General features: G+C 76.2%; 39 protein-coding genes and 2 pseudogenes. 22 read left to right on the top strand and 19 right to left on the bottom strand.

Annotated features, from left to right (window positions below; genetic code table 11):
* The first annotated feature begins 217 nt into the window (after window positions 1-217).
* Together PHK61_RS29540 and PHK61_RS29535 are read left to right on the top strand one after the other, a co-directional pair.
* A complete protein-coding gene (locus PHK61_RS29540; RefSeq protein ID WP_274284611.1) occupies window positions 218-523 on the top strand; it encodes a WhiB family transcriptional regulator in 306 nt (101 codons plus the stop codon).
* A 65-nt stretch (window positions 524-588) separates the two neighbouring features.
* A complete protein-coding gene (locus tag PHK61_RS29535; protein ID WP_274284610.1) occupies window positions 589-840 on the top strand; it encodes a PASTA domain-containing protein in 252 nt (83 codons plus the stop codon).
* Window positions 841-850: 10 nt separating this feature from the next.
* On the opposite strand, the gene PHK61_RS29530 is transcribed toward PHK61_RS29535, so the two are convergent.
* The 4 genes from PHK61_RS29530 to PHK61_RS29515 all read right to left on the bottom strand — a co-directional run bounded on the left by PHK61_RS29530 (window position 851) and on the right by PHK61_RS29515 (window position 4,828).
* Window positions 851-1,294 (bottom strand): hypothetical protein, encoded by a 444-nt coding sequence (locus PHK61_RS29530; RefSeq protein WP_274284609.1) that lies wholly within the window; start codon window positions 1,292-1,294, stop codon window positions 851-853.
* 306 nt (window positions 1,295-1,600) lie between these two features.
* Window positions 1,601-3,244: an FAD-binding dehydrogenase gene (locus PHK61_RS29525; protein WP_274284608.1), complete on the bottom strand. Its 1,644-nt coding sequence runs from the start codon at window positions 3,242-3,244 to the stop codon at window positions 1,601-1,603.
* Between the two features lie 34 nt (window positions 3,245-3,278).
* Entirely contained in the window at window positions 3,279-3,662 is a 384-nt protein-coding gene (locus PHK61_RS29520) for a transglycosylase family protein (protein WP_274284607.1), read from the bottom strand.
* 275 nt (window positions 3,663-3,937) lie between these two features.
* Complete coding sequence (locus PHK61_RS29515) at window positions 3,938-4,828, bottom strand: SAM-dependent methyltransferase (RefSeq protein WP_274284606.1); 891 nt, start codon at window positions 4,826-4,828, stop codon at window positions 3,938-3,940.
* Between the two features lie 295 nt (window positions 4,829-5,123).
* Here PHK61_RS29515 and PHK61_RS29510 point away from each other — a divergent pair, with 295 nt between their 5' ends.
* The 5 genes from PHK61_RS29510 to mihF all read left to right on the top strand — a co-directional run bounded on the left by PHK61_RS29510 (window position 5,124) and on the right by mihF (window position 9,397).
* Window positions 5,124-6,269 carry a glycosyltransferase family 4 protein gene (locus PHK61_RS29510; protein WP_274284605.1) on the top strand — a complete coding sequence of 382 codons (1,146 nt, stop codon included), beginning with the start codon at window positions 5,124-5,126 and terminating at the stop codon, window positions 6,267-6,269.
* 80 nt (window positions 6,270-6,349) lie between these two features.
* Window positions 6,350-7,267, top strand: coding sequence for a GNAT family N-acetyltransferase (locus tag PHK61_RS29505; protein ID WP_274284604.1), 918 nt, complete (start codon window positions 6,350-6,352; stop codon window positions 7,265-7,267).
* A complete protein-coding gene (locus PHK61_RS29500) occupies window positions 7,264-8,181 on the top strand; it encodes a lysophospholipid acyltransferase family protein (protein ID WP_274284603.1) in 918 nt (305 codons plus the stop codon). Before PHK61_RS29505 ends, PHK61_RS29500 begins: the two co-directional genes overlap by 4 nt.
* Complete coding sequence (locus PHK61_RS29495; protein ID WP_274284602.1) at window positions 8,171-8,794, top strand: class I SAM-dependent methyltransferase; 624 nt, start codon at window positions 8,171-8,173, stop codon at window positions 8,792-8,794. Before PHK61_RS29500 ends, PHK61_RS29495 begins: the two co-directional genes overlap by 11 nt.
* Window positions 8,795-9,085: 291 nt before the next feature.
* Window positions 9,086-9,397 (top strand): integration host factor, actinobacterial type, encoded by a 312-nt coding sequence (mihF, locus tag PHK61_RS29490; RefSeq protein WP_274284601.1) that lies wholly within the window; start codon window positions 9,086-9,088, stop codon window positions 9,395-9,397.
* Between the two features lie 103 nt (window positions 9,398-9,500).
* Here mihF and PHK61_RS29485 read toward each other — a convergent pair whose 3' ends face one another.
* Complete coding sequence (locus tag PHK61_RS29485) at window positions 9,501-10,262, bottom strand: hypothetical protein (protein ID WP_274284600.1); 762 nt, start codon at window positions 10,260-10,262, stop codon at window positions 9,501-9,503.
* 559 nt (window positions 10,263-10,821) lie between these two features.
* Between PHK61_RS29485 and PHK61_RS29480 the strand changes: the two genes are divergently transcribed.
* From PHK61_RS29480 to PHK61_RS29465, 4 genes are all read left to right on the top strand, one after another.
* Window positions 10,822-11,547 (top strand): pyridoxamine 5'-phosphate oxidase family protein, encoded by a 726-nt coding sequence (locus PHK61_RS29480; protein ID WP_274284599.1) that lies wholly within the window; start codon window positions 10,822-10,824, stop codon window positions 11,545-11,547.
* Window positions 11,544-12,590 carry an MBL fold metallo-hydrolase gene (locus PHK61_RS29475; protein ID WP_274284598.1) on the top strand — a complete coding sequence of 349 codons (1,047 nt, stop codon included), beginning with the start codon at window positions 11,544-11,546 and terminating at the stop codon, window positions 12,588-12,590. The genes PHK61_RS29480 and PHK61_RS29475 overlap by 4 nt, the downstream gene beginning before the upstream one ends.
* Before the next feature lie 231 nt (window positions 12,591-12,821).
* The gene (locus PHK61_RS29470) at window positions 12,822-15,209 is read left to right on the top strand and encodes a HelD family protein (protein ID WP_274284612.1); all 2,388 of its coding nucleotides are present in this window, start codon (window positions 12,822-12,824) and stop codon (window positions 15,207-15,209) included.
* Window positions 15,210-15,440: 231 nt separating this feature from the next.
* Entirely contained in the window at window positions 15,441-16,832 is a 1,392-nt protein-coding gene (locus tag PHK61_RS29465; RefSeq protein WP_274284597.1) for a serine/threonine-protein kinase, read from the top strand.
* Window positions 16,833-16,836: 4 nt separating this feature from the next.
* Here PHK61_RS29465 and eccB read toward each other — a convergent pair whose 3' ends face one another.
* Together eccB and PHK61_RS29455 are read right to left on the bottom strand one after the other, a co-directional pair.
* On the bottom strand, window positions 16,837-18,291 hold the full coding sequence (eccB, locus tag PHK61_RS29460) for a type VII secretion protein EccB (RefSeq protein ID WP_274284596.1): 1,455 nt from the start codon (window positions 18,289-18,291) through the stop codon (window positions 16,837-16,839).
* Window positions 18,292-18,340: 49 nt separating this feature from the next.
* Window positions 18,341-18,832: a hotdog fold domain-containing protein gene (locus PHK61_RS29455; protein ID WP_274284595.1), complete on the bottom strand. Its 492-nt coding sequence runs from the start codon at window positions 18,830-18,832 to the stop codon at window positions 18,341-18,343.
* Between the two features lie 148 nt (window positions 18,833-18,980).
* Between PHK61_RS29455 and PHK61_RS29450 the strand changes: the two genes are divergently transcribed.
* Entirely contained in the window at window positions 18,981-19,355 is a 375-nt protein-coding gene (locus tag PHK61_RS29450; RefSeq protein WP_274284594.1) for a DUF2795 domain-containing protein, read from the top strand.
* A gap of 121 nt (window positions 19,356-19,476) precedes the next feature.
* Here the strand turns inward: PHK61_RS29450 and PHK61_RS29445 are convergent, their stop codons facing one another.
* Entirely contained in the window at window positions 19,477-19,731 is a 255-nt protein-coding gene (locus PHK61_RS29445) for a hypothetical protein (protein ID WP_274284593.1), read from the bottom strand.
* A 110-nt stretch (window positions 19,732-19,841) separates the two neighbouring features.
* On the opposite strand from PHK61_RS29445, the gene PHK61_RS29440 reads away from it, so the two are divergent.
* A complete protein-coding gene (locus tag PHK61_RS29440) occupies window positions 19,842-21,131 on the top strand; it encodes an MFS transporter (protein ID WP_274284592.1) in 1,290 nt (429 codons plus the stop codon).
* A 44-nt stretch (window positions 21,132-21,175) separates the two neighbouring features.
* Here PHK61_RS29440 and PHK61_RS29435 read toward each other — a convergent pair whose 3' ends face one another.
* A complete protein-coding gene (locus PHK61_RS29435) occupies window positions 21,176-23,128 on the bottom strand; it encodes an ArnT family glycosyltransferase (protein WP_274284591.1) in 1,953 nt (650 codons plus the stop codon).
* Window positions 23,129-23,324: 196 nt separating this feature from the next.
* Between PHK61_RS29435 and PHK61_RS29430 the strand changes: the two genes are divergently transcribed.
* The gene (locus PHK61_RS29430) at window positions 23,325-24,728 is read left to right on the top strand and encodes an LCP family protein (protein ID WP_274284590.1); all 1,404 of its coding nucleotides are present in this window, start codon (window positions 23,325-23,327) and stop codon (window positions 24,726-24,728) included.
* Window positions 24,729-24,883: 155 nt separating this feature from the next.
* On the opposite strand, the gene PHK61_RS29425 is transcribed toward PHK61_RS29430, so the two are convergent.
* The 3 genes from PHK61_RS29425 to PHK61_RS29415 form a co-directional block, all read right to left on the bottom strand.
* Window positions 24,884-26,290, bottom strand: coding sequence for a S1C family serine protease (locus tag PHK61_RS29425; protein ID WP_274284589.1), 1,407 nt, complete (start codon window positions 26,288-26,290; stop codon window positions 24,884-24,886).
* A 98-nt stretch (window positions 26,291-26,388) separates the two neighbouring features.
* Entirely contained in the window at window positions 26,389-26,916 is a 528-nt protein-coding gene (locus PHK61_RS29420) for a dihydrofolate reductase family protein (RefSeq protein ID WP_274284588.1), read from the bottom strand.
* 11 nt (window positions 26,917-26,927) lie between these two features.
* Window positions 26,928-27,761 (bottom strand): alpha/beta fold hydrolase, encoded by an 834-nt coding sequence (locus PHK61_RS29415; RefSeq protein ID WP_274284587.1) that lies wholly within the window; start codon window positions 27,759-27,761, stop codon window positions 26,928-26,930.
* Window positions 27,762-27,978: 217 nt separating this feature from the next.
* Here PHK61_RS29415 and PHK61_RS29410 point away from each other — a divergent pair.
* Both PHK61_RS29410 and PHK61_RS29405 read left to right on the top strand, forming a co-directional pair.
* Window positions 27,979-29,237, top strand: a pseudogene (locus PHK61_RS29410) (bifunctional glycosyltransferase family 2/GtrA family protein).
* 76 nt (window positions 29,238-29,313) lie between these two features.
* Window positions 29,314-31,335: a glycosyltransferase family 39 protein gene (locus PHK61_RS29405; protein ID WP_274284586.1), complete on the top strand. Its 2,022-nt coding sequence runs from the start codon at window positions 29,314-29,316 to the stop codon at window positions 31,333-31,335.
* 86 nt (window positions 31,336-31,421) lie between these two features.
* On the opposite strand, the gene PHK61_RS29400 is transcribed toward PHK61_RS29405, so the two are convergent.
* From PHK61_RS29400 to PHK61_RS29390, 3 genes are all read right to left on the bottom strand, one after another.
* Complete coding sequence (locus tag PHK61_RS29400; protein ID WP_274284585.1) at window positions 31,422-32,033, bottom strand: class F sortase; 612 nt, start codon at window positions 32,031-32,033, stop codon at window positions 31,422-31,424.
* A 69-nt stretch (window positions 32,034-32,102) separates the two neighbouring features.
* A complete protein-coding gene (locus PHK61_RS29395) occupies window positions 32,103-32,771 on the bottom strand; it encodes a sortase domain-containing protein (RefSeq protein ID WP_274284584.1) in 669 nt (222 codons plus the stop codon).
* 1 nt (window position 32,772) lies between these two features.
* Entirely contained in the window at window positions 32,773-33,390 is a 618-nt protein-coding gene (locus tag PHK61_RS29390; RefSeq protein ID WP_274284583.1) for a hypothetical protein, read from the bottom strand.
* Window positions 33,391-33,887: 497 nt separating this feature from the next.
* Between PHK61_RS29390 and PHK61_RS29385 the strand changes: the two genes are divergently transcribed.
* The 3 genes from PHK61_RS29385 (at window position 33,888) to PHK61_RS29375 (ending at window position 36,587) form a co-directional block, all read left to right on the top strand.
* The gene (locus PHK61_RS29385) at window positions 33,888-35,144 is read left to right on the top strand and encodes a hypothetical protein (RefSeq protein WP_274284582.1); all 1,257 of its coding nucleotides are present in this window, start codon (window positions 33,888-33,890) and stop codon (window positions 35,142-35,144) included.
* Between the two features lie 6 nt (window positions 35,145-35,150).
* Window positions 35,151-35,798 carry a sortase domain-containing protein gene (locus PHK61_RS29380; RefSeq protein WP_274284581.1) on the top strand — a complete coding sequence of 216 codons (648 nt, stop codon included), beginning with the start codon at window positions 35,151-35,153 and terminating at the stop codon, window positions 35,796-35,798.
* Window positions 35,799-35,927: 129 nt separating this feature from the next.
* The gene (locus PHK61_RS29375; protein WP_274284580.1) at window positions 35,928-36,587 is read left to right on the top strand and encodes a phosphatase PAP2 family protein; all 660 of its coding nucleotides are present in this window, start codon (window positions 35,928-35,930) and stop codon (window positions 36,585-36,587) included.
* Here the strand turns inward: PHK61_RS29375 and PHK61_RS29370 are convergent.
* Complete coding sequence (locus tag PHK61_RS29370) at window positions 36,535-37,299, bottom strand: class I SAM-dependent methyltransferase (protein WP_274284579.1); 765 nt, start codon at window positions 37,297-37,299, stop codon at window positions 36,535-36,537. The genes PHK61_RS29375 and PHK61_RS29370 overlap by 53 nt on opposite strands.
* Entirely contained in the window at window positions 37,296-38,789 is a 1,494-nt protein-coding gene (locus PHK61_RS29365) for a WS/DGAT/MGAT family O-acyltransferase (RefSeq protein ID WP_274284578.1), read from the bottom strand. Before PHK61_RS29365 ends, PHK61_RS29370 begins: the two co-directional genes overlap by 4 nt.
* A gap of 244 nt (window positions 38,790-39,033) precedes the next feature.
* Here PHK61_RS29365 and PHK61_RS29360 point away from each other — a divergent pair, with 244 nt between their 5' ends.
* From PHK61_RS29360 to PHK61_RS29350, 3 genes are all read left to right on the top strand, one after another.
* Window positions 39,034-39,723 carry a hypothetical protein gene (locus tag PHK61_RS29360; RefSeq protein WP_274284577.1) on the top strand — a complete coding sequence of 230 codons (690 nt, stop codon included), beginning with the start codon at window positions 39,034-39,036 and terminating at the stop codon, window positions 39,721-39,723.
* A gap of 65 nt (window positions 39,724-39,788) precedes the next feature.
* Window positions 39,789-40,232, top strand: a complete 444-nt coding sequence (locus PHK61_RS29355; protein ID WP_274284576.1) for a MarR family winged helix-turn-helix transcriptional regulator — start codon at window positions 39,789-39,791, stop codon at window positions 40,230-40,232.
* Window positions 40,229-41,956: an MFS transporter gene (locus PHK61_RS29350; RefSeq protein ID WP_274284575.1), complete on the top strand. Its 1,728-nt coding sequence runs from the start codon at window positions 40,229-40,231 to the stop codon at window positions 41,954-41,956. The genes PHK61_RS29355 and PHK61_RS29350 overlap by 4 nt, the downstream gene beginning before the upstream one ends.
* Before the next feature lie 104 nt (window positions 41,957-42,060).
* Here PHK61_RS29350 and PHK61_RS29345 read toward each other — a convergent pair whose 3' ends face one another.
* Together PHK61_RS29345 and PHK61_RS29340 are read right to left on the bottom strand one after the other, a co-directional pair.
* Window positions 42,061-42,357, bottom strand: a complete 297-nt coding sequence (locus tag PHK61_RS29345; RefSeq protein WP_274284574.1) for a hypothetical protein — start codon at window positions 42,355-42,357, stop codon at window positions 42,061-42,063.
* A gap of 214 nt (window positions 42,358-42,571) precedes the next feature.
* A pseudogene (locus tag PHK61_RS29340) lies at window positions 42,572-42,819 on the bottom strand (hypothetical protein); the annotation flags it as partial.

The following is a 42,819-nucleotide window of genomic DNA, read 5'->3' as shown; positions in this document are numbered from 1 at the left end:
CGCTGACACCGGGCGCTGACACCGGGCGCTGACACCGGGCGCTGACACCGGGCGCAGCGCGGCCGATCCGCTCGGCGCGCCGCGAGCGATTCGCCGTCGGTCACGGTCCGAGGGCCGCATCGGTGGGTACGCCCCTGAGCCGGTGCGCGCCGGCGCGTGAGGGTGGGGCGTCCCGCGGGTATGCCCGGTCTACGACAACCTGTCGGAGGTGATCACGGTGGCAGATGTGTCCCGCCTGCCGGCGGCCGTCGTGGAGTACTGGGACTGGCAGCGCCACGCGGCGTGTCGCGGGATGGACCTCGCGGTCTTCTTCCATCCCGACGGCGAGCGCGAGCCGTCGCGGGGTCGCCGGGTCGACGGCGCCAAGCAGGTCTGCGCCTCGTGCCCGGTCATGACGGCCTGCCGTGACTGGGCTCGCAGTGTGCAGGAGCCCTACGGGGTGTGGGGTGGGGAGAGCGAGGACGAGCGCCGCACGCTGCTGGCGCGCCGCCGTCGCGAGCCCCGCACCACGCCCGCCGCGTGATTCGGGTCGAGCCCGTGCCCGCACAGCCCCCATCGTCCGACCCGTCCATCCGTGGGAGGTCCACCGTGTCCGACGACGTCACCACCGCCTCGCCCGAGAAGCCCGGTGCGCAGGTGCCCGAGCTGGTCGGCGTGCCCGCCGCCGAGGCCCACGACCGCGCGCTGGACGCCGGTCTGCTGGCCGTGCCCGAGAACGCCTGGCACACCGGCGCGGGCCGCGCGCACATCGCCCGGCAGGAGCCGGAGCCCGGGACCGCGGTCTCGCGGGGCTCCATCGTCCGGATCTGGATCAGCACCGACTCCGGCGTCCCCTCCTGACCGGCGCGGGTCAGCCGCACTCGTCCTCGGGGATGTAGCCCTGCTCGCAGCCCCACTGCGTCTGGAGGTCGCCGGAGGTGGGTGCCCGACCGGCGGACGTGCCGGGGTCGAGGTAGCCCTGGTACTCGTCGCACGACGCGTCGAACCGACCCGCGGAGACGGCCCGCGGCCCGCACCCGGAGGAGCTCGTGCGGCTGCTCCGGGCCTGCGGTCGATCGGCGTCGTCGGTGGGTCGCGTCCGGGAGGTCGTGGGCGCGATGGTCGGCCGCTCGGTCACGGGTGACGCCGCGACCAGCGGGGCGGGAGCGACCGGGGCGACGGCGACGGCCGGCTCGGCGGCGACGGACGCGGTCGGCGTGACCGACATCAGGACGATCGCCGCGGCCGCCATCACTCCGACGATCACGCTGCCCAGCGCCCACCGCACCGCATCCCGTCCGCCCCGCTCCGTCATGCACCGCGCATCGTGAGCGACCGGGACGGTCGTGAGCGGAGGAGACGGTCACGGCGCCCGGACCACCCGGACGAGGGACCGGCGTGGTCGTGGGGCCTTCCGGACGTTCGACGCCGGTGCTCGGCCTCCGGCGCGGCGGCTCCGCTGCGCTGCATGCGCGCCCGGCCGCCGGGCTGCACCACCCGGACGACGCCGGGCCCGGCGTGTCGCGCATCGAGGATGTGGCGATCCTGGCGTGGGACGCCAGCGATGCCGCATCGCTCGCAGCGCGAGCCTGCGTCAGCGGCGGGCGGCGGGGGGCGAGGGTTACGCCAGGGCGCGGCCGACCTGCCGGCCCGAGAACAGGCAGCCGCCGAGGAACGTGCCCTCCAGCGAGCGGTAGCCGTGCACGCCGCCGCCGCCGAAGCCCGCCGCCTCGCCCGCCGCGTACAGCCCGGGGAGCGGGGTGCCGTCGGCGCGCAGGACCCGCCCGTCGAGGTCGGTCCAGAGCCCGCCGAGCGTCTTGCGCGTGAGCACGTGCAGCTTCACGCCGACCAGCGGCCCGGCGGCGGGGTCGAGGATGCGGTGCGGCGGGGCCACGCGCACCAGCCGGTCGCCGAGGTAGCCGCGCGCCGACCGGATGGCGGCGAGCTGGCCGTCCTTGCCGTAGGGGTTGGCAAGCTCGGCGTCGCGGGCGAGGACCTCGCGCTCGACGTTCGCCGCGTCCAGCAGCGGCTCGCGGGTGAGCGCGTTCATCTTCCCGACCAGCTCGCCGAGCGATCCGGCCGTCACGAAGTCCTCGCCGGAGCGCTGGAAGGCGGCCACCGGCTCGGTCGGGCCGGGCCGGACCCGCTGCAGGGTCAGGCGGATGTCGCGGCCGGTGAAGTCGGGGTTCTGCTCGGAGCCCGAGAGGGCGAACTCCTTCTCGAGGATCCGCTGGTTGAGCACGAACCACGTGTGGTCGTGGCCGGTGCGCCCGATGTGCTCGAGGGTCGCGAGGGTGTCGAACCCGGGCCACAGCGGCGCGGGCAGCCGCCGGCCCTCGGCGTCGAACCACAGCGACGACGGCCCGGGCAGGATGCGGATGCCGTGCAGCGGCCAGACCGGGGAGTGGTTGACGATCCCCTCGGTGTAGTGCCACATCCGGTCACGGTTGACGACGCGCCCGCCGGCGTCCTCGCTGATGCCGATCATGCGCCCGTCGACGTGGGCGGGCACCCCGGAGATCATCTCGCGCGGCGGCGGACCGAGGCGTTCGGGCCAGGCGGCGCGCACGGCGTCGTGGTTGCCGCCGATGCCGCCGGAGGTGACGACGACGCTGCCCGCCCTCAGCGTGAAGGAGCCGACGGCCTCCCGCGAGCTCGCCTCGCCCCGCGCGACCTCGGAGGGCTGGAGCACCGTGCCGGACACGCCGGTCACCGCGCCGGCGGTCGTCTCGAGGGCGTCGACGCGGTGGCGGCAGCGGATCGTCACGCGCCCGTCGGCGACCGCGGCGTGGACCCGCCGCAGGAACGGCTCGAGGATGCCGGGCCCGGTGCCCCAGACGATGTGGAAGCGGGGCACCGAGTTGCCGTGGCCGGTGGCCGAGGCGCCGCCCCGTTCGGCCCAGCCGACGACGGGGAAGAAGCGCACGCCCATCGCGTGCAGCCAGGGCCGCTTCTCGCCGGCGGCCCACTCGACGTAGGCGCGGGCCCACTCGCGGCCCCACCGGTCCTCGTCGGCGCGGTCGAAGCCGGCGCTGGAGGTCCAGTCGGACCAGGCGAGGTCGAAGGAGTCGCGGACGCGCAGGCGACGCTGCTCGGGGCTGTCGACGAGGAAGAGCCCGCCGAACGACCACCAGGCCTGCCCGCCGAGGGACGCCTCGGGCTCCTGGTCGAGCAGGATCACCCGGCGTCCGGCGTCGGCGAGCTCGGCGGTGGCGACGAGTCCGGCGAGTCCGGCTCCCACCACGATGACGTCCGCGTCGGGCATACCGGGCATCGTGGCAGTGGGCCCGTGGGTGGGACTACTGGAGGCCGAGCTTCTCCGAGCAGGTCGGCCAGGCGTTCCAGCCCTGCTCGTCCTGGACCTTCTTGGCGACGCGGATCTGCTGCTCGCGGCTGGCCTCGTCGGGCGCGTCGGCGAACTGCTCGCCGCCGAACTCGCTCCAGGTCGAGTCGGTGAACTGCAGGCCGCCCTTGAAGCCGTTGCCGGTGTCGGCCTCCCAGTTCTGGGTGCTCTCGCACATCGCGAGGCGGTCCCAGGTCGCGTTCGACTCGGGCGAGGCCGACGGCGCGGCCATGGCCGTGCCCGTGATGGCCAGCGGCCCGGTCACGGCGGCCGCGGCGACGACGCCGACCTTGAGCAGCGGACGGGACGGGGCGGACGGCAGGTGGTGGCGACCAGACATCGGGGCTCCGGTTCGTCTCGTGGGTGGACGGGACCCGCAGGGGCGACCCGTGCGGCGCCCGGGTGGTGCTGGGGAGCGGGACGACGCGGTCCGGGACCGTAACCGAACCGAGACCTTTTGTGACGAGCCGTGACCGGTGATCGCCCGGAAGTCGCGGTGAGTGGTCATCTCGTCGCGGTCAGCGGCGAACGGAGTAGTGACGAGCGGTGTGGCACTGCTCCGATCGGTGCGGCCACGAGATCGGAGAGCGAGGTGAACGGGGCGTGGTCGCGGCGTCAGGCGGGGAGGAAACCGACGGCCGCGCGGTGCCCGCAGCACGGCTCGGCGAGCGGGCCGCGGTGCCGGCGCGCCTCGGGACGCCACTGCGCGGCGAAGACGAGGCCGGGCTCGACGAGATCGACGCCCTCGACCAGCGCGGCGAGCTCGGCGGCCGAGCGGGTCGTGGCCCGCCCGCTGCGGTACGCGCGGGTCGGCCCGAGGATGGCGTCCATGTCGATGCGCGGGTCGTCGGCGGTGAGGTGCGAGACGGCCAGCGCGCTGCCCGGCACGACCCGGGACAGGTAGCCGGCGACCACGGCGGCGGGGTCGTCGGCGGCGGACACGTGCTGGAGCACCGAGAACATCAGCACCCCGACCGGCCGCGAGAAGTCGAGCACGTCGGTCACCGCGCGGGCGCCCAGGACCTCCTCCGGGGTCCGCAGGTCGGCCTCGGTCACGGTCACGCCCTTCGCCGAGCCCAGCAGCAGCTCGCCGTGCGAGACCGCGACCGGGTCGATGTCGACGTAGGCGACCCGCGCGTCCGGGGTCACGCGGCGGGCGACCTCGTGGGTGTTGCCCATCGTCGGGATGCCCGAGCCGAGGTCGAGGAACTGGTCGATCCCGGCGCGCGCGAGGAACGTGACGGCGCGGCGCAGGAACGACCGGTTCTCGCGCACGACCGACACGACCAGGGGCTCGGCGCGAGCGAGGTCGCGCCCCATCACGCGGTCGACGGCGCCGTGCGAGGTGCCGCCGAGCAGGAAGTCGTAGACGCGCGCGGAGCTCGGGATGTCGAAGTTCGCCGCCCCGGGAGGGCCGATCGGCCAGCGGTGGTCGTCGAGCACGGTCCCCCTCCCCTCGTCCTCGGCGCCGTCGCCCGGTGAGCGGCGGCGCCGCAGGTCGGCCACACCCGGGGACCAAGTAGCCGACAGCGCCACCGCGCTGTCAACACGCCAGGTTCCCCCGACACGCGCAGCGGATGGTCCTCCGTCCACCGTCCGTGGCCGACACGCCGGGAAATGGTGCCACGACACACCGATGCGCGGCTCGTCGTCCGGACACGATCTGACGGTGGGTGATCTGCGCGCGGATCTCCGAGCGGTGACCCTCCAGAGTGTTGGGTCGGTGTTAGGACGAGGGACACGTCGTCGTCGGCCGACGGGGTCCCGGGGCGGCAACGGTGCGGGAGTGCGCGTCGCCGTCGTGACCGAGTCGTTCCTGCCCGCCGTCAACGGCGTCACCAACTCCGTGCTCCAGGTCGTCGCCCACCTGCAGCGCCGCGGCCACTCCGCCATGGTCATCGCCCCGGGCGCGGGGCCCGACGAGGTGCCGGGGGCGCCGCACGTGCCCGTGGTGCGGGTGCCGGCCGTCGACGTGCCGGGCGTCGACTCGCTGCCGGTCGGCGTGCCGACCCCGGCGGTGCGCGCGGCGCTCGCCGAGTACCGGCCCGACGTGGTGCACCTGGCCTCGCCGTTCGTCCTCGGCGCGCGGGCCCTCACCGTCGCCCGGCGCCTGGGCGTCCCGGCGGTGGCCGTGTACCAGACCGACGTCGCCGGCTTCGCGTCGTCGTACGGGGTCGGCCTGACCGCGCGGGCCGCGTGGCGCTGGATCCGCCGGGTGCACAGCGGCGCCGCACGCACGCTGGCGCCCTCGCGATGGGCGGTGGACGCGCTGGAGTCCCACGGCGTGCCGCGGGTGCACCGCTGGGGCCGCGGGGTCGACACCGCCCGCTTCCACCCCGACCGCCGCGACGACGCCCTGCGCGCCGAGCTCGCCCCGCACGGCGAGCTGCTCGTCGGGTATGTGGGCCGCCTCGCCCCGGAGAAGCAGGTCGAGCGGCTCGCCGCCCTCGAGGGCCTGCCCGGCGTGCGGGTCGTGGTGGTCGGCGACGGGCCCTCGCGGGCGCGCCTGGGCGAGCTGCTGCCGTCCGCCCACTTCCTCGGGTTCCGCGGCGGCACCGAGCTGGCGCGGGCCTACGCCTCCTTCGACGCGTTCGTGCACACCGGTCCGCACGAGACGTTCTGCCAGGCCGTCCAGGAGGCCCAGGCCTCCGGGCTCCCGGTGCTCGCCCCCGACGCGGGCGGCGTCGCCGATCTCGTCGACCCGGGCCGGACGGGCTGGCTCTACGACCCGTCCTCGCCGACGGCCGGCGCCGAGATCGTCGGCCGGGTCGCCGCGTGGCGCGACGACCCGGGGAGGCGGCGCGCGTTCGGCGCCGCCGGGCGCCGCCGCGTCGCCGGACGCACCTGGCCCTCGGTGTGCGAGGAGCTCCTCGGGCACTACGCCGCCGTCATCGCCGGCGACGAGTCCGACGGCCGCGTGCCCGTCGCGACCACGCCGGCGGCCTGAGCCACCGAGTTCACCGGGACCACACCCGACCGTCACGCCGGGGTGGGCCGACGGGCGATCGCGGCCCGTAGACACCGGCCATGGCCACATCCCAGGTGTTGGCGCGGTCCGCCGGACCCGCCGCCGAGAGCCAGGACGAGCGCGACACGGCGGTCGCCGTCGCCGCCCCGCCCACCGGGCCCGCCCCCGACCTCGCCCCCGACCTCGCCCCCGACGCCGCCCCGGACACCGCGGGCCGCTACAGCCTGCTGCTCACCCGCGAGCCGGCGCACGTCGCCGCCGCCCAGCGGCTGCGCCACCGCGTGTTCGCCGGCGAGCAGGGCGCCCGGCCCGCCCCCGACGACGCGGTCGCCCTCGCGGCCGCCGCCGAGGGCCGCGACGCCGACGCCTTCGACGCCCACTGCGACCACCTCGTCGTCCGCGAGGACGCCACCGGCGCGATCGTCGGCACCTACCGGATGCTCACGCCGGAGGGCGCCCGGGCCGCCGGCGGGCTCTACTCCGACACCGAGTTCGACCTCGCGGCCCTCGACGGCCTGCGCGACGAGATCGTCGAGGTCGGGCGTTCCTGCGTGCACCCCGACCACCGCCACGGCGTGGTGCTCTCGCTGGTCTGGGCCGGGATCCTGCGCTACATGGTGCTGTCCGGGCGCCGCTGGGCCGTCGGCTGCGCGAGCGTCGCGCTGACGCCCGAGGGCGCGATGCCCGGCGGGGTGTGGTCGCTGGTCGCCTCGACGCACCTCGCGCCGTCCGCGCGGCGGGTGCGCCCGTGGCGCGAGGCCCCGATCGCCGGCCACGACCCGGAGGCCCCCGGCGCCCGCCGCGCCGCCCGGGCGGGCCTGCCGCCGCTGCTGCGCGGCTACCTGCGCCTCGGCGCCGAGATCGGCGGCGTCCCGGCGCTCGACCCCGACTTCGGTGTCGCCGACCTGTTCGTCCTGCTCGACCACACGGCCATCGACCCGCGCTGGCGCCGCTACCTCGCCGGGGAGGACGGGTGAACGCCTGGTCGCCGACCTCGCCGTGCGACCCCGGCTGCCTGCCCGTCGCCGGGCGCACCACCGGGCGGGCCCGGGCGCTGCGGGTCGTCCGGCCGGCCGTGCGGGGCGCCGCCCTGGCCGTCGTGCTGGTCGCGGGCCTGCTCGCCGCGCTCGTGGTCCCGCTGCTCGGCCCGTCCGCGACCTCGGTGGTGCAGCGGGTCTGGGCGGCCGCGGTGCTCTCGGCCTGCGGGGTCCGGGTGCGCCACACCGGCCCGCCCGCGCCGCCCGGTGCGCTCGTCGTCGCCAACCACGTGTCGTGGCTCGACGTGTTCGCCCTGCAGGCCGTGGCACCGGTCCGGATGCTCGCGAAGGCCGAGGTCCGCCGGTGGCCGCTGCTGGGCCTCATGGCCGCGCGGGCGGGCACGGTGTTCCTCGATCGCGACCGGCTGCGCGACCTGCCCGGTGCCGTCGCCGTCCTCGCCGACGCGCTGCGGACGGGGACGCCGATCGGGGTGTTCGCCGAGGGCACCACGCGCTGCGGGCGCGACCTCGGCGCCTTCCGGCCCGCCGCCTTCCAGGCCGCACGCGACGCCGGCGCCCCGGTCGTCCCGGTGGCCCTGCGCTACCGGCGCCGCGGCGACCTGCCGGGCACCGCGCCCCTCGACGCCACCGCGGCCTTCGTCGGCGACGACACGCTCGCCTCGTCGCTGCGGCGCGTGCTCACCGTGCGCGGCGTCGACGTCGACGTCACCGCCTGCGGGGTCGTCGACCCGCGCACGGTCCCGGCCGGCCCGGCGCGGGCGAGCGCCCGGCGCGCGCTCGCCGACCGCACGGCCACGGCGATCGCTCGTGTCCTTCCGCCCGACCTCGCAGGTCACGTCGCTGCGCGCCCCGTCGCGCTCCCGACCGTCCCGGAGCTCGAGCATGTCGCCTGACCCGCCCCGCGAGGCCTCCCTCGCCGACCGCGCGATGTTCGCCGCCCAGTTCGTCCGGGCGCCGGTGGCCACGGCCTCGGTCTGGCCCAGCAGCACCGCCCTGGCCCGCGGCATGGCCGAGGCCGCCCTGCGCGCCGCGCCCCCGGACCCTGTCGTCGTGGAGCTCGGGGCCGGCAGCGGCGCGTTCACCGGGCTGCTCGCGCACCGGCTGGCGGGTCGGGGGCGCCAGATCGCGGTGGAGATCAACCCGGTGCTCGCCCACCGGCTCGGTGAGCGGTTCCCCGGCGTCGAGGTGGTGCCCGCCGACGTGGCCGAGCTCGGCGCGATCCTCGCGCTGCGCGGCATCCGCGGGGCGCAGGCCGTCGTCAGCGGGCTGGGCTGGTCGGCCACCCGCCCGGGGCGCGTGGACTCCCTGCTCCCGGTCGTGGCGCGTGCCCTCGCCGACGACGGCGTGTTCGTGCAGTTTGCCTACCGCGCGACCGCGTGGGCGGCGCCGGCGCGGGCGCTGCGCGAGGAGCTGGACGAGTGCTTCGGCGCGGTCGAGACCTCCCCGGTGACCTGGCGCAACCTGCCGCCGGCGGTCGTCCACCGCGCGTCGTCGCCCCGCCGGTGAGCCCGCCCGGGTGTGGAAGGGGCGCACGTGGGTGATGAGGGTGGCCCGGATGTCACCCGTCGCGGTGCTGCGGAGGGCGGAGTGGTGATCCGCCCAGGTCAGGGGCAGGGCACCCGTCGGGAGGGTGTACGGTCCCGCAACCATCGGCCCGGGCGTCCGGATCGCGGCACCGTCGCGGCGTGGCGCACGGGCTCGACCGACCGTCCGTGTGACCGTCTGTTTGCGACCGGTCCGACCGACGTCGTGGTCCCTCCGCGACGAACCCGCACCACAGAGAGGGGAGACACCGCGATGGCCCTCCCGACGTTGACCCCCGAGCAGCGCGAGGCCGCCCAGGCCAAGTCCCGCGAGGCCCGGCAGGCCCGTTCCGCGCTCCTGGCCGGCATCAAGAGCGGCGAGGAGTCGATCCCCGCCGTCCTCGACCGCGGCAAGAGCGACCCGATCGCCGGCAAGACGAAGGTGTCCCAGCTCGTCCGCGCGCTGCCCGGCTACGGCCCGGCCAAGGCCTCGGCCGTGCTCGAGCAGGCCGGGATCCCCGAGGACCGGCGCGTCGCCGGGCTCGGCTCCCGCCAGCGCGAGGCCCTGGTCAGCGCGCTCGGCTGATCCAGTCCGCGCCGCACCCGGCAACGAACGACGACGGGGCGGTCGGTGGTCCGGTGCCCCGGACCCCGACCGCCCCGTCGTTCGTTCTGCGGGCCCCGCGGGCCTAGTAGCCGCCGCCGGCGTACGAGGAGGCCCCGTCGTCGGCGCGGTGCCGCCCGCCCTGGTCCTGCGCGTCCTGGTCCTGCCCGTCGTCCTGCCCGTCGTCCTGCCCGCCGGTGGGCACCTGCGCGACCGCCGCGGCGCTGCCGGCGGCGTCCGCGGCCGCGGTGGCCACGTCACCGGTGCGCAGCTCGCCCGTGGTCGGCGTGGGGTCGGCGGTGAGGACGGCGTTGCCGCCCACGACAGCGACGCCGCCGCCCGCGAGGGCGCCGACCAGGGCGAGCGCCCCGGCGGTGCGGGTCGGCAGCGGCACGCGGCGACCGGAGCCGCGCCCGCCGCGTCCGACGGCCGGCACCGCGTGCGACGGCGTGATCGGCGCCAGGGCGCTGGGGACGGCCGCGGGGTAGGACGGGCGCGGCGTCCCCCCGGTGGTCGGCGCGGCGAGCGGCCCGGACGCCGGCCCGGAGCCCTGCGGGAGCGCCGCGGAGCCGGTGGGCGGGCCCGCCGGCCGCGCGCTCGCCGCCGCCAGGGCGATCGCGGCGAGGTCGAGCGCGGCGGTGTCCGCGTCGAGGCCCCCGGTGTGCCGGGAGGTGCTGCGGCCCGCACGGGGCAGCGGCCCCGACGGGTGCGCCTCGGTCAGGCCCTGGCGGGGCAGGGCGGCCGCGAGGTCGGCGGCGCGGTGGCCGCCGGTCAGGACCGCGGTGCCGGTGGGTGCCGCAGGATCGGGCGCCGCCGCTCGGGCGTGCGCCGCACGGTGTCGTGCCATGCGAGGTCTCCGTCGCGCCGCCGTTCCGACCTGGCCGAGGGGGAGCGAGCCAGGTGCCGCGTCACCGGTGGGGAGCTCCGGTGCGTCGGCGTTGGGTCTGTCGCCGCTGGGGTCGGGGGCCGCGCCCGCCGGACAGGCCCGGGCGGGACGAGCGCGGGTCCGGCACCAGCTGCCACGGGTGTCCGGACGCCTCGGAGACTAGGTCGCGGGGGAAGACCCGTCACCGGGTGGAGCGCCGCGCGGACGGTGGGTGTCGGTGGGCGTCGCGGCTGCTCAGGCCCTCCCCACCTGGTCACGGGCGCACTGCGGCCGGGTCTCGGGCGGGTCACGGAGTGATGCACGTCACAGTCAAGTGCGGCTGTTCAGCCCACGGAACTGCGGATGACGACTGCGCCGAGCGAGGGTTGCGTGACACAGCGCCTCGACAGCGTCCGGACGAAAGGGTTCCATCGAGACGTCCCCCCGACTGCAGCGGTACCCGAGCGGGCGCGCATCACGCGACCCACCCGACACACCGCCCCCGACACGGCGGCCCCGACCGGGTCGCGGAGAGGCGTCGATGAGCGACCGGGTCACCCCCCAGCCCGATCAGCCCGACCCCCACCCCGAACGTCCCGGATCCGCCGGTGAGCACGTCCTGCAGGACGCGCTCGGGACGTCCGCGCGAGCGGAGCGCTTCCACGCCGACCAGATGTGCGACCGCCTCGTGCCAGCCATGCAGGACTTCGTGGCGCGGATGACCATGGCGTTCGTCGCGACGTCCGACGCCCACGGCGAGTGCGACTCGACGCTGCGCGCCGGGCCGCCCGGCTTCCTGCAGGTCCTCGACGACCGGCACGTGGCGTGGCCCGAGTACCGCGGCAACGGGGTGATGGCGAGCCTCGGCAACATCACCGAGAACCCGCACGTCGGGCTCCTGATGCTCGACTTCACCGATGAGCTCATCGGGCTGCACGTCAACGGGTCGGCGCGCATCGTCGACGACGCCGCGCTGCGCGACGAGTACCCCGGCATCCCGGAGGAGGGCACGCCGGGCCGGCGGGCCGAGATCTGGGTGGAGGTCACCGTGGAGGAGGCCTACATCCACTGCCGCAAGCACATCCCGCGGATGGTGCCCGTCGACCGGACCCGCTCCTGGGGCACCGACGACGTCAAGCGCAAGGGCGGCGACCACTTCGGCGTGGCCGGGGCGCGACGCGCCGAGGCGAGCGAGCGGGCCGGCGGGCCCGCGGCCGACCCCCGCACGGCGGAGCGCGCCGGGGCAGGGGCATCCTCCGGGGAGTGATCTCCGACCGGCACGCCTGGACGAGGCCCGAGCTCGAGACCGTCGTCCCCGGTGTCCACCGCCTGCCGCTGCCGTTGCCGAACGACTCGCTGCGCGCGGTCAACGTCTACGTGCTCGCCCCGGAGTCGGGGGACGGCGAGCTGACGCTGATCGACGGCGGCTGGTCGATCGACGCGTCGCGCGACGTGCTGGCGCGCCTGCTCGCCGGGATCGGCGCGGAGCCGGGCGACGTGCGCCGCTTCCTCGTCACCCACGTCCATCGCGACCACTACAGCCAGGCGATCGCGCTGCGCCGCGCCCACGGCGCCCGGGTCGCCCTGGGGGCCGGCGAGGCCGAGTCGCTGGAGACGGTGCGCGGCCGCGACACCGGCCTGCAGGCCCAGATCGCGGGCCTCGAGCGCGCCGGCGCCCCGACGCTCGCCGACGAGATCCGCTCCTGGCTGGGTGCGGCGGAGGCGCCGCCGGTGGACGACTTCGCCGACCCCGACGAGTGGCTCACCGACGGGCAGGAGCTGCAGGCCGGCGGGCGTTCCCTCGTCGCCCGCGAGACCCCGGGGCACACGCGCGGGCACGTCGTGTTCGTCGACGAGACCACCGCCGACGGCGCGATGCTCTACGCCGGCGACCACGTCCTGCCGCACATCACGCCCTCGATCGGCTTCGAGCCCGCCGCGCGGCCCGGGGCACTGATCCGCTACCTGACCTCGCTCGCGGCCCTGCGCGCCGAGCCCGACCGCCTGCTGCTGCCCGCCCACGGACCCGTCGCGCCGAGCGTCCACGAGCGGGTCGACGAGCTGGTCGTGCACCACGACAAGCGCCTCGAGGAGATCGCCGCGGCGGTGGAGAAGGGCCTGCCGACGGCGGCCGAGATCGCCGGCGCGCTGCGCTGGACGCGCCGCGAGCACCGCCTCGAGGACATGGAGACCTTCAACCGGATGCTCGCGGTGCTCGAGACCGACGCGCACCTCGAGGTCCTCGCCGCGCAGGGGCGGGTGACGCGCACGTCCGGCACCGACGAGGTGGTCGGCAACGCCCCGGCCTGACCGGTCCCGTCGCCGGGCGGACACGATCTCGACACCTGCCGTGCGCCGAAGGGGGCCTCGGCGGCGGCGCGTGGTCGGGGAGCGGCGCTACCGTGGAAGGTCGTCCCCGGTGCACAGGAGCCGGGCCGTCCGCTGGAGAAGGCCTGCGTGACCCGTACGTCCCCGTCCGCCGCCGACACCGACCGCGGCGCGCACGACCCCGACGGCGAGCCCGTGGCTGCCGACCCCGTCATGGCCGAGCAGCCGTACCTCAGCATGCTCTACGGCAAGCTCGACGAGCGCCGGGCCGAGACCGCCACCCTGCTCGCCCGCGTCCTGCGCGACGAGACCACCGGCACCCCGCAGGCGGTCTCCGAGCGCGACGCCGCCGCGCAGATGTACTCCGAGCAGCTCGCGACGCTCACCGCGGTCGAGCAGGGCCTGTGCTTCGGACGCCTCGACCTCGATCCGGACCGCCCGCCGCCGCCCCCGGTCGACGGCGACCCCGAGCCCGTCGAGGGGCTCGACCAGGACGTGCTCTACGTGGGGCGCCTCGGGCTGCTCGACGACCAGCACGACTACGAGCCCCTGCTCGTCGACTGGCGCGCGCCCGCCGCCCGGCCGTACTACACCGCGACCGCCGCGTCGCCCGACGGCGTGCGCCGCCGCCGGCACATCCGCTCGCGCAGCCGGCGCGTCACGGCGGTCGACGACGAGATCCTCGACCTCGACGAAGCAGCAGCGGCCGCCGCGTCACGGGCCACGCAGCGCACCGGCCTGACCGGCGAGGCGGTGCTGCTCGCGGCCCTGTCGGCCGGGCGCACCGGGCGCATGGGCGACATCGTCGCGACGATCCAGGGCGAGCAGGACCGCGTCATCCGCTCCAGCGCCAACGGGGTCGTCGTGGTCGAGGGCGGCCCCGGCACCGGCAAGACCGCCGTGGCGCTGCACCGCGCGGCCTACCTGCTCTACACCCACCGGCGCCAGCTGGCCCGCCGCGGCGTGCTCGTCGTCGGGCCCAACCCGACGTTCCTGCGCTACATCGAGCAGGTCCTGCCCTCGCTGGGCGAGACGAGCGTGCTCCTCTCGACGGTCGGCGAGCTCTACCCGGGCCTCGCCGCGCACCGGCACGAGCCGGCGGCCGCCGCCGCGCTCAAGGGCCGCGTGGACATGAGCAAGATGCTCGCCACGGCCGTGCGCGACCGCCAGGAGCTCCCGCGGCGCCCGATCCGGCTGCACGTCGACGGCGAGCCCGTGGTGGTCGACCGCGACGTCGTCGCCCAGGCCCGCACGCGCGCCCGGCGCACCCGCCGGCCCCACAACGACGCGAAACGGACGTTCGTGCGCGAGGTCGTCGACCAGCTCGCCCGCCGCGAGGTCGACCGGGTGGGCCGCGACCTGGACGGGGGCAACCTCCTCGACCGCGGCGACCTCGCCGACGTCCGCGCGGGCCTGCGCGCCGACCCCGACCTGCGCGGCGTGCTCGACGACCTGTGGCCCACGCTGACGCCGCCGCAGCTGCTCGCCGACCTCTACACCGACGAGCGGCGCCTGCGGGCGGCCACGCGCGGGTGGTCCGACGCCGACCGCGACCTGCTGGCCCGCGAGGGTGGGCCGACGGGCGCGGGCCTGCTCGACGGCGCCTGGTGGAGCCCCGCGGACGCGGTGCTGCTCGACGAGGTCGCCGAGCTGCTCGGCGAGGACGACACCGCCGCCCGCGAGGCCGAGGAGCGCAAGCGCGAGGCCGACGAGGCCTACGCCGCCGGCGTGCTCGAGATCCTCGCGATGGAGGAGGACTGGGACCCCGAGCTCCTGCGTCCCACCGACGTCGTCGACGCCAGCGTGCTGGCCGACCGCACCCGCGAGGCCACCTACGCCTCGGCCGCCGAGCGGGCCGCCGACGACCGGACGTGGACCTTCGGGCACGTCATCGTCGACGAGGCCCAGGAGCTCTCGCCGATGGCGTGGCGGGTGCTCATGCGCCGCTGCCCCAGCCGCTCGATGACGCTCGTCGGCGACGTCGCCCAGACCGGCGCGCGGGGCGGGGCGTCGTCCTGGGCCGAGGTGCTCTCGCCCTACGTCGCCGCGCGCTGGCGCCGCGAGGTGCTCACCGTCAACTACCGCACGCCCGCGGAGATCATGGCGGTCGCGGCCGACGTGCTCGCGGCGATCGACCCCGCGGCCACGCCGCCCGAGTCGGTGCGCGAGTCCGGGCTGGCGCCCGCGGCGGTGGCCACCGACGAGGCCGGGCTGGTCGAGGCTGCCGTGGCGCAGGCCCGGGCGGCCCGCGAGGCCGTCGTGGACGCCGAGGGTGCCGGGCGCGTCGCGGTCCTCGCGCCGGGGGCCCGGGTCGACGGGCTCGCCGCGGCCCTGGGCGTCGCGGCCGGACCGACCGGCGCCGCCGACGGCGGGCGGGCGGGCGACCCGACCGTGGACCTGGGCGCCGAGATCGTCGTGTCAGAGGTCGCCGACGCCAAGGGCCTCGAGTTCGACGCCGTGGTGCTCGTCGACCCCGAGGGAGTGGTGGACGCCTCACCGCGCGGGCTCAACGACCTCTACGTGGCCCTCACTCGCGCCACACGTTCGCTGGTCGTGGTGCATCCCGGCGCCCTGCCGCCGGTCCTGGGCCGCCTCGGCTGACCCTGGAGATCCACTCGATCGGGTAACGCCGACGCCGCCGGACTCGAACCACCCGGTACGGGGCGAGGTGCGCCCGGGCGGTGCGAGCCGCCGGCGCGCCGCGGTTGCGCTCTCCGGAGCAACTGCCCGCAACCCGCCGTTCGGGCGACGCGCCGCCCGCGACGTCACGCAGACGAGGGACCCTGTCATACGGGATGATCGGGCCGACCGCGCACCGGGAGGGGGCGGGCAGTGAGCACCGACGCCGGACCGCCCGCGATGGTGGGCGGGCGCTACACGCTCGGCGACCTCATCGGGCGCGGCGGTGCCGCCGACGTGTTCCGGGCGCGCGACGAGCTCCTCGGCCGCGACGTGGCCATCAAGATGTTCAACGCGGCGGGCTCCGTCGGCGCCGCCGACGTCGAGCCCGGCGACCCGGCCGACCCCGCCGAGAAGATCGGCGACATCGAGGAGGGCCAGGAGGCCCGCCACCGCCGCGAGGTGCTCACGCTCGCCGGCCTGTCGCACCCCGGCCTCGTCACCGTCTACGACGTCGGCGACGAGGACGGCCGCGCGTACTTCGTCATGCAGCTCATCGAGGGCGACACGCTCGCGCAGCGGATCCGCTCCGGGCCGCTGCCGGTCGTCGACGTCGTGGCGCTGGGCGCCGCGCTCGCCGACGCGCTCGCCTACGTGCACCGCCGCGGTGTGGTCCACCGCGACGTCAAGCCCGGCAACGTGCTGCTCGACGCCGAGGGCCGCGCCCACCTCTCCGACTTCGGGATCGCCGCGGTCCACGACGCCGCCCCCGTCACCGCCGCCGGCATGGTCATCGGCACCGCCTCGTACCTCAGCCCCGAGCAGGTGCGCGGCGAGCCGATCGACGGCGCCGTCGACATCTACGCGCTGGGCCTCGTGCTCATCGAGTGCCTCACCGGCCGCCGCGAGTACCCGGGCAACGCGCTCGAGGCGGCCGTGGCGCGCCTGCACCGCCGCCCCGCCGTGCCCACCGGCCTCTCGCCCGGCCTCGAGGGGCTGCTGACGGCCATGACCGCCGACGACGCGGTCGACCGGCCGAGCGCCGAGGAGGTCGTCGCCGGCCTGCGCGGGGTCTCGCGCGAGGTCGGGATGGACGCCGAGACGGTGCTGTCGCCGGTGCTGATGACCGCGCCCACCAGCATCGTCGCCGGCGCGGGCCCGATGGCGGTCGGGGCGGCCCTGCCCGAGCCCGAGCCGACGGGCGCCTCGCCGCTCGCCCGCCCCGAGGGGCGCCGGCGCCGCCGGCTCGCCGCCGCCGTGGCCGCCGCGGCCGCGACGCTGCTGGTCGCGGGCTCCGCGGTGGCGTACGCGGTGCTCTCTGACGAGGCGCCGCTGCCGCCGGTGCCGTCGGCGACCCTCGCGCCGCCCCCGCCGCCGCTGCCCGTCGCCCCGCAGGTCAGCACCACCGACGAGACCGAGGCGGCCACGGCGCCGCGCACCCGGCGCACTACCACGCCGCGGCGCACGACGACCACCACCACGACCACGACGACCACCACCACCACGACGGTGCGCCCGCCGGTGGTCGTGCCGCCGCCGGTCGTCGAGGAGCCGCCCGACGACGACACGACGACCACGACGGTGCCGGGGCAGCGCGCGCCCTGACCGGTCAGCCGCCGCCCGGCAGCGGTGCGAGCGCGGCGGGCACGGACAGCACCGGCCCCGCGGGCAGCAGGCCCACGATCGCGCCCGGCGCGGGCGGGAACGCCTCGCCGAGGCCCAGCGCCGCGGCGGTCGCCGGGTCGGGCACCGCCGACGCGAGCCCCGAGCCCGAGATCACCGTGGGGCTGCCGGGGGCGTCGTCGCGGCCGATCGGCACGGCGCGGACCGCGACGCCGGCGCCGGGAACGGCGACGGCGTCGACACGGTCGCCGGAGCCGTCGGCCTGGGCCAGCGTGGCCGGCGGGGTGGCGGTGGCGGGCGGGTCGGCGCCGACGGTGAGCACGACCGGTCCGCCGCCCTGCGCGCCCGCGCAGGTCGTCGGGGCCTCGGCCATCGGCACCGCGCGGGGCACCGGGTCGGGATAGGCGCCGACGGCGATCCCGCGGGCGGTGGCGAGCACGCGCAGCTGGCCCGGCGACACGATCGGCACCGGGGTGCCGGCGCGCGCCGGGTCGGGGTCGTCGAGGCGCACGAGGCGCGCGACGACCTCGGGGACCTCCTGCACGCCCTCGCGCTGCACGACGTACCAGCGGTCCGGGGTCCCGGGCCCGACGAGGCGCACGACCCCGCCCACCGGCTCGCCGGCCAGGAGCCCCGCCGGCGGCACCTCGCCGCGCCCGGCGATCTCCGGCGCGACGATCGGCGGTCCCTCGCCGAGCGTGTTGAGCAGGCTCGTGCTCACCGGGCGCGGGACCTGCCCGGCGAGGTCGAAGGCGAGGACCACGGCACGGTCGCGCAGGTCGAGCCGCGAGCGCACGCCCTCGTGCACGAGCCAGGTGCCGTCGAAGCGGTCGCGCAGCAGCAGGCCGCGGCCGGGGTCGAGGGGGCGGGCGGGCGGGGCGGGGCCGGCGAGCACGGTGGTCCACACCCGCGGCTGCTCCCACGGGCGCGCCGCCCCGGGTTGCGGGCTGCCGGTGTCGCACACCGACCACACGGGCGGGACCTCCGCCCCGGCCGGCGGCAGCGGCGGGGCGTCGACGATGCCCACCCCGCGCTCGCGGGGCGCGGTGGCGATGTCGGCGTCGGCGACCTCCACCGGCTCGGGGTCGCCGGCCTGACCGCCGGACGCCGCCAGCCCCGCGAGCACCAGGCGTGCCGACGCGAGGTTGGGCACCGGCACGAGGCGGTCGGGCCCGTGGACGACGACGTAGAGCGCCCCGGAGCCCTCGGCCACCACGACGCCGGCGCCGCGCCAGTCGGCGGGCCGGTCGAGCAGCCCCCAGACCGCGGCGACGCCGAGCGCGAGCGCGGCGACGAGCACCCCGGCGAGCGTCGCGCGGTGCTGCGCGCGCAGCGGGTCGGTCCCCGGCACGGCCTGGCGCCGGACCAGCGCCGACTGCAGGCGGCGCAGGCCGAAGCGGTACGCGTGGACCTGGTCGGAGGTCGTCGTCGGGGGCGGCATCTCGCCGCGGATCGTGGCACGTCGCGGGGCGGCCCGGGGCCCCGTCGGGTCAGGCCGTGGCGGGGACGCGCGCCGGGCGCGGGGAGATCCGCAGGGTGATCGTCGCGTGCACGACCTCCTGCCCGCGGGCGTCGGTGATCGTGACGTCGGCGTCGACGTCCTCGCGCTCGCCGGAGAACGACGGCGGCTGCGGGAAGGTCGCGACGGCGAGCAGGTCGGTGTCGGCCTTCGCGAGGTACCGCACGGTCATGCCGCGCGGGATCCAGCGGTGCGTCGCCGGCGTCGTCGCCTCCGCGAGCACGCCCATCGCGTACTCGGCGAGGTTGCAGGACGCGATGGCGTGCACGGTGCCGAGGTGGTTGTGCACCAGCCACCAGTTGCGCAGCGACACCTCGGCCCGGCCGGGCTCGAGGCGGCGGATCACCGGCGCGGCGGTGAGGAAGTACGGGGCCCGCAGCCACACGGCCGCGCTGACCAGCAGGCGACCCGGCCACGAACCGGAGAAGCGGCGCCACGTGCCCAGCACGCTCGGGGTACTCACGGGCGCGCAGGTTACCGGTCAGTATGGGTCCGCGGCGACCGTGCGGGCACCGACGGTCATCTACTCAGGGGTGACGTCCCGGATTGACGAACGGACGTTCGGGGCACCCCCGGGCCGCGTGCCCTGCGCTCCTGCTCGGAGGATCCCGATGACCACTCGCCCCGAACGGCCTGCTCCCCCCGCCGCCGAGGCCTCGGGCCTCCCCGACCGCCTCGCCGCGGTGCTCGGCGACCTGACCTTCCCGGCCGACCGGTGGCAGGTGCTCACCACCGCCGACATGTACGGGGTCGACACCGTCACGCGCACGATGCTCGAACGCCTCCCCGAGCGCCGCCACCACTCGCTGGGCGAGGTCGTGGCCGTCCTCGCCGCCGTGCTCTCCGGTCGTCCGGTCGCCGCGGTGGGACAGGCCGGGCCGCCGCGCGTCCCGCACACCGCGCCGCGGCGCGGTCCCGTGGTCGCGCAGACGGTGCGCCCCGTCGCGCGGCCCGCCGGCCGGCGACCGGTCCGCCCCGTCGCCTAGCTCGCCGGTCGGGGCCGGTGGCTCGGCCGTCCGGCCCGACCAGCCCCGCGGCGAACGCGAGCAGCCCCGCCTGCGGTTGTCGCGGGCGCGTGCGACGGACGTCGTGCGGCCGGCAATCGGCTCAGCCCTGTTCGTCGAGGTCGAACGCGTCGTCGCCGATCCAGACGCGCAGGCCGTCGCCGTCGTCGGTGATCGCGCCCTCCTCCTCCTCGGAGAGCTCGCGCGCGGCGCCGAGCGAGCGCTCGTCGTAGCCCACGAGTCCGTCGCCGAGATCGCGCGGCCGGTACTCCGAGGCGAGCACGGCGGTGCGACTGCGCGTCGCCAGGAACGCCGCGTTCTCCGGCCCGACGTCGGCGACCCACCGTTGCGCGCGCACCCGTGCGTGCCTACTCGGTCCGGGCGCCGGGGGCAACGGAAAGCGGTGGACCTCCACCCCGGTCGAGGACCTACCGTCGCGGCTGCCCGCCACCGAGGAGGTCGACCACCATGCGCGCGCTGCGCCCGTTGCGCCGGTCCGCGTACCGGCGCCTGGCCACCGCGCTCGCGCTGTCGGTGCTCGCCGAGGGCCTCTGGACGCTCGCGGTCGTCTGGCAGGTGGTCGAGCTCGGCGGCGGGCCGGGCGAGCTGTCGCTGGTGTCGGGCGCGCTCGCGCTCGGTCTGATCGTCACCGCGCTGCTCGGGGGCGTGCTCGCCGACCGGGTGCCGCAGAAGCGGATCCTCGCCGGTGTCATGGCGGTGCTCGCTTTGTCGATCGGCCTGGTGGCGGGCCTCTCGGCGCTCGGCGCGCTGTCGGTGACGCTGCTCGTGCTCGTGGCCGCGGTGATCGGCCTGTCGATGGGCCTGTTCTTCCCGGCGTACTCGGCGCTCGTACCGGCGATGGTCGACGACGACGAGCTGCTCGCGGTGAACGGGCTCGAGGGCGTCGTGCGCCCGGTGCTCCTGCTGGGCGCGGGCCCGGCGCTGGCCGGGGCGCTCGTCGCCGCCCACTCCCCGGCCGCGGCGCTCGGTGCCACGGCGCTCGCCTGCCTCGCGGGTCTCGTCGCGGCGCTGTCACTGCCCCGGCGGGCGCTGCGCCGCGACCTCGGCGAGGGGAGTCGGGGCGTCGGGGCGGTGGCCCGCGACCTGGCCGAGGGCTTCCGCTACATGATCGCGACGCGGTGGTTGCTCGTGACGCTGGTGTTCGCGTCGCTGATGGTCCTCATGGTGCTGGGGCCGCTCGAGGTGCTGGTCCCGTTCGCGATCATCGAGCGGGCGGGCAGCGGGCCCGGCGGGCACTCGCTGGTGCTCCTGGCGCACGGCGCGGGCGGGGCGATCGCGTCGATCCTCGTCGCCTCGCTGCGCCTCCCGCGCCGGTACCTCACGGTCATGATCGTGATGTGGACGGCGGCCTGCGTCCCCATGGTCGTCTTCGGGCTGGTCGACACGCTCTGGCCGATGGTCGTCGCCGGGTTCGTCGTCGGCGGCCTGTTCAGCGCCCCGCAGGTGATCTGGGGGACGCTGCTGCAGCGCCGCGTCCCCCCGGCCCTGCTCGGGCGCGTGACGAGCCTCGACTTCTTCGTCTCGCTCGCCTTCATGCCCGTGTCCATGGCGCTCGCCGGGCCGGTCAGCGAGGTCGCGGGCCTGACGCCGGTCTTCCTCGCCGCGGGCCTCGCGCCGATCGCGTTCGGCGTGCTGGCGCTGGTCCTCGGTCGCCTGGGCCCGGACGAGCTCGCCCACCCCCTCGACGTCGTCGACGCGCTCGACGACGCCGCGACGGGGACGCCGCGGGCGGCCTGAGCAGGGTGATCTCGTCGAGCCAGTAACACCGTCCCCAGGCCGCCCTACCTCGCTGGCTGCGTCAGGTCGTAGACGGTGGTCCCGCCGACCGTGGTCGCCGTGTAGTGCGCGGCGACCCACGCGGTGATCTGGGTGCCGACGCCGTCCCCCGCGCCGCCGCCCGGACCCACGCCCGGCCCGCCCGAGGCCACGAACCAGTGGATGTCCCCGGCGGCCACGAAGGCCTGGAACTGCGCGAGGCTCGGCGCCGCGTCCGACCCGGTGAACCCGCCGATCGCCATCACCGCGGTCCCGCTGGCGAGCTCGAGGCCCGAGGCGCTCTGCGCCGAAACGGTGGCCGCCGACCAGCGGGTCCCCGCCGACGTGAGCAGCGCGGTGAGCTCGGCGGACGTGCGGGCCTCGCCGGGCCCGCCACCGCCCGGTGCGCCACCGCCCGGTGCGCCACCGCCGGGGCCGCCCGTCTCCGCGCCCGTCGAGGGCCCGGCGCTGACGATCGAGCCCTGGTGCGCGGTGGTCGCGGTCTGCACCGCGAAGGCCGTCGCGCCCCCGGCCCCGGCGAGCAGGGCGGCGAGCAGCACGACCGGGAGGACCCGGGCCCCGACGCGTCGCCACGGCAGGACCAGCCCGATCGCGGCGACGAGGCCGGCGATCGCGACCACCCAGCGCAGCCAGGGCAGGAATTCCGGGGTGCGGCGCAGCAGCACCACGGCCCAGCCGGCGGTGAGCGCCACGGTGAGGCCCAGCGTCAGGTCGGCGGCGAGGTGCCCCCGGCGTCGCCACACCTCGCGGCCGCCGACGGCCAGCGTGCCGACGAGACCGGGCGCGAGCGCCACCGCGTAGTACGCGTGGATCGTGCCGCTCATGACACTGAACACGAGCCCGGTGACGAGCATCCAGCCGCCCCAGAGCACGAGCGCGGCGCGGGTGCGGTCGGTGCGCGGGGCCCGGCGGGTCAGCCACAGCCCGGCCGCCAGCGCGACGAACGCGGCCGGCAGCAGCCAGCTGACCTGGCCGCCGAAGGCCTCGTTGACCATCCGCGTGATGCCCGTGGAGCCACCGAACCCGGTGCCGCCGCCCCCACCCCCGTTGCCCTCGCCGGCCAGGATGCGGCCGAGGCCGTTGTATCCCAGGACGAGGTCGAGCAGCGTGTTGTCGGTCGAGCCGCCGATGTAGGGGCGGGACGAGGTGGGCCACAGGTCGACGAGCAGCACGTACCAGCCCACCGACGCCACGAGCGCGAGCGCACCCGCGCCGAGCTGGACCAGCCGCCGGCGCAGTGGGGCCGCCGGGGCGAGCAGCAGCACCGCGGCCAGCGCGGGCAGCACCAGGAACGCCTGCATCATCTTCGTGAGGAACCCGAGCCCGAGCAGCGCGCCCGCCGCGGCCGTCCACCACGTCCCGGCGCGTGTCGCCGCCACGTCCACGGCCCGCACCACCGCGTACGCCGACGCCACCAGGCACAGCACGAGCAGCGCGTCGGGGTTGTCGAACCGGAACATCAGCACCGCGACCGGCGTCAGCGCGAGCGCCGCGCCGGCGAGCAGACCCGCGCCCGGCCCCGACCAGCGCCGCACGGTCAGGTAGAGCAGGCCGACCGCCCCGACGCCCATCAGCGCCTGCGGCGCGAGCAACGACCAGCTCGAGAACCCGAACAGCCGGCCGGACAGGCCCATCACCCACAGCGCGGCCGGCGGCTTGTCGACGGTGATGAAGTTCGACGCGTCCATCGAGCCGAACAGCCACGCCGTCCACGACTGCGTCCCGGCCTGGACCGCGGCCGCGTAGTAGGTGTTGGCGAAGCCCGAGGCGCCGAGGTCCCACAGGTACAGCACGGCCGTGCCGACGAGCAGGGCGATCAGCGCCGGGCGCACCCAGCGCGGATCGTCGACGCGCCCGGTCAGGAGGGCCGGCACGCGGCGGGAGGCGGCGTGCCGGGCGGGAGCGGGCGCGCGCCGCAGCACCCGGAGTGCGGTCGTCCGACCGTCGTGGACCGTCATGGTGGCGACCCTGCGGGCCGACCGTGTCCGGATCGTGGGTCGGGCTTGTGCGCCGACTGTGAGGGGCGACCGGAACTTCACGCACGCCGCACGGACGACTCCGGAGACGATCCGAAAAGCCCCGGACGGGTAACGATCACACAGATGCCCTGCACGAGGACGTGACGATGGCCCGAGAACCGGGAACGCTACGAGAGTGATCGGTCCCGTGCTGCGCTCGCGGCGTCTGCGCTTCCTCGCGCGTCTCGCCGTGAGCGTGGTGTCGGTGGGCATCCTGGCGCTCTCGGCGGTGGGGTGGACGCAACTGCGCGCACTGGATCGATCCACGCCGGCGGCCGCCGTCATCGACGGTCCCGAGCCCGCGGCGACCGGCGAGCAGAACATCCTGCTGGTCGGGCTCGACAACCGCACCGACGCGCAGGGCAACCCGCTGCCCGAGGACGTCCTCGCCGCGCTCAACGCCGGCGACGGCGAGTCCGGCGGCGGCACGGCCGACTCGCTGACCGTCGTCCACGTCCCCGCGGGCGGCGGGCGCGCGACGGCGATCTCGATCCCGCGCGACTCCTACGTCGACCTGGGACAGGGTCTCGGCCGGCACAAGATCAATTCGGCGTGGTCGCGGGCCGCCGCCCGGGCGACCGACGCCATGACCGGCACCGGCCCGACCGGCACCACCGCCCTGTTCGCCGCCGAGTCCCCCGGGCCGCCGTCGCCGACCGACCCCGCCGTCGTGCGCGCCGCCGGCGCCGCGGGGGCCCGGGCCACGATCGGCGCGGTCCAGCAGCTCACCGGGCTGCCCATCTCGCACTTCGCGGCGGTCAACCTCGCCGGCTTCGCCGACCTGAGCAGCGCGATCGGCGGGGTGCCGGTCTGCCTGCGCGCCCCGGTGCAGGACTCCTACTCGGGGCTCGCGCTGCCGGCGGGCCCGCAGGAGATCAGCGGTCCCGAGGCGCTCGCCTTCGTGCGCCAGCGCCACGGGCTGCCGAACGGCGACCTCGACCGGATCGCGCGCCAGCAGGTGTTCCTCGCCGGGGCGACCGAGACGCTGCTGTCGGCCAACACGCTCGCCGATCCCTTCGCGGTCGGCCGCATCACCGAGGCCGTGTCGCGGTCGGTGACGCTCGACGCCGGCTGGGACGTGCTCGGGTTCGCCCGCCAGCTGCAGGGTCTCTCCGCCGGCGCGGTCACGTTCCGCACGATCCCCACCGGAGCCAGCGACCTCAGCACCCCGTACGACGGGACGGCGGTCCAGGTCGATCCCCGCGAGGTGCGCTCGTTCGTCGCGACCGCGATCGCCGCCGACGCGGGCAACCCCGCCGCCCTTGCCGCGCTCACCCCGCCGCCCCCGGCCGGGTCCTCCGACGCCTCGGTGAGCGCGGGGCTCGACCGCCTCGACGCGCGGTCGTCGTCCTCGTACCGCTCCGCCGACGAGGACGACGCGAGCTCCTCGGACGACGAGTACTCCTCCTCGTCCGGCTACTCCTCGTCCGGCTACTCGTCCGACGAGGAGGACGGGTCGGGCGAGCGCGACCGGGCGAGCGCGCCCCCGGTGTCGCCGACCCCGCCGATCACCGCCGCCGCGCCCGGCTGCGTCAACTGAGCTGCGTGGACCGAGCTGCGTGGACTGAGCTGCGTGGACTGAGCTGCGTGGACTGAGCTGCGTGGACTGAGCGAGCCCCGCACGAGCGAACGACTCCCTCGCTCCGGTGTGCGGAGCGAGGGAGTCGTTCGCTGCGTCGGGCCGGCGCCGCGGGGTCAGCTCGCCCGCTCGGAGCCGAGCGTCACCGGGACCTCGCGGGGCTGGCCGCCGGCCGAGGTGACGGTCAGCGTCACCTGCGCGCCCGGCTGCTGTGAGCGGATCGCGGCGACGAGGCTGTCGGCGTCCGGGATGACGCGGTCGTCGACGCGGGTGACGACGTCGCCCTGGACCAGTCCGGCGGTCGCCGCCGGACCGCCCGGCGCGACCTGGCCGAGCACCGCGCCCTCGGGGCCCTCGGTGACGCCGACGCCGAGCACGGCGCGGGTGGCGAAGCCCTGGGTCACCAGTTCGTTGCCGATGCGGGCGGCCTGGTCGATCGGGATCGCGAAGCCCAGGCCGATCGAGCCGGACGGGGACTGCTGGCCGCCCGAGGACTGCCCGCCGAGCGACGCGATGGCCGACGTGATGCCCACGACCCGGCCCTGCATGTCGACGAGCGCGCCGCCGGAGTTGCCGGGGTTGATCGCGGCGTCGGTCTGGATGGCGTCGAGCACCGTCGCCTGCCCGCTCTGCGCGCCGCCGGTCGCGACCGGGCGCTGCAGCGCGCTGACGATGCCGGTGGTCACCGTGCCCGACAGGCCCAGCGGCGACCCGACGGCGACGACGTCCTGGCCGACCTGCAGCTGTGACGAGTCGCCCAGCGTCGCGGGCCGGAGCCGGGAGACGCCCTGGGCGCGGACGACGGCGAGGTCGGCGCTCGGGTCGGTGCCGACGACCTGCACGGGCGCGCGGTTCCCGTTCTGGAACACGGCGGTCAGGCCCTGCGCCTGGCTCGGGGCGGCGCCCTCCGGTGCCTGCTCGAGCCCGCCGAGCGGCGACTGCTGCTGCGCGGGCTGGCCGGCCTCGAGCACGTGCGCGTTGGTGAGGATGAGGCCGTCGGCGGAGATGATGACGCCGGAGCCCTCGCCCGACGCGCCCTCGAGCTGGACGACGCTCGGGAGCACGGTGGCGGCGACCTGCTCGACCGATCCGGCCGGCGCGGCCGGCGCGGGCGCGCCGCCGGAGCTCGAGGTCGAGGACAGCACCGAGGTGCCGCCGGCGTTCGAGGACGCGGCCTCGTAGCCGACCGCGCCGCCGATCCCGCCGGCGAGCAGCACCGCGGCGAGCGCGCCGGCGACCAGGGCGACCGGACGCCGGCGGCGCGGCGGGCCGGGCGGCGGCGGCGCGTACCCGGGCGTGGTGGGCGGGGGACCGGGCGGCGCGCCGTCGCGGCGGGACCAGGGGTCACCCGGGCCGCCGCCGTGGCCGCCGGCCGGGAGGCCCGAGCCGAGCGGTGCGGTGGGATAGCCGCCGGGACGCTCCCCGGCGGGACCGGTGGGCAGGGTGCCCGTGCCGGTACCACCCGCGGGACGCGCCGACGGGTCCGCGGCGTGGGAGGGGGAGGTGGGGCTGTTGTCGCTCACGCGGTCCAGGGTCGGCCGGTCGACTGTGCCGATGCTGCGGCGTCGCTGCGTGGTTGCTGAGAGTCCGCCCTGAACTGCGGTGGAACCGGACGAACGCGTCACCGCACGACCCGGTACCAGTGCTCGGTCTCGCCGGGCATGCGCTCGAGGGACACCTGCTGCCCGCCCGCGCGTCGGAAGATCGGCGTGCCGTCGCCGAGCATCACGGGCGCGAAGAAGATCAGCACCTCGTCGAGCAGGCCCGCGTCCAGGCACTGGGCGGCGACGTCGGCGCCCAGGACGTTGACGTCGCGGTCGCCGGCGAGCTCGCGCGCCCGGTCGACCGCCGTGACCAGGTCGGTGACGAACTCGATCCCGTCCGGGGCGTCGTCGGGCGGCCGGTGGGTGAGCACGACGACCGGCCCGTCGTACTGCCCGCCGAACGCGCCCTCGGCGTCCGTGCCGCGGTTCGGGTCGTCGCCGCCGTAGGTGACGCGGCCGGCGAGGATCGCGCCGGTGCGGGCGAGCAGCCGCTCGGCGGTGGGGTTCTCCTCACCGAGGTGCTCGGTCAGCCACGACATGTCGCCGTCCGGACCGGCGATGAAGCCGTCGAGCGACGCGGTCGCCGAGTAGATGACCTGGGCCATGGATGCCGTCCTCAGCGGTGGGCGTGCCGGGCGAGCAGGGCGTCGACGAGCTCGTCCCAGGTGTCCCGGGGCGGCAGCTGGTGCCCCATCGCGGGGAGCTCGAGCAGCCGGGCGCCCGGGATCGCGGCGGCCAGCGCGCGTCCGTGCGCGGGCGGGAACAGCGGGTCGGCGCCGCCGTGCACGACGAGCGTCGGCACGCCGTCGAGCGCCCCGAGATCGGTCGGCCCCATCGGCCCGGTCTCGATCACGAAGTGGTTGCCGGCGGCGGCGACGTCGCGGCTGCGCGCCAGCACCCGGGTGGCGATCGCCCGGGTGCGCGCCTCGTCGAAGGCGTCGGGGCCGGCGAAGGGGCGCTCGCCCTCGACGAGCGCCTCGACCGGGTCGGTGACCTCCGGGCCCTCGCCCGCGAACACGGCCTCGATCGCCGGGGTCGGTCCGGGCAGGTCGCCGACCGCGGGGTCGATCGGCGACGTCGCGATGAGGGTCAGGGCGGCGACGCGGTCGCGGAATCCGAGGGCGAGGCGCTGCGCGATCCCGCCGCCCATCGAGAGCCCGCAGACGTGGGCGCGCTCGACACCGAGGGCGTCCAGCACCGCGATCGCGTCGGTGACGAGGTCCCACCCGGTGTAGCCGGGCGCCCCGGCGGGCCACGAGGTCGAGACGCCGGTGTCGCGGTGGTCGTAGCGGATCACCCGCAGCCCGCGGTCGACGAGGCGGGCGCACAGGTCGTCGTCCCACCAGTCCATCGACCAGCCCCCGCCGGCGATGAGCAGCAGCGCCGGCGCGTCGGTGTCGCCGAGCGACTCCACGCCGAGCGTCACGTCCTCGTCCACGTCGACCAGCACGACGGACCCCTTCCGGTTGCGTTTCGCTATCAGTAGCGAAGCGGACGAATCGGGTGGTTGTCAAGTGCAACCGGTCGGCCAGACGGCCGACCCACGGGTCGCCGTCGACGACTCCGCCGCGCCGGCGGCGGGTGGCGCGGAGGGACACGGCCACGGTCACAGGGCACCCACAGGTCCGGCACACGACCCGTCCACGCCCGGCTCCGACGCTGCGATCATGACCGCAGCGACCCCGCTCCGCGCCTCCTCCCCCCGTCACGTCGCGGTGACCGGCGGCGCCGTGCTCGACGTCGTCGTCCCCGTGTTCGACGAGGAGCGCGACCTCGCGCCCTGCGTCCGGCGGCTGCACCGCCACCTCACCGAGGACTTCCCCTACGCGTTCCGCATCACCGTCGCCGACAACGCCAGCACCGACGGCACGCTCGCGGTCGCCGAGGCGCTGGCCGACGAGTTCGCCGGGGTCGCCGTCGTGCACCTCGACGAGAAGGGCCGCGGACGCGCGCTGCGCGCGGTGTGGTCGGCCTCGGACGCGCCGGTGCTCGCCTACACGGACGTCGACCTGTCGACCGACCTCAACGCCCTGCTCCCGCTGGTCGCCCCCCTGATCTCCGGGCACTCCGACCTCGCGATCGGCTCCCGGCTCGCGCCGGCCTCGCGGGTCGTGCGCGGGGTGAAGCGGGAGGTGATCTCGCGCTGCTACAACGTGCTGCTGCGCGGGACGCTGCGGGCGCGCTTCTCCGACGCGCAGTGCGGGTTCAAGGCCATCCGCGCCGACGTGGCGCGCCGGCTGCTGCCGCTGGTCGAGGACACCGGCTGGTTCTTCGACACCGAGCTGCTGGTGCTCGCCGAGCGCTCGGGGCTGCGGATCCACGAGGTGCCGGTCGACTGGGTCGACGACCCCGACTCGCGTGTCGACGTCGTCGCCACGGCGGTCGCCGACCTCAAGGGCGTCGCCCGCGTCGGGCGCGCGCTCGCCACCGGTGCGCTGCCGGTGGCCCGGCTGCGGGAGGAGTCCGGCCGTGCGCCCCGCTCTCAGCAGAACCGTCCCCGGACGAGATGGCGGGCGTGACCCCGGGCCTGACCGGGCAGATGGTGCGCTTCGCCGCGATCGGCTTGCTCTCGACGCTCGCCTTCCTGCTGCTCTACACGCTCTTCCGGGGCGTGCTCGGGGCGCAGCCGTCGAACCTGCTCGCGCTGGTGTTCACCGCGGTCGCGAACACCGCCGCCAACCGCCGCCTGACCTTCGGCATCCGCGGGCGCCGTCACGCCGGACGCAGCCAGGTCGAGGGCCTCGTGGTCTTCGGTCTCGGGCTGGCGCTGACGTCGGGCTCGCTCGCCCTGCTCGGCGTCCTCGCCCCGGCGGCGTCGCACGCCGTGGAGCACGCCGTGCTGGTCGTCGCGAACCTCGTCGCGACCCTCCTGCGCTTCGTCGCCTACCGCGCCTGGGTCTTCCACCCGCGCCGCCAGCGCGCATGACCCCCCGTGCCGGCCGTGCAGCCACGCTGACGTCCGGCGTCGGGAAATGCCCCACGATCACGAACCCGGAGCACCGATGAGCACCGCGACCGACCCCGACGTCGTCGCCACCCCCGCCGCACCGAGCACGCCCCCGCGGGCGCCGTGGCCGCGCCGGGCGTGGCGCGGACGCGCGGACGACCCCGGCTGGGTCCGCCCGGCGCTGCTCGGCCTGCTCGCCGCCACCGCCGTCACCTACCTGTGGGACCTCGGCGCGTCGGGCTGGGCGAACTCCTTCTACGCGGCCGCGGCGCAGGCGGGTACGCAATCGTGGAAGGCGTGGCTCTTCGGCGCGCTCGACGCCCCGGGCCTGATCACGGTCGACAAGCCGCCGGCCTCGCTGTGGGTCATGGCGCTGTCCGGACGGATCGCCGGGTTCTCGAGCTGGTCGCTGCTCGCGCCCCAGGCCCTCATGGGCGTCGCCTCGGTGGGCCTGCTCTACCTCACCGTGCGGCGCTGGTCGGGCCCGCGCACGGCGCTGGCGGCCGGCGCGCTGCTCGCCGCGACGCCGGTGGCCGTGCTGATGTTCCGGTTCGACAACCCGGACGCGCTGCTCGTCCTGACGATGGTCGCCGCGGCGTGGACGACGACCCGCGCGATCGACGCCGCCGGCCGTCGCGCGGGCACGTGGTGGCTGGTCGCGACCGGCGCGCTGGTCGGCCTCGGCTTCCTCACCAAGCAGCTCCAGGTGCTGCTCGTCGTCCCGGCGCTGGCGCTCGCGGTGCTGGTCGTGGCGCCGTCGCGGCTGCGCCGCCGGATCGGCGACCTCCTCGCCGGCGGCGCGGCGATGATCGTCTCGGCCGGCTGGTACGTCGCGCTCGTCGAGCTGTGGCCCGCGTCGTCGCGGCCCTACATCGGGGGCTCGACCACCAACTCGCTGCTCCAGCTCGCGCTCGGCTACAACGGCCTCGGTCGGATCCTGGGCGACGAGGGCAGCGGCCGTGGCGGGCCGGGCGGCATGCCGGCCGGGCCGCCCCCCGGCGACGCCGGCGGCCCGGGAGGCACGGGTGGCCCCGGCGGTCCCGGCGGCGGTGGCTTCGGCGGTTCGCCGGGCGTCGAGCGCCTGGTCACCACGGAGTTCTCGGGCCAGGCGTCGTGGCTGCTGCCGGCCGCGCTGGTGCTGCTCGTCGCCGGTCTCTGGTTCCTGCGCCGCGCCCCGCGCACCGACCGCACCCGCGGCCTGCTCATCCTCGGCGGCGCCTGGACGCTCGTGCACGCCGTGGTCTTCAGCGCGATGAGCGGGATCATCCACCCCTACTACGCGGTCGCGCTGGCGCCGGGGATCGCGGTGACGACCGCCGTCGGCGCGTCGGTCCTGTGGCGTCGCCGCGAGGAGCGCACCGCGCGGATCGTGCTCGCGGTCGTGGTCGCCGGCACCGCCGCGTGGAGCGCGGTCATCCTCACCCAGCACGACTGGCTCCCGTGGGCGCGCTGGGTGCTCCTCGCCGCCGGCGTCCTGGGCGCCGTCGCCCTGCTCGTCCCGGCGGCGCGCCGGGGTCGGCTGGCGATCGTCGGTGTCGTCGCCGCGCTGGTCGCGGTGCTCGGCGGATCGACGGCGTTCGCCACCCAGACCGCGCTGACCCCGCACGAGGGCTCGATCGTCAGCGCCGGTCCCGGCGGGGGGAGTGGGCGGCCGGACGGGCCCGACGGCGGGGCGCGCCCGGGCGGCCCGGAGGGCGGGACGCCGTCACCCCAGCTCGTCGCGCTGCTCCGCGACGCCGGGACGCGGTGGGCGGCGGCCACGACCGGTGCCCAGAGCGCCGCCTCGCTGCAGCTCGCCGGCGGCGTGCCGGTGATGGCGATGGGCGGCTTCATGGGCAGTGACCCGGCGCCGACCCTCGCACAGTTCCGGGCCGCCGTGGCGTCCGGCGAGGTGCGCTACTACGTCGAGGGCGGCGGCCCGGGGCGCGGCGGGACGCCGGGTGCCGATCTCCCCGGGAGCGGCGGTCCCGGCGCACGGGGGACGAGCGGTGAGATCCGTGCCTGGATCCAGGCGAACTTCACGCCGATCGACGTCGCGGGGCGCACCGTGTACGACCTGGGCGCTCCGCGTTCCTGAGCCCACCCCACGACCGGCTCCGCCGGTGCGCGCGAGGGCCGCGCGGACCCACCCCCCGGGTTCGCGCGGCCTTCGCCTCCGACCGCCTACTCCTTGCCCTCCCGGTAGGCGTCGGTGAGGTGGCCGTACACGACGACGTTGTCGACGTAGCTGATCTCGCGGTGGTCGAACTCGCCGCCGCACGTGATCAGCCGGATCTGGCTGTCGGGGGTCGGTCCGTAGACGGCGTCGGTGGGGAAGGCGTCCTTCGCGACCTGCTCGACGCGGTCGACGGTGAAGACGGCGGTGGTGTCGTCGTCGCGGTGCACCTCGACGGTCTCGCCCGCCGTCATCAGCCCGATCCGGGCGAAGGCCCCGTAGTCCCCGCGCAGGTTCACGTGGGCCGCGAGCACCGCCGGCCCGACCGCACCGGGGCTCGCGCTGCCCTCGTACCAGCCCACGGTGGAGGCGCGGCGCGGGACGTCGAGGGAGTTGTCGGCGCGCAGGCCGAGATCGGTGGTGTCCTCGGTCGACAGCCCGATCGACGGGATGTCGATGCCGGTGATGTCGGCGGGCTCCAGCGGCGCGGGCACCGACACCCGCTGGCCGGGCTGGAGCACCGGGGCCGGCGGCGCCGCGTCCCCCTGTCCGCTGACGACCGCGACGAGCACGCCGATCGCCAGGAGGGCGACGACGAAGGCGGTGAAGCGGCCGGTCACCCGATCGAGCATGCCCTTCCGGCCCCGTCGAGTTCACGGCGGCGCGCGGACGACGCCCCGAGATCGTCGTCAGAGGGGACGGTAGGCCTCGGTGAGGTGTCCGAAGACCACGATGTTGTCCTCGTAGCTGCGGGTGCGCTCGTCGAACACCCCGCCGCACGTGACGAGCCGGATCTCGCTGTCCCGGGTCGGGGCGTAGACGGCCTCGGTGGGGAACGCGTCCTTGGCGACCTGCTCGACACGGTCGACGACGAACACCGCGGTGGTGTCGTCGTCGCGGTGCACCTCGACGCTCGCGCCCGGCGCCAGCTGCCCGAGGCGGGCGAAGGCGCCCTCCTCGCCGCGGAAGTTCACGTGGGCCGCGAGCACCGCGGGTCCGGGCGTGCCGGGGCTCGCGCTGTCGGCGTACCAGCCGACCGTGGACGCGCTGCGCGGGACGTCGAGCGAGTTGTCGTCGCGGAGGCCGAGGCTCGTCGTGTCCCCGCTGGCCAGCCCGATCGAGGGGGCGTCGATGCCGGTGATCTGTGCGACGGGGAGCGGGGTGGCCACGGCCGCGCGCTCGGCGGGCGGGAGTGAGACGGCGCGCGGGCCCTCGGGGCCGTCGTCGCCGTTGGCCACCGCGACGAGCACCCCGACGGTCAGGAGGGCGAGGACCAGGGCGGTCAGCCGGCCGGTCATCCGGTGGAGGACGCCCCGCTCCTCCGACGGCTCGACGGGCGGCGCCTCGGGGGCCGCCACGTCAGCTGTTCCCCCGCCGGGCAGCGGCGAGCTGGCCGCCGCGCACGACGCCGGCCCCCGCGCCGATCCCGAGGAGCGACAGCGCGATCACCTGGCCGATCGTCGGGCCGTCGGTGGTCCCGTCGCCGGCGGCGATGCCGCCGACGGGGTAGCCCCGGTAGTCCCTCGGACCGCCTACGCCCCACTCGCACGCGCGACCGTCGTTGTCGCCGTCGAGGTTGTTCGGGTCCGACGGGTCGGCGATGAGGACCGCCTGCGCGTCGGAGGGGTCGGCGAAGTCCCAGCAGTTGAGCAGGTTCGCGGGACGTGCTGGAGCCACGTAGGTGTAGTACGTGCTGCCCGGGCCGTAGACGACCGGCGGGATCCACGGGTGGTAGTGCTCGTGGTGGTCGTAGGAGTGCGACGGCGGCGCGGAGGAGCCCGTCGACGGGGTCGTGGTCGTCGTCGTGCCGGTCGGGAGGGGCACCTCGGGGATCTCGGGGAGGTCGTCCGCTCCCGGGATGATCCCGGTGACGGTGTCGACGACGCCGCCGATGAGGTCGCCGAGGCCGCCACCACCGCCGGAGTCGCCGTCGTCCGCCACGGCGACGCCCGCCGTGCCGATCATCCCTGCCGCCACCAGCCCGACCAGCGCGCCTGCGACGCGTCGACGCCCCTGCACCATGTCCCGACCCGATCCGTGCTCGCCCGATGTGTCCGGGTCGTCGCGCGGCGACTCCCCCGTCCGACCTAACGCCGTGGGCTACCGATGGGTACGCGCCGGTCAAGAACTCGTGAGGATTCGCTCGGGTCCGGCGACGGACCGTGATCGGCGTCTCTCGATCCGGGGACGAGCTCTCGGGGCGGAGGCGTTCGTCCGGGGCCGACCACGGAGATCTCCCGGCGGTGGGACCGGAGATCCGCTGCGGTCCGCGTCTGCGGTGGTCACGGCCAGGTCACGGCGTCTCGACCGTCGGTGCGGCGGCAGCGACGACCGCGACACGTCAACCATTCGAGTGGTCTCTCCGTCGTTCGGTACGAGATCCGCTGGGGGCGGTAACGGCAGTGACTCTCCGTGCGAAGCGTGAAGCGAACGGCTGAACGCACTCAGCCACCAGCGCTCGAAGGGGAGTAGCGATGAGGGGTCGACGGAGCAGCCGCAGCGCCGCGGTCGTGCTGGCCGGCTGCGTGGGACTGGCGGTGATCGCTCCGGGGCTCGCGCTCGCGGCGCCGGTGGCCGGCGTGACGTCGGAGGCGGAGTGCGAGGACCTCGGGGTCGGCTACACCTGGGTCAACGGCGTCTGCGACGACGGCGAGACGGCAGTCGTCGAGGACGAGGACACGACGTCCGCCGGTGACGAGGACGTGACCCTGCCCGCCGGCGAGGACACGACGCCGCCCGCCGGCGAGGACACGACCCCGCCCGCCGGCGAGGACACGACGCCGCCCGCTGGCGAGGACACGACCCCGCCCGCCGGCGAGGACACGACCCCGCCCGCCGGCGACGAGGAAGTCACCCCGCCCGCCGGCGACGACGAGGTCACCCCGCCCGCGGACGACGAGGAGGTCACCCCGCCCGCGGACGACGAGGAGGTCACCCCGCCCGCCGGCGACCAGGAGGTGACCCCGCCCGCCGGGAACGACGACGCGACGCCGCCCGCCGGGAACGACGACGCGACGCCGCCGGCCGGCGACGAGCAGGCACCGGCCCCGAAGGCCGACGCCGTCGAGGACGTGATCCCCGACCTCCAGCAGGAGATCGACGACATCCTCCCCGACGCCGGCGCGAACCCGATCAAGCTCCCGGGTCTGCCGACGATCCCGCAGCCGGTGGACGGCACGTTCACGAACGTCAACGACGCCTGCCTGAACGCCATCTCGAAGCTGGAGTTCCCCGCCGGCACGACGGGCCTCGAGCGCCTCAGCGCCCAGCTCCAGGGCTTCTGCTACGGGCTGAACACGACCGACGTGCACGTCTGCCTCGAGCACCTGCGCGACGTGATCAAGCACCTCTGCCCGACCGTGATCGAGTACAACACCACGATCAACTTCATCAACACGCACGTCTCCTACGAGTGGTGGGGCGCCTACTGGACCCACCGCTACGACGTCGACTGCGACGAGGTGACCTACGACGAGGCCAACGCGATCCTCGACTGGGACCGCTCGGACCCGTTCCGTCTCGACCGTGACGACGACGGCATCGCCTGCGAGCGCAACGCCCACGAGCACGAGGTCGACTACGTCAGCTACCCCGAGGGCGGTGTCTCGACCGGCGACGGCAGCACCTCCACCGGCGCCTCGCCCGTCGAGGTCGCGCTGGCCGCGGGTGCGCTCGGCGGTCTCGGCGCCATCGGCCTGGTCCTCGTCCGGCGCTACGCGCGGCAGGGCTGATCCACCATGGCCGTCACGAACGACATGAAGAACGACACGAAGTCCGGCACCGCCACCCGCGCGACGATCGGTGTCCTCGTCGTCCTCGCCCTGCTCGCGATGGCGGCCTACCTCTCCGGTGACTTCTCCGCGCGCACCGGCCCGGCCGCCGCCGAGCTGCCGGCCGGGCGCACGGAGGTCACGCCGCCCCTCGACACGGCCGGGACCGCGAACCTGCGGATCCCCTCGATCGGCGTCGACACCCGGCAGCTCGTCGAGCTGGGGCAGACGGAGGACCGCCGCCTGGAGGTCCCGAAGGACGCCACGACCGTCGGCCACTACCGCGGTGGCGCGGCGCCGGGCGAGACCGGCCCGGCCATCTACGCCTCGCACGTGAACTACGGCGGCGTCGACGGCGGGTTCGCCCGCCTCGCCGACGTGCAGGCCGGCGACCAGGTGCTCGTCGAGCGCACCGACGGCGCCACGGTCGTCTACGCGGTCGACCGCGTCGACGAGGTGTCCAAGGACGCCTTCCCGACGGTGCAGGTCTACGGCCCGACCACGGGCCCGGAGCTGCGGCTGATCACCTGCGGCGGCGAGTTCGACAGCGATGTCCGGAGCTACTCCCACAACATCGTGGTCTACGGCCACGCCGTGGAGGCCTACCGCGCCTGATCGCCGCCGGCCTCCCCGGCACCCGAGGACGGCCGGGCCCCGCATCGCGGGGTCCGGCCGTCGTCGTTCTCAGCCTCCGCACAGCGACCCGTCAGGCCGGCCACACCGCCCGCGCGCAGCGTGGAGCCCATGATCCCGCTCGCGGCCGCGCCCACGGTCCCCCTGCTCGACGCGCCGCCCCGGCGCACCGTGCCGGGGGGACGGGTCGCCGCGGTGCTCGCGATCCTCGTCGGCACGGCCACGGTGATCGGCTCCTACGTCCTCGCCGTGCTCGACCCGACCGGACGCGCGCTCGACGACGCCGTCATGGACACGGCCACCGGCGTCGGGCTGCGCAGCGAGGGCCTCGGCGTCCTCGAGCTCGTCGGGGTCCCGACGGTCGCGCTGGCGGTGATCGTGCTGGCCGGCGTGGCGCTCGCCCGCGGCCGGGGTGACCGCGCCGTCGGGGTCGTGGCGCTGGTGCTCGGCGCGCAGCTGGTGACCCAGGCGCTCAAGGCCGGGCTCGTCCGCCCCGACTCGCTCGAGGGCAACTCCCTGCCCAGCGGGCACGTCACGCTGGTGGCCTCGCTCGGGCTGGCGCTGGTGCTCGTGGTGCCCCGCGCGCTGCGCCTGCCGGCCGGGCTGGCGGCGGTCGCCGTCACCGGGATCGCGGGCGTGGCCACGATGGTCGCGGGCTGGCACCGGCCCAGCGACGTGCTCGCCGCGGTCGGCGTCGTGGTGGCGACCGGAGGCGTCGTCACCCTCGTGGGGGCGCTGCTCCGGGGGCGACGGCGTCGACGACCTGCATGACCGTGTCCCACCGCGTCGCGACCCGTACGAAACCGTGGCGCACGAGGGCGTCGGCGAGCTCGCCCCGACCGAACAGCCGCGCCTGCCCGCCGCGAGCCAGCACCTCGGTGAGCACCCGGAACGGCCCGCGCCCGTGGGCGGGCACGGCGACGGCGAGCCGCCCACCGGGGCGCAGGACCCGCCGGAGCTGCGCGAGCGCGGTGTCGAGGTCGGGCACGAGGTGCAGCAGCAGCGAGCAGCACACCGCGTCGAGACACGCGTCCCGCAGCGGGAGCGCCATCGCGTCGACCCGGACGAACACGGTGTTCGGCGCCGTGACCGCCCGCGCCGCGCGGGCGAGCATCGCGGGGGAGAGGTCCGCGCCGATCACCAGCCCGTCCGGCCCGACCGCGTCGGCGAGGTGGCGGGTGAGGGTCCCGGGGCCGCACGCGAGGTCGAGCACGGTCTCGCCGCCGACGAGGTCGAGGCGCGGCACGACGCCGTAGAAGTCGCGGACCAGCCCGCCGAGGGCGAGGTCGGGCACGAGGTCACGGACGCGGTCGCCGGCCCCGACCAGCCGGTCGTAGAACCCCGCCCCGCCGCCGGACTCCCAGAGGTCCTGGACCCGTCCCCGCGAGCCCGGGCGACCCTCGACGAGGTCGAACCAGGGTGCCGCGGGGTCGTCGGGCAGCGGGACGTCGAGCAGCGGGGCCAGGCGTCCGGCCGCGCTCACCCGCCGTCCCGCACCGCGGCCCGCAGCTCGTCGAACTCGGTGACGACGGCGTCGGCGAGGTCGTGCAGGTCGGGCACCAGCTCGGCGCAGGCCAGCAGACCGATGTCGAGCTGGTCGACGTAGCTCTGCACCGTGATGTTGAGCCCGACGGGGTCGGCGATCGCCGAGACCGGGATGTAGTGGGTCATCGTGGCGCTGCCCAGGTAGAGCGGTTCCCGGGGTCCCGGCACGTTGGAGACGACGGTGTTGAACGGAGCCGGGGCCACCGAGCCCCAGCGGGTCAGGGCCCGGCTCACCGCGGTCACGGTGGCCGGCACCCCGAGCCCGGCGGCGTCGGGCGTCAGCTGGCCGGGCATCGCGGCGAACACCTGCTTGGCGACGCGCAGCGCGTCGTGGGCGGCGCGCAGGCGCGCGACCGGGCCGTCGACGTCGGTGGGCAGCGCGGCCACGGTCGCCGAGACGCGGTTGGTCCACGGCTCGTCCTCGTCGCCCTCGCGCAGCGACACCGGGATCATCGCGGTCAGCGGCTGGTCGGGCAGCTCGCCGCGCTCGAGCAGCCAGCGGCGCAGCCCCCCGCCGCAGAGGGCCACGACGACGTCGTTGATCGTCGCGCCGGCCTCCTTGCCGACCGCCTTGACCTCCGCCAGGGGCAGCGCACGGTGCGCGAAGCGCCGGTAGCGGCTGACGGGCGCGTTGAAGGGGGTGGGCGGCGTGACGAGCGGGGGCAGGCGCGGCAGGTCCTGGTCGGGGTCGCGCTCGCGCCCGACGTTGAGCACCGACCCCAGCGGGCCCCGCAGGCTCCCTCGCACCCGGTCGGCGAGGTCGATCACCGCGGGGTTGCGGCTCGCCCGGGCCATGCTCTGTCCGGCCCGGGCCGCGAGCAGCAGGCCCCGCGCGGGCCGGCGCACGCCGTTCGCGGCCGCGCGGGCCAGGACGCCCGCGGTCGACGGCGGCGCCTCGGACGTCCACTCGCCGGCGTGACCGGGCGGCTCGGCGTCGGGGACGTCGTCGAGCATGAGCGCGAGCAGGTCCGCGCCGGCGGCGCCGTCGATGGTGCTGTGGTGGATCATCGTGAGGATCGCGAAGCGGTCGGCTCCGCCTTCCTCCTCCGGGGCCAGGCCCTCGATGACGTGCGAGACCCACAGCGGGTGCTCGCGGTCCATCGGGGCGGCGACCAACCGGGCGACCAGCTCGTCCAGCTGGTCGTCGGTGCCGGGCGGCGGGACGGCGCTGTGCCGGACGTGGAAGTCGAGGTCGAAGTCCGGGTCGGCGATCCAGTAGGGATGATCGAGCCCGAACGGTACCTGGACCAGCCGCCGCCGCAGCGGCTCGAGCTGGTGGATGCGGTCGGCGAGCTGTCGGCGCCACGCCGGGTAGGGCTCGAGGTCGGCGTCCGGGCGCTCGAGGATCAGGAGCTGGCTGACGTGCAGGAACTGGTGGTCGTCCTCCAGGTCCAGGAACGCCGAGTCCAGACCCGAGAGCTGCTTCACGTGGTGACCTCCTCGTCGACACCCGCCGGGCGGGCGCCCAGTCTGTGGCCGGACGGCCGCCACGGCCAACCCGACCGTGGGTGGGCCGCCGACCCTCTCGGCGGCATCACCACATCGAGGGACTCAAGCCCGGGTGATCAGTCCTCGTAACCTCCGGCCGTGACGCCCGTTAGGCGTTCCGGAGGAGTGCTCACTCGATCGGCGGTGCGCTCCGCCACCGGACGAACGGACGGAGAACCCCGGCATGGGCAGGCACCAGATGGCGTCGTCCTCGGCGCGTGCCCGGGTCGCGCTCGGCGCGCTCCCGCTGGTCGCCACCGTCGGGGCGATCGGGATCGGCTCGGTCGTGATGAGTCCCGTGAGCTCCGACGCCCCGCTGGCGCTCCCGGTGCCCGCCGGCGGGGGCGCGGGCCCGGCGGCCTTGCTGCCTCTCGGCCCCGGTGTGCCGCCGGCCCCGGTCCAGGTGCTCGACCTCGCCGCCACCGACGGCTCCGTCACCGCGGACCGGGGCGGTCCCGGCGGCACCATCGGCAGCGTGCGGCCCGGCGGAGGCGGCGACGGCCCGCCCGCCCGCCGCACGGCCCGCGCGACCGCCGACGACGACGGGCCCGCGCGGGGCACGACCGCTGGCGCGGCCGGGCGATCGTCCGGCGGATCGTCCGGCGGATCGTCCGGTGGATCGTCCGGCAGTGGTGGCGACGGCGGCGGCCGCGCCGGTGGTGACGCCGGCGGTGGCCCGGACGGTTCGGGTGCCGGCGCCACGGGCTCGTCGGGGTCGGGCAGCTCGGGCGGTTCGGGCGGCTCGGGCGGCTCGGGCGGCTCGGGCGGCGGCCTGCTCGGCGGCGTCGTCGGCGGTCTCACACACACCGTCTCGGGGGCGACGTCCATGCTCTCGTTCGGGGAGCCGTCGGGCTCCGTGCTCTCCTTCGACTGAGGGCGACCGTCGCCGACCGACGCGCTCACGTCGGCCGAAATATAGTTAGGTGATACAACGGTCTGGTGACCGCACCGACCGACGCGCGGCTGGCCACCGCGGCCGCCCTGGACGCCTTCGCGGCGTGGGCGATCCGCTCGACGGCCGACCGTGAGCTCAGCCTGACCACGGCGTCGACGATCGCGACGCTGGACCGCGACGGACCGCAGCGGCTCTCCGACCTCGCGGTCCGCGAGGGCGTGACCCAGCCGAGCATGACCGCGCTCGTCACACGCCTCGAGCGTGACGGCCTCGCCGCCCGCGGCGACGACCCGACCGACCGGCGGGCCGTGATCGTCACCCTGACGGAGGCCGGGCGGGACGTGCTGCGCGCGCGGCGCACGCGGCGCGCGACGCGGCTCGCCGGGCTGCTCGACCGGCTCACGCCCGAGGACCGGGCCGCGGTCGAGGCCGCGTCCGGCGCGCTGTCACGCCTGACCCACACCGACCCCTCCCGAGGAGAGTCGTGAGCACCCCCTCCGCCGGCCCGTTCCGGCAGCCGAAGGCCGTCTGGGCGGTCGCCTTCGCCTGCGTCATCAGCTTCATGGGGATCGGCCTGGTCGACCCGATCCTGCCCGCCCTGGCCACCCAGCTGCAGGCGTCGCCGGCCCAGGTGTCGCTGCTGTTCACCAGCTACCTGCTGATCACCGCGGTGATGATGCTCGTGACCGGCTGGGTCTCCAGCCGGATCGGTGCCAAGGCCACGCTGGTCACCGGTCTGACGATCATCGTGGTGTTGGCTGCCCTCGCCGGCGCGTCCGGCTCGATCGGCGAGATCGTCGGCTTCCGGGCCGGCTGGGGCCTGGGCAACGCCCTGTTCATCGCGACCTCGCTCGCGGTGATCGTCGCGTCCGCCAGCGGCGGCTTCGCGGGCGCGATCATCCTCTACGAGACCGCGCTCGGCGTCGGCATCGCGCTGGGCCCGCTCGTCGGCGGCCTGCTCGGGTCGGTGAGCTGGCGCGCCCCGTTCTTCGGTGTCGCCGTGCTCATGGCGATCGCGCTCGTCGCGACGCTGGTGCTGCTCGACAAGACACCGAAGCCGGCGAAGAAGATCAGCCTGCTCGACCCGGTCAGGGCGCTGCGCCACCGCAGCCTCGCGACGATCGCCCTGACGGCCTTCGCCTACAACTGGGGCTTCTTCACGCTGCTCGCGTACTCGCCGTACTCGATGGGCGGGCTCGACGAGCTGCAGCTCGGCGCCGTCTTCACCGCGTGGGGCGTGCTCGTCGCGATCTTCGCGGTGTTCGTGGCGCCGGCGCTCGAGCGGCGCTTCGGCACGGTCCGGGTGCTCTACTTCATGCTCGGGCTGCTCGCCGTCGACCTCGCGGTCATCGCCTCCTGGAACGACACCCCGGGCGTCGTCATCGGCGCGGTGATCGTCGCCGGCGCGATGATCGGGCTGAACAACACCCTGGTGACGCAGGCCGTCATGTCCGTGGCGCCGGTCGAGCGGCCCGTCGCGTCGGCGTCCTACAGCTTCGTGCGCTTCCTCGGCGGCGGGCTCGCCCCGTGGATCGCCGGCCTGCTCGCCGAGGCGTTCCTGCCGGACACGCCGTTCTGGGTGGGCGCGGCCGTCGTGGCCGTCGGCATCCTGGTCCTCGCCACCGCCCACCGGCTGCTGCGACGCGTGGAGACCGGCGAGGAGGCGGTCTCCGCGGACGAGGCTGCGCCGGCGGGCCCGCGGCCGGTGCTGGTCGCCGTGGACGAGGCGCCGCACGCCCCGGCGGTCGCGGCGGCCGGTGCGCGGTTCGCGACGCTCCTGGACGCGCCGCTGGTGGTCGTGCACGTGCCCGAGTGCGCGCTGGTCGACGCCGCAGCCGCCTCGGACGACCGCGGCCTGGACCTCGACCGCTCGGTCGCCGCGGCCCGCGAGGCGCTGGACCCGCAGGCGTCGGTGACCACCGAGACCCTGGCGCCCGTCGGGAACCACGACGGCGTAGGCGGCGAGCTCGTCGCGGTCGCCCGGCGCCTCGACGCCCGGGCGGTCGTGGTGGGCCGCCCGCGGGGTGGCGCGCTCGCCGCGCTGACCTCGCCGAGCGCCGACCGCGCCCTCTGGACCGACGGCCCCTGCCCGGTCGTGGTGGTGCCCGACGGCGCGGAGCCGAGGGGCGCCGGGCACACCGCGGAGGTCCCGCCGAGCCGACCGTCGTCCCCGTGGCCCTCGACGGCGAGGTCGTGCACGACGTCGTCCTGACCGCGGACACCCCGGTGGCCGCCGCGCGCTGACCACCCCGCACACGGCAACGGGCCCGGCCCACCAGGTGGTGGACCGGGCCCGTGCCGTGCGCGGCGGCTGCCTCAGGCGGGGATGCCCGGGAGCTCGAACTGGCTCGGCAGCTCGGGGAGGAAGTCGGAGACCGCGGGGAGCGCCGGCAGCTCCGGCGCGTCCGGCAGGCCGGGCACCTCGACGCCGTTGAACGTGTTGCCCTGGCCGTTGCCCTGCCCGATGACGTTGCCGGCGTCGACGCCGATGTTGCTGCCCTCGGAGGTGACGTTGTTGTTCTCGTCGACGTGCGACTCGGCGGACGCGAACGGTGCGGCGGCCAGCAGACCGGCGGTGACGCCGACGGTGACGACGCCCAGCTTCTTCAGCACGGGGAACTCCTGTGGTGTCTCGGGGGATCAGGCGGCGGCCGAATGGCTGAGGAGCGCGGTACCGACGCCTCGAGCGACTAACGAGGACGTGAGATCGCCGTGACCTCCGGGGGCAGAAGGATCCCCGAACGGGGGATCGGGATCGCCGCACTCCCGGAACACGACGGCCCGGCCACCGTGACGATGGCCGGGCCGGCGAGCGTCGTGAGGACGCTCAGAGGCTGTCGGTGACGTCGACCGGTGCGTCGGTCTCGGGCACCGAGGCGTCCGGGGTCGGCAGCTCGGCCTCCTCGCCGAGGATGCTCACGGCGACGTTGTTGCCGCTGAGGTTCCCGTTGAGGATGTCGTTGCAGACGATGTTGAGCGCGTTGGCCCCGCCGACCGGCGCCTGGATCACGGCGTTGCCGAGGAGGGCGTTGCCCTCGATGCCGCCGTTGGCCTCGGCCGAACCACCGGTGACGT

Origin of the sequence: Actinomycetospora lutea (assembly GCF_028737205.1) — a bacterium.
GTDB lineage: Bacteria > Actinomycetota > Actinomycetes > Mycobacteriales > Pseudonocardiaceae > Actinomycetospora > Actinomycetospora lutea.
This window is presented reverse-complemented; position numbering and strand designations above follow the sequence as displayed.

Excerpts from the sequence above, each read along its gene's own strand:
- PHK61_RS29530 (WP_274284609.1), bottom strand. The coding sequence starts at position 1,294 with ATGACGGAGCGGGGCGGACGGGATGCGGTGCGGTGGGCGCTGGGCAGC.
- PHK61_RS29525 (WP_274284608.1), bottom strand. The coding sequence starts at position 3,244 with ATGCCCGACGCGGACGTCATCGTGGTGGGAGCCGGACTCGCCGGACTC.
- PHK61_RS29520 (WP_274284607.1), bottom strand. The coding sequence starts at position 3,662 with ATGTCTGGTCGCCACCACCTGCCGTCCGCCCCGTCCCGTCCGCTGCTC.
- PHK61_RS29505 (WP_274284604.1), top strand. The coding sequence starts at position 6,350 with ATGGCCACATCCCAGGTGTTGGCGCGGTCCGCCGGACCCGCCGCCGAG.
- PHK61_RS29495 (WP_274284602.1), top strand. The coding sequence starts at position 8,171 with ATGTCGCCTGACCCGCCCCGCGAGGCCTCCCTCGCCGACCGCGCGATG.
- mihF (WP_274284601.1), top strand. The coding sequence starts at position 9,086 with ATGGCCCTCCCGACGTTGACCCCCGAGCAGCGCGAGGCCGCCCAGGCC.
- PHK61_RS29485 (WP_274284600.1), bottom strand. The coding sequence starts at position 10,262 with ATGGCACGACACCGTGCGGCGCACGCCCGAGCGGCGGCGCCCGATCCT.
- PHK61_RS29480 (WP_274284599.1), top strand. The coding sequence starts at position 10,822 with ATGAGCGACCGGGTCACCCCCCAGCCCGATCAGCCCGACCCCCACCCC.
- PHK61_RS29470 (WP_274284612.1), top strand. The coding sequence starts at position 12,822 with ATGGCCGAGCAGCCGTACCTCAGCATGCTCTACGGCAAGCTCGACGAG.
- eccB (WP_274284596.1), bottom strand. The coding sequence starts at position 18,291 with ATGCCGCCCCCGACGACGACCTCCGACCAGGTCCACGCGTACCGCTTC.
- PHK61_RS29450 (WP_274284594.1), top strand. The coding sequence starts at position 18,981 with ATGACCACTCGCCCCGAACGGCCTGCTCCCCCCGCCGCCGAGGCCTCG.
- PHK61_RS29440 (WP_274284592.1), top strand. The coding sequence starts at position 19,842 with ATGCGCGCGCTGCGCCCGTTGCGCCGGTCCGCGTACCGGCGCCTGGCC.
- PHK61_RS29435 (WP_274284591.1), bottom strand. The coding sequence starts at position 23,128 with ATGACGGTCCACGACGGTCGGACGACCGCACTCCGGGTGCTGCGGCGC.
- PHK61_RS29420 (WP_274284588.1), bottom strand. The coding sequence starts at position 26,916 with ATGGCCCAGGTCATCTACTCGGCGACCGCGTCGCTCGACGGCTTCATC.
- PHK61_RS29405 (WP_274284586.1), top strand. The coding sequence starts at position 29,314 with ATGAGCACCGCGACCGACCCCGACGTCGTCGCCACCCCCGCCGCACCG.
- PHK61_RS29385 (WP_274284582.1), top strand. The coding sequence starts at position 33,888 with ATGAGGGGTCGACGGAGCAGCCGCAGCGCCGCGGTCGTGCTGGCCGGC.
- PHK61_RS29380 (WP_274284581.1), top strand. The coding sequence starts at position 35,151 with ATGGCCGTCACGAACGACATGAAGAACGACACGAAGTCCGGCACCGCC.
- PHK61_RS29375 (WP_274284580.1), top strand. The coding sequence starts at position 35,928 with ATGATCCCGCTCGCGGCCGCGCCCACGGTCCCCCTGCTCGACGCGCCG.
- PHK61_RS29360 (WP_274284577.1), top strand. The coding sequence starts at position 39,034 with ATGGGCAGGCACCAGATGGCGTCGTCCTCGGCGCGTGCCCGGGTCGCG.